Source organism: Bacillus sp. FJAT-26390 (genome assembly GCF_001682865.1).
Taxonomy (GTDB): Bacteria; Bacillota; Bacilli; order Paenibacillales; family Paenibacillaceae; genus Pristimantibacillus.
Genome location: NZ_MAQX01000035.1, coordinates 115,344 through 173,014 on the forward strand (window position 1 = coordinate 115,344; position 57,671 = coordinate 173,014).

General features: G+C 49.1%; 42 protein-coding genes and 1 riboswitch (2 of these 43 cut by a window edge). Of the genes, 9 read left to right on the forward strand and 33 right to left on the reverse strand.

Annotated features, from left to right (window positions below; translation table 11 throughout):
• The 3 genes from A7975_RS29705 to A7975_RS29715 all read right to left on the reverse strand — a co-directional run.
• Positions 1-416 carry the start of a phage tail sheath family protein gene (locus tag A7975_RS29705; protein ID WP_065387547.1) on the reverse strand. Its footprint begins 901 nt before the window's first position, so 416 of the gene's 1,317 nt are visible here — the first part of the coding sequence; the start codon lies at positions 414-416; its stop codon lies beyond the left edge, outside the window.
• 3 nt (positions 417-419) lie between these two features.
• A complete protein-coding gene (locus A7975_RS29710; protein WP_053374252.1) occupies positions 420-608 on the reverse strand; it encodes a hypothetical protein in 189 nt (62 codons plus the stop codon).
• 211 nt (positions 609-819) lie between these two features.
• Positions 820-1,440, reverse strand: a complete 621-nt coding sequence (locus tag A7975_RS29715) for an ECF-type sigma factor (RefSeq protein ID WP_053374251.1) — start codon at positions 1,438-1,440, stop codon at positions 820-822.
• A gap of 256 nt (positions 1,441-1,696) precedes the next feature.
• On the opposite strand from A7975_RS29715, the gene A7975_RS29720 reads away from it, so the two are divergent.
• Both A7975_RS29720 and A7975_RS29725 read left to right on the forward strand, forming a co-directional pair.
• The gene (locus A7975_RS29720) at positions 1,697-2,125 is read left to right on the forward strand and encodes a helix-turn-helix domain-containing protein (RefSeq protein ID WP_053374250.1); all 429 of its coding nucleotides are present in this window, start codon (positions 1,697-1,699) and stop codon (positions 2,123-2,125) included.
• Between the two features lie 8 nt (positions 2,126-2,133).
• Positions 2,134-2,544: an ImmA/IrrE family metallo-endopeptidase gene (locus A7975_RS29725; RefSeq protein WP_065387548.1), complete on the forward strand. Its 411-nt coding sequence runs from the start codon at positions 2,134-2,136 to the stop codon at positions 2,542-2,544.
• A 782-nt stretch (positions 2,545-3,326) separates the two neighbouring features.
• On the opposite strand, the gene A7975_RS29730 is transcribed toward A7975_RS29725, so the two are convergent.
• The 14 genes from A7975_RS29730 to A7975_RS29795 all read right to left on the reverse strand — a co-directional run bounded on the left by A7975_RS29730 (position 3,327) and on the right by A7975_RS29795 (position 26,478).
• Positions 3,327-7,322: a beta-xylosidase family glycoside hydrolase gene (locus A7975_RS29730; RefSeq protein WP_065387549.1), complete on the reverse strand. Its 3,996-nt coding sequence runs from the start codon at positions 7,320-7,322 to the stop codon at positions 3,327-3,329.
• A gap of 270 nt (positions 7,323-7,592) precedes the next feature.
• Positions 7,593-7,835 (reverse strand): YolD-like family protein, encoded by a 243-nt coding sequence (locus tag A7975_RS29735; protein WP_053374247.1) that lies wholly within the window; start codon positions 7,833-7,835, stop codon positions 7,593-7,595.
• A gap of 178 nt (positions 7,836-8,013) precedes the next feature.
• Entirely contained in the window at positions 8,014-9,132 is a 1,119-nt protein-coding gene (locus tag A7975_RS29740) for a GerAB/ArcD/ProY family transporter (RefSeq protein WP_065387550.1), read from the reverse strand.
• A 34-nt stretch (positions 9,133-9,166) separates the two neighbouring features.
• On the reverse strand, positions 9,167-9,376 hold the full coding sequence (locus A7975_RS29745; protein ID WP_065387551.1) for a hypothetical protein: 210 nt from the start codon (positions 9,374-9,376) through the stop codon (positions 9,167-9,169).
• Positions 9,377-9,400: 24 nt separating this feature from the next.
• Entirely contained in the window at positions 9,401-10,588 is a 1,188-nt protein-coding gene (locus A7975_RS29750; protein WP_255314609.1) for a Ger(x)C family spore germination protein, read from the reverse strand.
• Between the two features lie 27 nt (positions 10,589-10,615).
• On the reverse strand, positions 10,616-12,133 hold the full coding sequence (locus A7975_RS29755) for a spore germination protein (protein ID WP_065387552.1): 1,518 nt from the start codon (positions 12,131-12,133) through the stop codon (positions 10,616-10,618).
• 135 nt (positions 12,134-12,268) lie between these two features.
• On the reverse strand, positions 12,269-15,007 hold the full coding sequence (locus A7975_RS29760; protein ID WP_065387553.1) for an alpha-mannosidase: 2,739 nt from the start codon (positions 15,005-15,007) through the stop codon (positions 12,269-12,271).
• A gap of 26 nt (positions 15,008-15,033) precedes the next feature.
• Positions 15,034-18,147 (reverse strand): alpha-amylase family protein, encoded by a 3,114-nt coding sequence (locus tag A7975_RS29765; protein WP_065387554.1) that lies wholly within the window; start codon positions 18,145-18,147, stop codon positions 15,034-15,036.
• Positions 18,144-19,463 carry a glycoside hydrolase family 125 protein gene (locus tag A7975_RS29770; RefSeq protein ID WP_053374241.1) on the reverse strand — a complete coding sequence of 440 codons (1,320 nt, stop codon included), beginning with the start codon at positions 19,461-19,463 and terminating at the stop codon, positions 18,144-18,146. Before A7975_RS29770 ends, A7975_RS29765 begins: the two co-directional genes overlap by 4 nt.
• Before the next feature lie 32 nt (positions 19,464-19,495).
• On the reverse strand, positions 19,496-20,413 hold the full coding sequence (locus A7975_RS29775) for a carbohydrate ABC transporter permease (RefSeq protein WP_053374240.1): 918 nt from the start codon (positions 20,411-20,413) through the stop codon (positions 19,496-19,498).
• Between the two features lie 54 nt (positions 20,414-20,467).
• Positions 20,468-21,406, reverse strand: coding sequence for an ABC transporter permease (locus tag A7975_RS29780; RefSeq protein ID WP_176707838.1), 939 nt, complete (start codon positions 21,404-21,406; stop codon positions 20,468-20,470).
• An 80-nt stretch (positions 21,407-21,486) separates the two neighbouring features.
• A complete protein-coding gene (locus A7975_RS29785) occupies positions 21,487-22,953 on the reverse strand; it encodes an ABC transporter substrate-binding protein (protein WP_065387555.1) in 1,467 nt (488 codons plus the stop codon).
• Positions 22,954-23,147: 194 nt separating this feature from the next.
• On the reverse strand, positions 23,148-24,668 hold the full coding sequence (locus A7975_RS29790) for a response regulator transcription factor (protein WP_053374238.1): 1,521 nt from the start codon (positions 24,666-24,668) through the stop codon (positions 23,148-23,150).
• Positions 24,661-26,478 carry a sensor histidine kinase gene (locus tag A7975_RS29795; protein WP_141680454.1) on the reverse strand — a complete coding sequence of 606 codons (1,818 nt, stop codon included), beginning with the start codon at positions 26,476-26,478 and terminating at the stop codon, positions 24,661-24,663. Before A7975_RS29795 ends, A7975_RS29790 begins: the two co-directional genes overlap by 8 nt.
• A gap of 192 nt (positions 26,479-26,670) precedes the next feature.
• Between A7975_RS29795 and A7975_RS29800 the strand changes: the two genes are divergently transcribed.
• From A7975_RS29800 to A7975_RS29815, 4 genes are all read left to right on the forward strand, one after another.
• Complete coding sequence (locus A7975_RS29800; protein ID WP_065387557.1) at positions 26,671-26,940, forward strand: hypothetical protein; 270 nt, start codon at positions 26,671-26,673, stop codon at positions 26,938-26,940.
• 155 nt (positions 26,941-27,095) lie between these two features.
• Positions 27,096-27,398 (forward strand): hypothetical protein, encoded by a 303-nt coding sequence (locus tag A7975_RS29805; RefSeq protein ID WP_065387558.1) that lies wholly within the window; start codon positions 27,096-27,098, stop codon positions 27,396-27,398.
• A 160-nt stretch (positions 27,399-27,558) separates the two neighbouring features.
• Positions 27,559-28,398, forward strand: coding sequence for a non-homologous end joining protein Ku (ku, locus tag A7975_RS29810; RefSeq protein ID WP_053377620.1), 840 nt, complete (start codon positions 27,559-27,561; stop codon positions 28,396-28,398).
• Positions 28,395-29,297 carry an ATP-dependent DNA ligase gene (locus A7975_RS29815; RefSeq protein ID WP_065387559.1) on the forward strand — a complete coding sequence of 301 codons (903 nt, stop codon included), beginning with the start codon at positions 28,395-28,397 and terminating at the stop codon, positions 29,295-29,297. The genes ku and A7975_RS29815 overlap by 4 nt, the downstream gene beginning before the upstream one ends.
• Before the next feature lie 386 nt (positions 29,298-29,683).
• Here A7975_RS29815 and A7975_RS29820 read toward each other — a convergent pair whose 3' ends face one another.
• The 6 genes from A7975_RS29820 to A7975_RS29845 form a co-directional block, all read right to left on the reverse strand.
• Positions 29,684-30,664, reverse strand: coding sequence for a glycoside hydrolase family 18 protein (locus A7975_RS29820; RefSeq protein ID WP_065387654.1), 981 nt, complete (start codon positions 30,662-30,664; stop codon positions 29,684-29,686).
• A gap of 77 nt (positions 30,665-30,741) precedes the next feature.
• Positions 30,742-33,414 (reverse strand): transglutaminase domain-containing protein, encoded by a 2,673-nt coding sequence (locus A7975_RS29825; protein WP_141680455.1) that lies wholly within the window; start codon positions 33,412-33,414, stop codon positions 30,742-30,744.
• 6 nt (positions 33,415-33,420) lie between these two features.
• On the reverse strand, positions 33,421-34,446 hold the full coding sequence (locus A7975_RS29830; RefSeq protein ID WP_065387560.1) for a carbohydrate-binding family 9-like protein: 1,026 nt from the start codon (positions 34,444-34,446) through the stop codon (positions 33,421-33,423).
• Between the two features lie 49 nt (positions 34,447-34,495).
• Positions 34,496-35,368, reverse strand: a complete 873-nt coding sequence (locus A7975_RS29835; RefSeq protein WP_065387561.1) for a sugar phosphate isomerase/epimerase family protein — start codon at positions 35,366-35,368, stop codon at positions 34,496-34,498.
• A gap of 38 nt (positions 35,369-35,406) precedes the next feature.
• Positions 35,407-36,693, reverse strand: coding sequence for an alpha-L-fucosidase (locus tag A7975_RS29840; protein ID WP_065387562.1), 1,287 nt, complete (start codon positions 36,691-36,693; stop codon positions 35,407-35,409).
• Positions 36,694-36,712: 19 nt separating this feature from the next.
• Positions 36,713-38,092: an alpha-L-fucosidase gene (locus A7975_RS29845; RefSeq protein ID WP_065387563.1), complete on the reverse strand. Its 1,380-nt coding sequence runs from the start codon at positions 38,090-38,092 to the stop codon at positions 36,713-36,715.
• Between the two features lie 135 nt (positions 38,093-38,227).
• Between A7975_RS29845 and A7975_RS29850 the strand changes: the two genes are divergently transcribed.
• Positions 38,228-40,528, forward strand: coding sequence for a helix-turn-helix domain-containing protein (locus tag A7975_RS29850; RefSeq protein ID WP_065387564.1), 2,301 nt, complete (start codon positions 38,228-38,230; stop codon positions 40,526-40,528).
• An 85-nt stretch (positions 40,529-40,613) separates the two neighbouring features.
• Here the strand turns inward: A7975_RS29850 and A7975_RS29855 are convergent, their stop codons facing one another.
• The 5 genes from A7975_RS29855 to A7975_RS29875 all read right to left on the reverse strand — a co-directional run bounded on the left by A7975_RS29855 (position 40,614) and on the right by A7975_RS29875 (position 45,806).
• Complete coding sequence (locus A7975_RS29855; RefSeq protein WP_053374228.1) at positions 40,614-42,227, reverse strand: extracellular solute-binding protein; 1,614 nt, start codon at positions 42,225-42,227, stop codon at positions 40,614-40,616.
• 42 nt (positions 42,228-42,269) lie between these two features.
• On the reverse strand, positions 42,270-43,178 hold the full coding sequence (locus A7975_RS29860) for a carbohydrate ABC transporter permease (RefSeq protein WP_053374227.1): 909 nt from the start codon (positions 43,176-43,178) through the stop codon (positions 42,270-42,272).
• An 18-nt stretch (positions 43,179-43,196) separates the two neighbouring features.
• Positions 43,197-44,123 carry an ABC transporter permease gene (locus A7975_RS29865; RefSeq protein WP_231637605.1) on the reverse strand — a complete coding sequence of 309 codons (927 nt, stop codon included), beginning with the start codon at positions 44,121-44,123 and terminating at the stop codon, positions 43,197-43,199.
• Between the two features lie 511 nt (positions 44,124-44,634).
• On the reverse strand, positions 44,635-45,111 hold the full coding sequence (locus A7975_RS29870) for a C40 family peptidase (protein WP_065387565.1): 477 nt from the start codon (positions 45,109-45,111) through the stop codon (positions 44,635-44,637).
• 3 nt (positions 45,112-45,114) lie between these two features.
• Positions 45,115-45,253, reverse strand: a riboswitch (cyclic di-AMP (ydaO/yuaA leader).
• 187 nt (positions 45,254-45,440) lie between these two features.
• On the reverse strand, positions 45,441-45,806 hold the full coding sequence (locus A7975_RS29875) for an ArsR/SmtB family transcription factor (RefSeq protein WP_053374224.1): 366 nt from the start codon (positions 45,804-45,806) through the stop codon (positions 45,441-45,443).
• Between the two features lie 184 nt (positions 45,807-45,990).
• On the opposite strand from A7975_RS29875, the gene A7975_RS29880 reads away from it, so the two are divergent.
• Entirely contained in the window at positions 45,991-47,067 is a 1,077-nt protein-coding gene (locus A7975_RS29880; protein WP_065387566.1) for a copper resistance D family protein, read from the forward strand.
• A gap of 172 nt (positions 47,068-47,239) precedes the next feature.
• Entirely contained in the window at positions 47,240-49,402 is a 2,163-nt protein-coding gene (locus A7975_RS29885) for a heavy metal translocating P-type ATPase (RefSeq protein WP_065387567.1), read from the forward strand.
• 54 nt (positions 49,403-49,456) lie between these two features.
• Here A7975_RS29885 and A7975_RS29890 read toward each other — a convergent pair whose 3' ends face one another.
• The 5 genes from A7975_RS29890 to arfA all read right to left on the reverse strand — a co-directional run.
• Positions 49,457-49,645, reverse strand: a complete 189-nt coding sequence (locus A7975_RS29890; RefSeq protein ID WP_331459243.1) for a twin-arginine translocase TatA/TatE family subunit — start codon at positions 49,643-49,645, stop codon at positions 49,457-49,459.
• A gap of 33 nt (positions 49,646-49,678) precedes the next feature.
• Positions 49,679-50,878: a ZIP family metal transporter gene (locus A7975_RS29895; protein ID WP_255314610.1), complete on the reverse strand. Its 1,200-nt coding sequence runs from the start codon at positions 50,876-50,878 to the stop codon at positions 49,679-49,681.
• 18 nt (positions 50,879-50,896) lie between these two features.
• Positions 50,897-51,940, reverse strand: coding sequence for a multicopper oxidase domain-containing protein (locus A7975_RS29900; RefSeq protein WP_065387568.1), 1,044 nt, complete (start codon positions 51,938-51,940; stop codon positions 50,897-50,899).
• Between the two features lie 226 nt (positions 51,941-52,166).
• The gene (locus tag A7975_RS29905) at positions 52,167-56,504 is read right to left on the reverse strand and encodes an S-layer homology domain-containing protein (RefSeq protein WP_082198547.1); all 4,338 of its coding nucleotides are present in this window, start codon (positions 56,502-56,504) and stop codon (positions 52,167-52,169) included.
• A gap of 392 nt (positions 56,505-56,896) precedes the next feature.
• Positions 56,897-57,671: the 3' portion of an arabinosylfuranosidase ArfA gene (gene arfA, locus A7975_RS29910; protein ID WP_065387570.1), read on the reverse strand. It continues 743 nt past the right edge of the window; 775 of the gene's 1,518 nt are visible here — the last part of the coding sequence; its start codon lies beyond the right edge, outside the window; the stop codon is at positions 56,897-56,899.

Sequence of the window (57,671 nt, forward strand, 5' to 3'; positions counted from 1 at the left end):
TCAGCGACATAAGTGATAACATCAAACAACTCCTCGTCATCGACGTTTTGCTTTACAGCCACCGTGATGTCATTGCCGCGTACCCCGCCAAACTTAGCCGTAAGCGTTAAGCTGCCGATAGCAGCTGTTGCTTTGGTCCCTTCATTCAGGCGATATAGAAGCAATGTCTTTGCCTTCTTAAGCGCTTCTCGCACGAGCAGCAGCTCGGGTGCGCTTAGATCGTAACCGAGCAAGCTTCTTACGTCCTCGCCCGCATGAATCGTTAGGACCGATCTCGATTTCCCCCAATTCAATGCCAGCGCAGCAGCGACTGTGCCTCGTTCCCCCATGCTGCCCACCGATTGTTTTTCTCCTGCCAGATTAATATAAACGCCGGGGCGCACCTTATTTTGAGTTGTAAATGTTCCTCCTGCCATGTTCTACATGACCTCCTTTTTCAAATGGGCTGTTATCCGGGATAACGCTTGTTCATGGGTATAGCTTTCTTCCTCCTGCAATACGGCAGAGAGCACATCCTTCTGCGATGGCATGTACCTTCTTGCTGCCAGCAGCTCTTTTTTGCTGAAGCTTGCCTCAATTCCGGCAGCCTGTAGATCCGCTTTCTTCATTTGACATTCCTCCGGCTTCCTTCATTTGGAGCGGCTTGCCCACCATCCAGCAGCCTTGCCGCAAGCGACCTTACCGCTCTCCCGCTACATCTCACTCACCTCCTTTTCTGGAAAAAACAAAAGGGACGCTCGGTATCGTCCACCGCTCGTCCCCGCTTATGATCTATTGCACAATATCATAATATCACGGTTATTTGAGCAAAAACGGACATTAGCCGGACAGAAAGCGGACAACTTCAGCAAGCGCCTTTTGCTTCCATCTGCGGAACGTGCGGTCGACGATTCCAAGCTCTGAAGCAACGAATTCAGTAGGCTTCCCTTCAATAAAACGCAGCTTCAGCAGCCGTGCGTAATCAGGTTCATAGGCTTCGAGCGCCTCTAGCGCTTGGTCGATAGCTTGCAGCTGCTTCTCAATATCTTGAAGCTCGCTGATTTTATCGATAACGCCCATATATCCCTCAAACCCGCCAGAGCCGGCGCGTGCTTCAAGCACCTTCTCGATTTTTTTCTCCAGCTCCCTTAGCAGCTTCTCATCCTCTGGGTTTGCGGCTGTACGGCTTCGAATCACTTCGCTTAGCTGCGCCTTCGTTCCGATCGGATACTTGGATAGGTTGGCATGCGCCGCAGCCTCGATCCGCTGCTCCTGTTCATCCAAATACATATAGGAAGGAAGCTTGCGCAGCTGCCGGTGCAGCTCCTGCAAATGATCATCCTCAGAAACGGCGCTTAGCCGCATGCCTGGACCGACCGATGTCCCCTCCAGCTGTTTCTTTCTTGCCTTAAGCCGTTTATAAGCATTTAACTGGTCAATAACCTGCTTTTCCTCTTTCATTCACATAACCTCCTATAAGTTCTAATGGTTTAGTGGTATTTAAAATACCGTTAATGCCAAAAAAATATAATACAAGTCTTGGTATTGACAATACTCTTATTGGAAAATATACTAGCTTTGAAGTAGCTAAAATAGCCATCTGGCTTTTCTGATAAATTGCTGTATGTGTTCGTCTGATGAATCTCATTGTATTTGGTATTTTAATTACCGTCAAGTATTTAAAATACCAAATCTCGAAAAATGGAGGGTATTCATAATGTCGTTAGGTATGAGAATAAAGCAGCTTCGCGTTGAACGCGGATTAACACAGCAGGACGTTGCCTCAAAGCTGGAAATGGGCCGGTCTAATTTTGGGCATATCGAGAATGACCGGGTCACGCCAACGAGCGAGGACCTGCAAAAGATGGCCGATATTTTGAATACGACCACCGATTATTTGCTTGGCCGCGATGCAGCGTCGGCAACAATACCCGAGTGGGCGACGTATAAGGATAAGCGCGACTTTAAGAAGCTGCTCGAAGAAGACGGGGAAATTATGTTCGACGGCGTACCGATGAGCCCGACCGACCGCCAGCGCGTAATGGATGTATTGACGGGTCTGTTCTGGGAAGCTAAGCAAATGAATAAGCACAAAAAAAAGGCCGAGCCAACCGACGATGCTCCTGATGATGATGCCAAAGGGTAGGTGTTGCTATGGATAAAATGATTTTAAAGCTCATTCGAAAATTCAAAACCAATGATCCATTCACCATCGCCGAAGGTCTTGGCATCCATATCCGTTACGCTGACCTCGGTCAAGGCACGCGCGGCCTTTATTTCAAAAAGCTGCGCCGCCGATTTATAGTCATTCACGATGCGCTTCCAGATGATTGGCGCAGGTTCGTATGCGCGCATGAGCTTGGGCATGATCGGCTGCATCCTGGCTTCAACCGCTTTTGGCTGGATGAGCAGTCATTTTTCAATGTGGGGAAATACGAGCGGCAAGCGAGCAAATTTGCGGTCAGGCTGCTGACAGCCGGCGACTCTCCCGCTGCCAGCGAGACGCTGGAGGAGCTTTTGATGCGAAACGGGGTTCCTGCGGAAATGCAAAAGTTTTATTTTTGAAGCGAGGCTTTATGATTTAAGTGAATCGCTGTTGTTAAACAAAACAAGCTGCAGTCTAGGGCGTGAACTTCATGCTCTAGGCTGCAGCTTGCTGCTTTTAGATCAGATTATTTTCTTTGTAGGATTCAAAGCCGCGATCGGTGAGCTGCTTTAATTCGAGCAAAAGATCCTGCTCTGTTTTTTTGAAATTAAAGCAAGACTTTCCCTGCATGCGTTTCTTCAAACCGTCTGACATCTCGCTTAGCAATTCAGGAAATATATACGGGCATAAGGTGGTAGCTTATATCATTTTTTTTGCTTGAACCGCCCCAAAAAAATCGGTTTCTTAATTTTAGGATATTAGTTAAATATCACGTATGCTGGCAAAATGGATGTTCCTTGCAGGCTGCTTCACAGCTACTTTCGCTGAAAATGGATTTCCGGGCGGAGGAGCTCAAATGGCGGTTTGGCGGGGGCTCCCGCTGAAATAAGTCTAGTTTCTAGCCTTATTTCTGAAAATCCAGCTAGTTTGTTGAGAATAGAGCTAGCTTCTAGCTCTATTCCTGAGCGGAGGAGCTCAAATGGCCGTTTGGCGGAGAGGGGCCAGCGTCCATAGGGTTCACGAGGTTCACCTTATCTATTTCAAAACGGACATCATCTTCCCACATAAAAAATGGAATCATGCTGTAAAAGCCATGATTCCATCCCATCAATCCATCAATCCATCAATCCATCAATCCATCAATCCATCAATCCATCATTCCATCATTCCATCATCCCATCAATCCATCAATCCATCCGTTCTACGGATTAAAGATCTTCTGAGCCATCATCGCAAGGTCGAGAATATCGACCTTTTTGTCGCCATTCAAGTCGGCAAATCTTGCAACGTTCCAATCCGGACTGTTGCTATCCTTGCCGTAGTGGCTCGCTATGATCGCCAAATCGCCAACCGAGAACCTGCCGTCATGGTTCAAGTCGCCGTCGGAGCCGCTGCCGCTTTCCACAATCGTTACCGTAAGCTCAGCGGTTGCTGCTTCTGTCTCGTTGCCTTCGCCATCAGCCAGCACCGCTTTGATCACCGAAATTTTGCCGGAGGCCGCAGGGGCGCCTTTCGCTTTAAAGACAACGTTAAGAAGCAGAAGCTCCTGCTTGACTTGATGATCATCGCCTATGTTCACCAGCACGATGCGCGCATTGCCTTTTCCGTCATCCACAACCTTCACGACTTCAATGCCGTCCGCAGCGGAGTCTACCTGCTGCAGCTCGAACAAATTCGCATCATAGCTCAGCGTGATATCCGAAGCGTATACGGAATCCGTCACGTTCGCAGCGCCAAGCTTCACTTTGAACGTCGACCCTTCTTTCACGCTGCCAGCGCCATCCAATGTCATGCTCAGCGGCGCTTGCTCGTTCAACGATTGAACCGTGAAGTAGTCAATATCCGCATTCATCGATGTGCTGTCCAGCGCAGAAAAACCGTAGATGCCGATCTTGACTTGACCCAGCTCTGCCGTTAGCGGATCTGCGGCCTGCTGCCACTCGGTTCCATTCCAGAAATAAGTCGTATACGTATTGCCGACTTTTTTGATTTTCATAAATACGTCATCCGTGCCCGGATGCTTCGCCATATTCGTCGCCTTCGTATATTTCTTATTTACTTCCTTAGCCGTTTCCAAGCTGTATCCCGCAGCACCGAGCGTATCCCAGACATGGCCGTATCTCACGTAGTTATCGACATCCTGCCATACGATTAAGCCTGCTTGCTGGTGATTTTTACGGATAGGAGCGTTTAGCTTGATCGTTGCCTCAAAATCTTCGCTCGGAAGATCCCGCAGGAATACGTTTTTGATGTCATTCGACCCTTCAAACATTTCCCCTCTTTGCGTCACAATCCGCAAGGAGCCCGGGTTATCCGTAAGCGACCAGCCGCTTGCATCCGGATTATGAATGCTCCATTCATCCTTTAAGGCCGGCTTGTCGAATGAATCAAGCCATGCCTTCGGCGAAATCGGCGGCACTGCTTTTACCACGCTTTTGCCGAACTTCTCGATCGCAGCATTTAAAGCGTTAATCGCCTGCTCGATCACTTCGGCAGAAGCATCCGGCTTATCCGCTACAGCCTGCGCTGCCGCAATCGCAGCGACTAAGGCATCTTTCGCAGCCTGCGGATACTCGCCAGGGTTAGTGCCAACAACCGCCTTATCCAGCGCCGCCTGTGCCTTCGTAATAACGCTCGTTAAATCCGAGATATGGAAGCTTCCGATTAATTCCTTATGTGCTTGCGCGACGCGGATAAAATCCGCTTTTTCCACTTTGCGGTCATAGGAGAGCAGTCCGTTAATCTCCATTTCAACGTCTGTTATTTGAGTGTATACCGCAGCACTTAGTCCTGTTTTCTTCAATGCCTTCAATTGGTTAATGAAGGTCACATAACGATCCGTCAGCTTCGTTACGTTCTCTTGCTCCTCGTAGCTGAATACGTTCGAGTTCCACTCATGCCCAGGCACCTTCAGGCCAAGTCCGCCATATTCGCCGAGCACAGCGGCCCGGGTATCCGTCGCTTGCGGCGCATTAGGTGCAGGGTACGCGTGCATGTCGACCAAATGCCCGACATTTTTATCCGTCCAGCCGCTCGCATTGTTAATGAGGCGGGTTGGATCATAGCTCATCGCCCAATTCGTCAGCCGTTCGGTTTCGTATTGTCCCCAGCCTTCGTTAAACACGGTCCATACGACAATGGAAGGATGATTGCGGAACTGGTCGATCATTTCTTTGAATTCCTTCTCAAGATGTGCCCGGTTATCGGCAGAATCCCCGAATTTGCTCACTTGATCCTGCCATACCACGACGCCAAGCTTATCGGCCCAGTAGAACCACCGATCAGACTCCACCTTCATATGCTTGCGAATCATGTTCATGCCAAGCCGCTTCGCCGCCTCGATATCGAACTTCAAAGCTTCATCCGTTGGCGCTGTGTATAAGCCATCCGGCCAATACCCTTGATCGAGAGGTCCCATTTGGAAAATAAACTTACCGTTAATGAGCGGACGCGTAATGCCGTCTACTTTGCCGAGCTTAATATCCCGCATGCCGAAATAGCTGGCGACTTCATCCACCTTCGCGGAGCCTTTCACCAGATTAACCTTTAGATCGTACAAGAACGGATCATCAGGCCACCACAGACGCGGATTCGGAATTGGGATCGACAATTCCTCGCCTACCGCTCCGTTTATGCGTGCAACTTCCTGGCCTTCCTTCAACACAATCGCTTCAACTGTTTCATCCGTAACGCCAGCGCTTCCTGTAACCTTCAGCTTCAACGAATCATCAGCAAGATTCGGTGTCATGTCCAGCTTTTCGATCGAGGCAGCAGCTACCGGCTCCAGCCATACCGTCTGCCAAATGCCCGATACCGATGTATACCAGATCCCTTCCGGCACATTCCGCTGCTTGCCGATCGTGTACCCGCCATCGTCTGTCGGATCTGTTACATAAACGATCAACTCATTTTGCCCCGCAGCCAATTGGTCGGTAATATCAAAGCTAAAGCCCGTATAACCGCCGCGATGCTTGCCGACTTCATGCCCGTTGACATAGACCGTCGCTTCAAAATCAACAGCTCCAAAATGAAGCTGCACGCGGCTACCATCCCAATCCACAGGAAGCGTAAATTGCCTTTTGTACCACATTTTATCTTCCTGACGCTCAAGTCCGGACAGCTGTGACTCGACCGCAAACGGAACAAGAATCGTTTCGCTTAATTTTTTGCCAGTAGGAAGGACCGTTTGCTTCGTGCCGCTCTCAAACTCCCACTCGCCGTTAAGATTTAGCCACTTGTCACGGACAAGCTGCGGACGCGGATATTCCGGAAGGACTTGGTCTTTATCCACATCCTCCGCCCATGGCGTCTTAATCATAAATTCGGAGCCGTTAGTCACTTTGGTAGCTACAAACGTGGATAATGGCTGTCCGTCCTTCCTGACAATGCCGCCTTGCCCGTCATACGTGAGCATGATCGCATTATCCGGCTTGTAGACAGGAATATCCCATTTCAGCTGAATGACCGACGAATCATTTGGACTCAGCGCTGCGCTTGTCGGAATATGATTGCGCAGCCCTGCCGCAACGGTAAAATGTTTTGCTGCATCCGCTGGAACCGTTTGGAGTTCACTGCCAAAATGCAGCTCAGCCTGCATCCCGTCCTGAAGAATGACGCTTTCCTTAGGGCTGTGATTCACAAACCCAGCAGGCAGCAGGAAAGCACTTTCCGGTACAGCTTGCTTCTGCAGGTTTGCTCCCGACCATTTTAGATTAATGTATGCTCCGCCAAAGTCCTGAAAGTATTCTAATTTAAAGCTAACCTTCTTGCCGGCTTCCAAATGGATGGCTGCACTAGTCTGCTCCTTATCCCAATCATTCACCCAGTGATCAATGGCAAGCTTGCCGTCGATCCATAGGCGGAATCCGTTATCAGCCTTAATGTAAAACTTGTAATCATCCGTAGCCGGCGCTTCCAGCTCGCCAGTCCACCTGACCGCATTAAACTCATCCTGACCGGTAAACGCTTTCAGAATCGGTTTAATGTTAGCAAAATCAATTTTTGCATCTACCGTCGTAATCTTTAAGGTTTTAAAATCAAATTGCCCTCTTCCCGATGTAGTGTAATATTCTGCCTTTAATCCACGGTTCTCCGAGCTGGCGCCCGGCGTCTCCTCTGCCGCCATGGCAGTAGACATGCCGAACACCTGCAGGATCATCATCACAGTCATGATAAGCGAAACAGTACGTTTTTTCATTCGTTACAGCTTCCTTCCCTGATTCCTGTTTTTGACGTGCAATTAAAGCAATGTTTTCATTCATCCGTTTTTTACATCGTTTCCCCCCTTCCCGACAAGAGTATTGTACAAATAATCCCATGGGAAGTATTTGTAATATTTGGCGAAAAGTTGTGAATTCCCGCCGTACTTTTACATACACAAAGAAGCCTCCCATTCGCTCAACATGTGAACGAGGGAGGCTTCCAGGCAGCCTGCTGCTGTATCATTTTCGTACAAAAGCATATCTTATCAATAAGGGCTTTCTATCTTCATAATATCGAGGAAAGGCACCTTCGTTACGCTTCCCATATGCTCGACATGAACCTTCTTCGTTCTTGAATCGAGCGTTGTAATGACGCCTCTCACTTTCTCTTCCGCCGCCCAAATCGTGAGCAGCAGCTCCGTGCCTTCCTGCTTGGCCTCTACTAATCTCTCGCCCAGCTCCTCAAGCTCAAATTCATCCCTTGTTGGCCGCTTCGGTCCTTTTGCCACCTAATTCCCCTCCCGCTATGTATGGCAACCCGTATTTTCAATAAAAAAGGATCTCCTCCGCTCCGAGGAGACCCTAATCCTATCCAGTTAAGTTACGCGAATAGTTCTATTATAGCATGTTGGCGATTGACTCTGTTAAAAGAAAAAACTAGAAATCCATGCAGCAGCTTCTATCCGGCTATTTGACCTTATGATCGTGGTTTCTCCTTAAATAGAACCAGCCTAGCATTAAGGCAGGAAGCAGCACACAGATCGTCAGATCGAACAAAGGCCAATAGTCTTTATTGATTTCATTGTAAATGACGATATTAGGGGCGCTGATTACAGAGCCTACCAATAAAATCATAGCCAGCGGAATCGTCAGCATATTGCTCTCTTTTAACCGAAGCAGTTGGGTTATTCCTTGCGTGATCGCATAGAAGATAACTAGTGTTTTAAAGAACACCGTTACGATCCAGATAAATGCCAGAATAGCCTCTATCCGCTCCAAAAAATTGCCGATCCTTATTTTCTGAGCGAGCACGAACATCGGGTAATACTTCGTTTCCATTAAGCTTGCTCCGAGTACGAACACGCACAGAATGACAGTGATGAATAAAATCGTACCGCTTATGAGAATGCCGAGCAGCAGCGGCTTCATCGTCGCATTATTGCCCGCTACATGAGGCACAAGCATTAAGATAACGAACAGCTCCGAGAACGGTACCGTAAAGGAAATGAATACCCCATTCATAACAGGTGCCAGACCATCTGCTAGTACCGGCTCCAGCTTGGAGAGATGAATCTGCGGCAGCAGGAATACGGTCATGAGCAGAAACAGCAGCAGAAATAGGGGAAATAGCAGCTCTCCCATCCGGGCGAACGCTTCTACACCAAGGCGGTAAGCAATGATAATAACCGCCATAAATAACATAACAATCGCATTGATCGGTGTTTCCGGCATCAATTGCGTCGTCATGAATTGGCTCATTTCACTGGTTAGCGTCATATGGATATAAAAGAAATAAATGATCAGCAAGATGCCAACCAAGCTCCCCGCCACATTTCCCATGGACCGCTGGATGAACGTGATCAAACCGACTCCCTTCATCATTTTCGCAACCGATCCAAACAATACGCCTACTGCAAGTCCCAGGACAAGGCTAACGAGCATCGTTATCCATGCGTCCTGCTTAGAGGCCGAAGCAAGCAGCGTTGGAATAACCAGCATGGAATCGCCTATCGTATACATAATAACCAATATCATAAATTGTCTAGGCGATATTTTGCCATTGCCGTTTACCACGTCGTTGCTCATCCGTCTCACCTCCCCCTCATAAGGCGTTCCTTGTTCAGTACAGCCCTCCGTAGACAAGCTTGATGAGCAAAAACGGATTAGGCAGCTTCACATTCATACCCAGCGCACCATACAAACCCGTACCAAGGAGAAGAAGCGTAATAAACACTGCCATCTCCTTCGTACGCTTCTTTTCTTTCAGCTTCGGCAGCTCCCACCAAGCAACGAGTATAGCAAAAACAACTACTCCAATTAATGACGGCATCGTTATCCTCCCGCGCTAAATAGGCTACGATCTCATTTTTGTATTGCCGGTCGTTCCGGTTTTGCGGATAAATACCTCGACATGAAAATGCGTTTCCATGGCAGGGAACATCTTTGTATTCCATTCCTTCTTAGCCTGCTTCCATAAAGCGGGGTGCTGCTGTCCTAACGTAACGCCAAACCCGAATACATCGGTTTGCAGTTTTTTCGCGTGCCTGATCGAGGCATCTGCATTGCTTTTCATCACTTTCTCTACCTGCCGCTGCAGCTTTTCAATCGTCGCAGGATCCGTTAAATCTACAGACTTGCAAGCTCTATCCACGATGTTAGCCTCTGTTCGAAAATAAATATCCGCTACAGGCTTGCCATCCTTCATTCCCATCTTAATGCGTGATTGCGAAGATTCAATCTCTACGCCCATATACTTATTGCCTTCACATCGCACCTCAACGGAAGTGCTGTCCAAATGATTGGTAATGTCCGTGTAACCCTTGCTCTCTTTTTCATTTAACCAGCCTATAAGCTTATCCTTTTTAAAAACCGCGAGCCCCGTATAGCGAAAGTGTCCCGCCGGCTTAAAGATTTCCACATTTTGCTTCGTCTCCGCTTTTTTTTGGTTTCCTATCACTTCGATGCCTGTTAACGCCAGCTCCTTGCCTTCACCGGACAGCGTGCTTAAAATATCGTCCAGCGTAGTGGAGACGGTAGGCGCCCATGATTTGGCTGAGGTCTCGAGCGACCTAAGCATATTTTGGGTAGGCAGTTTCTCAAGCGGCGTATAGATTTTCAATAACTCCTCCGCTTTCATCCCTTTTGCGATCACGACGTTAAAATCCATTCGCGATTCGTTATCCCGAAGCGTGCTGTCCAGAAACTGGCTTATCCCTCTTCTTGCCATCTTCTCGCCGATGACATAGATTTGCAAATGGCCTAAATATACTTTACGCGGCGCTTCTGCCGTTAACGTGCGCGCAGCCTCAAACATCGTTTTCCCTCTGCCTTGATACAACGTGCCCGGAGGACGATCGCCGCCTCGCCTCTGTGCGGATATTTCGCTTGGATTAACAACCTGAAAGGACACGACAAACTGCCCATCCTCCCAATCCACGGCTATGCCAAGCACGATTAACAGCTCATTAAGCTCGCGTCTGCTCCAGCAGCCTGTCAGAAGCGCCATGCACAAAATGACCATCACCGTTTTACGCAGCATCATGGCAAAGCTCCTTCCTGCATCCCCCTGCTATTTCTTGCGCTGCCTGATCCGATTGCTTTTCTGCGCTGTGCTTGGCCTTATAAAATGGATCCAACGCGGCATGCGGATAAGCGTATCCTGTTGATTCGATGCTATAAATGGACTAAGCGGCGACATATACGGCTCTCCGAAGGAACGCAGCGAGCATAAATGCAGCAGCAGAACAAACAATCCCATAATAATGCCGAACAAGCCGAAGCTTGCCGCGAGCCCCATTAACACGAATCGCAGCATACGTATAGGGATCGATATACTGTAAGCGGGAAACGTAAAGGTTGAAATCGCCGTTACCGATACGACGATAACCATCGCGGCGGAGACGATACCAGCCTCGACGGCCGCTTGGCCGATAACCAGCGTACCCACGACGGATACGGCTTGACCGATCGCCCGAGGCATTCGAAGTCCGGCTTCCCGCAAAATCTCAAACGTAACCTCCATCGCTACCGCTTCAATAAAAGCAGGGAAAGGCACGCCTTCCCTCTGAGCGGCGAGACTGATTAACAAGGAGGTAGGAAGCATATCCCTGTGAAAAGTCGTAATGGCAATATACAAGGATGGAAGCAGCAGCGAGATAAATCCGCTTATATAACGCAATAATCTTAGAAGACTCGCGTAGAGAGCCCTTTGGTAATAATCCTCGGCAGATTGAATAAAGCTGACAAATTGCGTAGGGACGATCAGCACGTTCGGCGATCCATCCACTAAAATCGCTACTCTGCCCTCAAGCAGCTGCGCGGCTACGCTATCTGGCAGCTCGGTATTGTAAACGGTTGGGAAGATGGACAATTTCGCATCCTCGATATATTCCTCGATATAACCGCCTTCCAGCACGCCATCGATATCAATCGCTTGCAGCCTCGAGCGTACCTCCGAGATAACGGAAGGTTTGGCAATGCCATTCAAGTACATGATCGTAACGTCGGTTTTCGTAATTCGGCCGATCGCAATCGTCTCAATCCATAACCTCGGATCTTTGATTTTCCGGCGCACGAGCGAAGTATTAACACGCAGCGTCTCGGTAAAGCTCTCCCTTGGTCCCCGAACGGATGTCTGGTTGGTCGATTCCGTAACATCGCGGCCTTTCCACTGGCGAATATCCGCCCGGTAAGCATGGTCGCTGCCGATCAGGAAAATAATCGCTTCGCCAGAGAGCAGCGACTGATACAGCTCGCCTGTCTTCGCGACGGGGTGAAGCGAGCCTATGCCCGATAACAGCTGCTGTGCAAGATCTTTATGATCCATCTCAAGCTGAAGCGAGCGGTTCAGATAGTCAAAAATATAAGTATTAATGATGGTGGCATCGGACATGCCATCGATATATACAATGGCAGCGGTTGACGCATCACTGCCGGCAGAGCGAATTTCACGGATGACAACATCATCGCTGCCGCCCATATCCTTTAAAATCATCTTTAAATTTTGCTCGATATTTGCTGCTAAGGGTTCTCCCTCATGCTCAAGCCGTGATTTATCGTCGATAAATTCCTTCGTTGGCTTTGTCATTGTCAGTAGTCTCCGGTTCCGTTGTCTCTTTCCATTATGACCACGTTGGAAACTCGTTAAACTAAACACCGGCATTCGCCATATACAACAAGAAGCCCTTTGCAGGGTTCCCCATGCAAAGGGCTTCTTTATTATTTATGAACGCTTAACGCCGACAGTCAAAATCTCGCATGGTCCAACCGTCAATTGCAACGACGATTGTCCATTAAGGGCAAGTCCTTCGACTTCGTGCTCAAGCACATTGCTTTTGTATGCTTGTCCGAGTGATCCAGCAGCTGCCTCTGACAGGTTCAGCTCCGTCTCAGCAGGCTTCATGTTAAACCATCTTAGCATGAAATCACCGGACTTCTCGTTCACCTTCAAGGAGGAGAATGCCAGTCCGCTGCCATCCCAGTTGAACAAGGACAATGCTGGAGCAAGCTTGCCAGAGTGGACACCAGTCTGGCTGACTGTCCACGGCACTTGGAATTGATAGCTTCTCGCGTAAGCGCCAGATTCAGCGCCGTCTCCATTATGCGGGAGGATGGTCAAGCTGAAGCTCTGCTCGCCCAGACATTGTGCTTCCGGAGTAGGGAACACGCCCCAGTCGCCAAGCTCTGCTACCGAACGAAGCAAGGTAATTGCAATGGAATTGCGTCCATCGCGCAGTACTTCGTATTCGTTTAAGCCGAGGTTCGAAACCGTCAGACCCGCATGCTCGCCGCTCACGTCAACGAATGCTTGCTGATGCTGCGCATTGCTTGGATTGATCCACTCCGCTGCCGGCTCGATATCGCGCGTTGCAATCTCGAAGATTGAATCCGCTTGATGGACAGCTGTCTCAAGATCAGTAGGGAACAATACGCGAACCCGGTGATCCATCGCTTGGTTGTTGAAGGAAGATTTCCATTCCACACCTTGCCCAGAGCGGCTTATTGCGATTTCCGTACGAATCGTAAGCGGGACGGTCGCTTCTGTACGCTGCGACTTCCGGTTAGGGAAATAAACAGCCTCTTGCTTCTCGACTTCAAAATATGGCTCTGCCGAAGCAGGTACCGCCCATTCATGCACGATTTCGATTGCTGCGCGGTAAGGCGTATTCTCGACAAGGCGAATGCTGGCTGGCAGACCCTTCGTCGTTAATGTTTGCTCGCCTGTTGGCTGCTTGTACATGTATTCATTGCCGATATCGCCTGTGTTCTCATATACGCCAAGATCGCGGTAAATTTGACCGCTGCGTTTATCGGTTAGACTAAACGAGCCGTCGGCTTCCACATCGATCCGAACAAATTCGTTCTCCAGCGCTTGCTCTCCTGCGACTAGCGATACTAGCGGCAGCTCAGCTGCTTTCGCGTTGCGAACGTAAGCAAATGCTGCCAAACCAAGCGCAGCGACCTGCACCGCTTCAAGCGTTAGACGCACTCTGCGGCTCATATATGGCTGGCGGAATTTGTCATCCGGCAGATCATAGCCAAACTGAAGTCCCAAATCAACTGCCGAATGAGCGATTGCTGTACCAAGGTGATCAACAACTGTTCTTCCTGTTACATCAACGCCGTACATTTTTTGATTCATTTCATCAAGCGACAAGCCGTCACGGAAATAGATGCGTTCGATATCAAGCTCGACTTCAACCACTCCGCTGCGCTCCCAGCCGGTCGTATTATAGACGACAAACGGTAGGGCGTCCTCGCCGTATTGCTCGAATACGGTCGTGTCGACCGCATCTGCAATGACCGCTTTGCTGTCGTCAATAATCGCTTCCGCCACATGGCGGCTCTTATCGAAGCGGGTCACCATCTCGCGGTGAACCTCGTCCACGCTGCAGCCGCAAATGCTGTCATGCGGATGGTTCTGCATGAGCGTTTTCCACGCATACGTAAACAAATGATGCGGATACTCATGCCCAAGCGAATACGCAAGCGTAGCAAGCGGCTCCGCTACCTTCTCCAGCATAGCTTGGCCGAGCTGATTCATTTGCTTCAAATAGACGCGTGCGGATGCTGTATTCACAAGCGTTGACCAGCCGTCCGTCCGCTGGCTGCGAAGCTCGCCCTTCACGACAGACAGCTCGCGCGTCAAGGACTCGTTCACAGAAGCTAGGTAATCTTCGAAATTGGAATGAATAAATTCCGTGTCAGGGAAGAGCTGCCTTGCTGTGTCCAGCGCAGCAGACAAATCCTGCTGGATCGGCTGATGGTCGCAGCCGTTCATGAACAGCAGCTGGCCGGTAGCGGCATATTTCTCCGCTTCCACAAGCTTCCGCTCCCAATATTCTTTGGCAGCCGCTTCATCCGTTGGCACTTCCATGCCGTTGCAGTACCAGTTCGCGAATAGAACGCCCAGTACGCGGGAGCCGTCCGGCCCCTCCCAAATGAGCTCGGAGAAGGACGATTCATAATCCGAATCCGCTACCGTGTTATTAAAGCCGGTTGGCTTAACGCCTCTTCCGAACACGGCATTATCAATGCCGGCTTGCTGCAGAATCTGCGGAGCTTGGCCGATATTGCCGAACGTATCCGGGAAATAGCCGACTTTCGCTATCGTGCCGTAACGGCTCGCATCCTGATGGCCGATTTGCAAATTGCGAAGATTCGCTTCGCTGCTCGTCAGGAAGGCATCCTGCAAAATATACCAAGGTCCGATTGGAATACGGCCTTCTTTAATATAACGCTCAAGGCGCTCCCGGTTCTCCGGACGAACCTGTAAGTAATCTTCTAGGATGATCGTTTGCCCGTCCAAATAGAAGCTTTTGAAATCAGGATCGGTATCCAGCGTATGAAGCAGCGTATCCATTAGTTTCACAAGCAAGACATGATGCTTCTCATAGGGCAAATACCATTCCCGATCCCAATGCGTATGCGAGATAATATGGGCTGTGCGTTTGTAGGTCATCGTTCAACACCTCTTCTTGTTCGTCATTATGATACGGCTATACCCACTTGATCCGGCCGATAGACAGCTAACAGCTGACCCTCTTTATCCACTGCGAATAGTACAGACCTTTCCTTCTCCAGTGCAAAGGAATATCGGATGCCAGTCACAGGGTCCTTCACTTCAATATCAGCATTATGGCTGTACTCCGACACGAATACGTACAGCGCTACCTCTTGGAAAGTCAGCTTGCGGCCGTAGACGCCCGGCAATTGTCCGCCTGCTATCCATTCCAGCTCCTCGGAACAACCCGCGGAAGCCAGCGCGTATTGGTACAAGGCCGAGATCGGCTCGATACGGTCGTTCAGCTCAACCGGCAGCGGACTCCAAATGATGCGTCCTTTGCCGTGCGCCAGCTCGATGAGCTGATCGCTGCCAAGCGCAGCATCGCTTACCTGTGCTTCCTTCCAAACCTGCGCAATGCGGCGGCTGCCATAAGAGACAGGCAGCACGCGATCTCCGATACGAATTTGTTCCTCGCGGAGCACGTTCACAAGCTCCCTTGCGCCAAACAGCTCCGTGTGGCGATCAACTGGACGCCAATAAGCGTCAAGGCTTGTTGGCCCCGTCAGCAGAAGCGTCGCACCCGTTCGTTCAACATAACCAAGCAGCCGCTCAAGTGCAGTATCGTCTATATTGTGGGCGCTTGGAACGATGACGAGCTTGACAGGATTTGCTTCAAGCTCCTCCAAATGATATTCCGAAGCGCCGCGGAAAGGCTTGTTCAGCTCGTAGGCAAGCACTCGCGTTGCTTTCGTAGTTGCATCAAACGCCAGCTTGCGGTTAGAGAAATCGTTCGAATAAGGGAAAACGACAGCGGTGTCCTCAAGCTCCCGCCCTTTGAACAAATCTCTGATCTCTTCCATAAACCGTCCGAAATCGTAGGACACGTTAGCTTCCGGCTTCTCTGTGCCATCTGCACGAAGCGCGCCGATATGCGATTCATTGGCATTATCCATATAGAAGTTTGTATTCCAAATCCACTGAACCGCACCTGCTCCGCCAGTTGCAAAGGCATAAGCATATTTGCGCTCAAGAATGTTTCGAAGCTCAGCTTCCGAACGTTTCGCTCGGCCTTCCGGCGTCTCTACATACATAATGCCGGTTTCCTGCACAAGATTAGGCTTGCCAGCTGTCTTCGCAAAGAGGCTGTCCCATACGAGCTGATCATTCAGCCACCACGAATGGACGGTTGTATAGTCTACAGCCTCGCCGTAGAAGAATGGGGAAGGCCTTTGCGCGCCAAGCGCTTCATCCTGTCCGACCGTAACCATATGGTCAGGGCATTCTTCCTTGATCGCAGCGTACAGCTCCTGCGCCCAGCGATTATGCATATCCATGGAGAACAGCACGTAATCAAGCCAGCGGGTACCCTTCTTGCCTTGATGCATGTCCTGCACGTCGAAGTTGATTTCCTCCGGCTCCGGCGGCACAGCCGATTCAAAGCTTGGCAGCTGCTCCGGAGTCATGTTCCACAATTTTTGCAGCTTCGTAATCGATCCGTGACGCTCTTTCAGCCAAGCTGCATAAGCAGCCTTCTCGAATGGATCACGCGTTGATCTTGGGCCATCGGAGAAAATACGCGGCGGATCGAACATCGACGGCTCATTAATTAAATCCCAGTCCACATGCTTGGACTGGCTATGTCTAGAGACGATCGCCCGAATAAACCGTTTCTGAGCCTCGACGCTTCTTGGGTCGAGGTATGGATTTTGCCCTTCCCACGTTTCCGGGGTAAAGGAGAAGAACGTAAAGGTTACCTGCAAATCATTCCGCTTCGCCGTGAGCAGAAATGCGTCAATGGCGCGAAGCGCCTCTTCGGACGCATGGCCGTCCACCTGCATCACATTGCGGTAAGCGGTCCATATGCCGGTTCTGATCCAATTGATGCCCGCTTTGCGCATTTGCGCCATATCCCGCTCCCATACGGAAGCGTTCGGCAGGAACAAAAACTTGCGCGCCACATCCGAGGTCATGTATGTCATGCCCACAACCGGCATCGGCCGGCCGTCCTTCATGAAATAATCGCGCTCAGCGGTAATAGGGCTGCCTTCGGCAAGCAGCTCGCGGTCAAAGCCCCAAAACCCTTGACGAAGAAAACGAACTTCTCCTTCAGAGGATTCCGCTTTGCATTCCACGCTGTAATAGCCGCTCACAAGCTCAAGCGGAACCGGAATACGAACGATAAGCTGCTTGCTTGCAACATCCTCTTGCAGGCTGGTTGTAAAGCGCTGCTCCGGCTTGCTGTCATGCTGAACCACAATGGAGAAGCTCCAGCTTACAGGAGATGCGCTTGAAGAACGACTAAGCTTCTGTGCTTGCAGCGTCAGCATAGCCCGCTCACCCGGCTCGAAGGAAGCGTAGTTTGGCTTAAGCCAAAGCTCCGTTACCCCTTCTCCGCAAAACGCCGTCCAGCGGCGAAGCTCCTCAGCTCCCCCGCCTTGCCAGAACTGTTCCGTAAGCGGCTGATTAACGAACAGCCAGCGCCCTCCCGCGAACATCCCCTTCGTATTTTCCCAAAGCACGATCGGAGCGGCTACCTCTCTATCTTCAGCGGAAACGCCTTTTAGAAGCGGGAACAAATGGGCGTCCATTGGACCTGCCGAGCCCATCTGATGAGGCAAATCGCTTGTTTTTGTCACATGCGGCACTAGATTCCAAGTGTTCGATACTTCAAACAACGATTCCTTGCCTTGCAGCAGCGGAATGTCAGCATGCGCAGACATTGCCTTAATCGGAGCTGCGTCAACAGGCAGCGCTTCGTGAATATGAAGCTCGCGGTGATAAGCCGTTTGCTCGGATTCGGTTTCCCATGCGCCATCCTCATTCTTGGTAACGGGATATTTAAACGGAGCTCCGCCAATATTGATCAAGCTGCCGCCGCGTTTCAAATAAGCTAGGATGTCTACCCAAGCTTCCTTAGGGAAATAAGGCGCGTGCATGTTTACGAAGCAGCCGCCGTCCGCATCGCGTAGCGCCTTGCCTAGCGCATTCGCGCGAACAACGTTGCCAATTTGAACAAGCTGCCCCTCGGAATCAGAGCTTAGCCGTGAACGCAGCGGAAACGACGGATCATAAAAAATAATGGTGCTCATGCTCATAGAATGTCATCCTTCATCGCCTGATAGACAAGCTGTGAGAATAGGCTGTTCGACCAAGCGAACCATTTGCGCGTGAACAAAGCAGGATCATCCGAATGGAAGCCCTCATGCATGTAGCCTGTATCCGCGTCGGTTGCTTCCAGCATCGCAATCAAAGCCAGCTTCTCTTCGCTGCTTGTTGCCGTAATCCCTTGCATCGACAACGCCATATGCCAAATGTAGCCAGGAGGCGTATGCGGGCTGCCGATTCCTTTCGCTGCCGTGCCTTCATAGTAGAACGGGTTATGCTTGCTAAGCGCAAATTTTCTCGTATTTTGATAGATCGGATCATCTGCATTCGTATAGCCAAGATAAGGAATCGACATCAAGCCCGGCGTGCCTGCATCGTCCATTAGGCAATAGTTGCCGAAGCCATCTGTTTCATAAGCATAGATAGGGCCAAATTCCGGATGCTGATAGATACCGTACAGTTGAATGCCATGATCGACATCATCCTCGAGCTTTTTCAGCTCCTTAACGAAATCCATGTCACGGAATACCCATTCCGCTATTTCTCTCATTTGGCGCAGCGCGACCACAGCGAACATATTATCAGGTACGTTATAGTGGAAATCACACGCATCATCGCTCGAGCGGAAGCCCGACCAGATCATGCCGGTATAGTTGATTGGCATGCCTAGGCCGTCATTGCGAAGCGAGTCTGTCGGAATGCCGTTATCACGGATAAAACGGTACGGGGAGCGCTCAAAGTGGCGCTGCTCCGTTTTCCAAAGCTCAACGATGCTGCGCATCGCTGCCTTGAAGCCCGAATCAAAAATATCCGTCAGCTCCGTTTCCTTCCAGTAAGCATGCGCAAGGCGCATCGAGAAGCAGATGGAATCCAGCTCGAACTTGCGCTCCCACACCCACGGAGACATTTCCGTCTCATCCGTAGTATTCCAGTGCCAATCATTGTCCGTTTCGTTAAAAGCATTCGCGTAAGGATCGATCTGGATATAATCGATATGGCGTTTGATCAAACCGCCAATGATGCGCTGCAAGTCCTTATCGTTCTTCGCAAGCGGAACGTAGTGAATGACTTGCTCGACGGAATCGCGCAGCCACATTGCAGGAATATCGCCTGTGATGACAAAAGTAGTGCCATCGTCCATCAGCTTCGTCGTCGTTTCCAGCGTATTGGGGAAGCAGTTTTTGAACAATTGCAGCAGCTTCGGACGGTGCGCGAGCTTCTGCTCCGCTTCCTTGAGTACGTCTTGGACAGCCTGCGGCAGCGTCAGCTCCGGCATTGGAATTTTCGGTAATCTAAATTGCTCCATGATAGTTGCTCCTTTAGGAAACAGATTCGTTATTATTCTTTAACGGCACCAACCGTCAAACCTTGAATGAAATATCTTTGGAAGAACGGATAAGCGAATACGATTGGGCCGGTTGCAAGCACCACCATCGCCATACGCGACGTATCCTGCGGCATCGACTGCAGCACGCCTACGCTGAGCGAAGCATTTTGCGAGTTCTGCATAATGAATTGCATACTATTTTCAATCCGCATCAGCATCGATTGAAGCGGCACTAAATTCGGCGTGTTAATATACAGCAGCGCATTAAACCAATCGTTCCAATAGCCGAGCGTGCTGAACAAACCAATGGTAGCAAGACCTGGAAGAGACAAAGGCAGCACCAGCTTAAAGAAGATGCCGAACTCTCCAGCGCCGTCTATTTTACCTGATTCGATAATAGCATCCGGTACCATCGTTGAGAAGAACGTGCGCAGAATCATAATATAAAAGGCGTTGACCGCTAGCGGCAATATGAGTGCCCAAATCGAATCTTTAAGTCCAAGAAGCTGCGTGACAATAATATAAGTCGGCACAAGGCCGCCGTTAAACAGCATCGTAAAGAAGGCAAAGAAAGCGAAAAAGTTGCGGTATTTAAAGCTGTGGCGCGAGATGGCATAAGCGAACAGCGCCGTGAACACAACGCCGATAGCCGTACCAATAACCGTAACGGCAATCGTTACCCCATAAGAGCGGAGCAATTGATCACCTGCTTTAAACAAATAGCTGTAAGCCTCTACGCTCCATTTTTCCGGAAACAGCTGATAGCCGTTCTTGGCAAGAGTGGACTCATCCGTAAAGGAGATAACTGTAACGAATAAAAAAGGAAATACGCATAGTAAAGCAAAAATACCGGCTACAGAATGAAAAATGATATTCCAAGCGGGCGTCAGCCTATGAAAATCGCGGCCTTTCGTCGTTTGAGCGGACACAGCGGTTTTCCTCCCTTCGCAATGCTTGTCTATTGGGCCGTTAAGCCGCTATGACTAGAACAAAGCATTGTCTTTGTTGAATTTGCGAACGATCCCGTTCGAAGTAATGACAAGAACGAAGCCGATAAGCGATTGATACAGGCCTGCCGCCGTACTCATACCGATTTCACCTGTCGATTTAAGACCACGATATACATAAGTGTCGATAACGTTCGTTACGCTGTACAGCGTTCCGGAATCGCGCGGCACCTGATAGAAAAGTCCAAAATCCGCATAAAAGATTTTCCCGATTGCAAGCAGTGTCAAAATCGTAATAAGCGGCGTTAGCATTGGAATGGTAATGTTGCGAATTTGCTGCCATTTGTTCGCGCCATCGATCATCGCTGCTTCGTAAAGCGATTTGTCGATACCCATAATAGCCGCCAAGTAGATGACGCTGTTATAGCCGACCGATTTCCACAGGAACACAACTACGATAATGATTGGCCAGTAGGTTGGATCTGAATACCAGTTCACCGGGTCGATACCGAACCAGCCGGCAACTTGGTTAACGACGCCTCTATCCAAGCTAAGGAAGCTGAATACGAAGTAACCTACGATTACCCATGATAGGAAGTACGGAAGGAACATACCCGTTTGGTAAACTTTCGCTAATCTTTTGTTCGTAATTTCCGCCAGCATAATCGCCATCGCAACGGCAATAACCAGCCCAAGCACGATAAAGAATATGTTATATAACACCGTATTGCGCGTTATGATATAAGCATCGTTCGTACTGAATAGAAATTTAAAGTTTTGCAAGCCAACCCATTTGCTTTCAATAATGCTTGCCAAGAACCCATCCCGGCTGTACCGGTATTCCTTAAACGCGATAACCATACCCGCCATTGGCAAGTAGGAGAAAAAAATAAACCAAAGTGTAGCTGGCAATACCATGATCAACATTGCAGTATTTTTATTAATATCTTTGAGAAAACGCCCTATGGCTCCCACGTGATCACCTCTCTGCTGTCAGATTAATGAGAGAAGGTATGAATCGAATGCCGAGCATTCGCCTCATACCTCCCGCTTGTTTACTTGTTAGCGGCTCTCCACTCGTCAAGCTGACGCTGAGCCTCAGCCATGATTTTATCAAGTCCAGCTGCCTTAAACTTCTCATTTGCACGCGCCAAGTATGTTTCAGGATCAACTGTTCCTGTCATAAGTGCCGCCCAATATTCTTCCTTCACGTTGTTTACGGACGCGATTTCCGTTGTTACCTTCGACGTATCGAAGTTGAAGCCTAGAAGCGGAGCTTCCGTACCTGCATCGTTAAACTTCTTGAACTCTTCCCACTTGTTCGTTGGGTCGGTTGTGTTCAAATACGTAAGCATAACATTGCCGAGCGAGAACGTTGGCATATCATAGTTTTTCGATTCATCAAGGTTTTCCATTACATTGTCGCTTGCTTTTTTGTAGTGAACGCCTTCGATACCTGAATCAACCATGTTGCGAAGTACAGGATCGGTGTTAAGCAGGTTCAAGAACTCCATTGCTTTCTCTGGGTATTTCGAGTTAGCCGAAATCGCTTGCATCGAGCCCATTACAGACCAGTTATAGATAAGAGCATCGCTTGCTGGCGTCGATACGACTGGGTAGCCGTAGCTTGCCGACCAAAGGTTATCAGCGAAAGGCTGCGATGTCGCACGGTCAGCGAACCATTTGCCTGTCGTTTGAACATCTGTCATTGAATCCATAGTAGCGGCTTCAGTTGGGATGTAACCTGCTTTGTAGTACTTGTGCATCGTGTTCAAAATTTGTTTCATTTCCGGTGTTTCTAGTACGTTAACGATTTTGAAATCCTTCGTATCGAGCTTAACAGCCATTGGCAGCTTCTCGATTACATAGTCGTAAGGCACGTAAGGCATTTGGTTTTTATCAACGGCGAACGGATATACGCCCGGCTCGTTTTCTTTGATTGTTTTGAGCATTGGCTCTAGGCTTTCAAGCGTGTACACTTTCGAAATGTCCAGCTTGTATTTGTCTACATACTGCTTGTTGAAGCGCCATACTTCTTGGGCAGGCAGCTCTTTGTTAGCTGGGATGCCGTAGTTGTGGCCATCGATTTTGGAACCTTCAAGGAATGCTGGGTCAAGCGTCTCAACGATGCCTTTGCCTTGCTCTTTAAGAAGGTCATCGATTTGCATGAACGCGCCTTTTCTAGCATTTTGAACGTAGTCGAATGCCCATGAAGCTGTAAACATAATATCTACTGCTTCGCCGGAAGCTGTCATTACTTGCAGCTTCTGTGCGTAGTCGCCCCAATCGATCATGTTCATTTTAACGGTAACGCCAATTTTTTCAGCTGTATATTTACTAACTTCAGCCATAACCTTGTCCACATCTTTTTGAGGCGTTCCGATCGTGTACCAGATCAGCTCTACCGGTTTTTCGGCAGTGCCTTCCGAGCTCTCGTTTTTGCTGCCCCCACATGCGCTAAGCACAATGGACATGACCAGCATCAACGTAAGCGCTGGTATAAATCTTTTTTTCTTACTCATTGTAAATCCTCCCCGTATCGTGTTGCGAAGCACAAACCGATTGCGTAAGCATACGCTTACTTTATTGTCTTGTCCCATATTCGCGATGCGTCTTAAGGACTAATATAAAAATAACGGATGTAACGGTTTTCAAATAGAGAACAAAGTAAAGGTATGGTGTACAAATTAAAGAAAAAAGACTGCCCAATCTTGCTTTAGAGCAGTCCTTTATAATCAGTGGGTGAAATGCCAACATATTTTTTGAATTGCTTGTAGAAATAACCAGTTTCCCAGTAGCCTACCTGCATGGCGATCTCCTGCACCTTTAATTGCGTTTCCTTCAGCATTTCCTTTGCCTTGTTGATTCGATATTTGTTGATATATTCGGTGAACGTCTCACTCGTCTCCTTCTGGAATAAGTGACCCAGATAGACCGGATGAATGTTGTATTGCTGGCTGAGCGATTTTAGCGACAGCGCCTGCGCGTAATTTTCATGCACATAATTGAGCAGCTGCTGAATAATCGGGCTTTTCACGTCGCGCATAAGCGAATCCACCGTTAACGTTGCTGCTTCCTTGACGACCGAGACCAAACCTTCAATCGTCTCCGCGTGCATGATCTGCACGAAACCCGCTTTGTACAGCTCCGGCTGATCAGCCTGCTTGATTTCTTTGAGCTCCATTTTGAAGCGGATCATCAGCTCGATAGCCATGCTCTGGATATAGGCTGGTGTAACTCCCTCAAGCGCTTGATACAGCTCAAAATCAGCATCAATCGCCGCGTGCAGGCTCTCCAAATCCTTGGCCTTAATAAGCTTCGAGTAGGAAGACCAATCCAGCGGCTGTGCCGCTATATTGACGATGCCATTCTTCTCCGTCAGCGATCCGTAATCCAAGATAGCCGGTTCGTCCATCAGCAGAAAATATTCCTGCGCCTTCTTCGCATGGGCATAGCTTCTTGGCGCTCCCTCGCCCATTTCCTCCACGCTGCCAAGCGAAATTCGCATCTTGCTTGGCGCGAGCCGCTTTTGCATATTGTCAAGAATGCTAATCGCCTTTTCCTTGCCGGCAGCAGGATCATCGAGCATAAACACGATAACCAGGTCGCCATCAATATCGACAAAAGGCAGCATCGACGGGTCTTGAACGGCAAGCCGCTGAGCCGCCTCATAGGATGGCTCAAATTGATTTTCCGTCCGGAGAACGGCCGTGACGAGATACGGCGCATCGAGACGAATGTCCAGCATATCGGTCCGCTCGCTCAGCTCATTTGGCGCTATGCGCCCGGTTAACCAGCGATACAATATATTATCCCTAAGAATGCGGATATCATAATCGCTAAATAACCGGTCTGGCCTCGTCGTATTCAGCTTGTCGATCGTACCGACGAGCGTCTCCTGCAGCTCGTCGATATTAATCGGCTTGAGCAAATAATTTTCGACGCCAAGCTTAAGCCCCGACTTAATATAATCAAATTCATTGTAGCCGCTCAAAATAATAACCTTCAAATCCGGCCGAAATTGTCGTGCTTCCCGAATTAAGGTTAGGCCATCCATGATCGGCATCGAAATGTCCGTTAGCAAAATGTCCGCCGCTGATTCCTTAAGCGCCTCCAGCGCATCTTGGCCATTCTCCGCGGAGCCGACGATCTCTAGGCCGTATGCCGACCAATCGATAATATCGTAAAGACCCTCGATGATGAACGGCTCGTCATCTACTACGAAAACCCTATACATGCTGTGCTTCCTCCTCGCTTGGAAACTCAATCGTTACGATCGTTCCAACGCCTAGCGTGCTTGTGATTTCAAGGCCATAGTCCGTTCCATAAAGCAGCTTCAATCGCTCATGCACGCTGCGCAGGCCAAAGGAATCGCCAACCTCCTCCACCAAATCAAGCGACTGGCGGATCGCCTCGAGCCGCGTAGGATCAATCCCGATGCCATTATCCTCCGCTTGAATGCGCACTCGCCCTTCTGCCTCATAAACGCTTATGCGGATATGATTATCCGATCTGCGGGGCTGGAGACCGTGCACCACGTAATTTTCTATAATCGGCTGGAGCGCCATCCGCATAATATTTTTGCCTGCCAAGCTCTCGTCGCACACAATCTCGTAGGATAACTTGTCCTTGTATCGAATGCGGAACAGCTCCAAATAAAGACGGGAGGTCTCAAGCTCATCCTTAAGCGTGTTTTCGCCTTTGGGCTGCACGAAGCTTTTGAACAGGACGGACAAGCTATAAATCATCTCGCCTACATCCTTCGCCCCTTGCGACACGGCGCGCATGCGAATGACTTCGAGCGTATTGTACAAAAAGTGAGGGTTCACCCTTGCCTGCAGCGCAGCAAGCTCCGTGTGCTTCTGCTTGATTTCCGCTTTATATACGCGGTCGATATGGCGGGTCAGCTCGCCCAGCATATCATTAAAGCTGCGGGATATTTGTCCGAGCTCGTCTTCCTTATCGTCTTGAATGCGTGCCGACAGGTCGCCGCTTTCCACCTTGCGCATGAAGCGGATAATTTTATTCGTTCGTTTCGCAAAATTAGTGACGACCAGAACCGGCACGAGCAGCACCACGATAATGCAAATCGCGCTTATGAGCGCAATGGTATGCTTCAGCCTCTGGTACGCGGCGGCAACCTCTGCTTTTGGCGCTACGCCTACGACCATATAACCCGCTTGATTCTGGGTAAGCGTCGTCACATACGATTCCTGTTCAAGCATCGCTGTATCGAACAGCGATTCGATTTTATCCGCATAGGGATAACGGATGCCATAATAGCGGTCAGAGGAGTCGAATAACACCTCGCCCGTTGGCCCAAGCACAATAATATAGCCCTTTAATTGCTCCTTATAGCTCTCTAGCGCTTGATTTATTCGATCGGAATCAAAATAAACGAGCAGCTGCCCTAAATTTTTTAATGAATTTTTGTCCGTGATCGGTACTCGCATCGCATAGAGCTTCGGATCTTGCTGATCGATCGCTTGGCGAACCCAAGCATTCGGTACGGACATCATGCTATTCTCCAGCGCCATTGCATCCGGTATATAAGAGCGCGAGGCGTTAGTTGAAATCAACTTGCTCACATGCCCCTGCTTATAAGCGAATAAAAACTGCTTCTCCGAGCTGTACAGCAGCAAATTTTCAATATCCGCATCGCTATCCAGCTTATTTTCAAAAAAATCGAGTCCCTTTGGCATATCCACATCCGCTTCATTGGTATAATGGTCCAATTGATATTTCATGTAATCCTCGAACGGATGCTGCAAGAAATAAGTAAGATGAAGCGCTAGCGACTCATTCCTGTAAACATCCAGTACCATCGATTGCACGGATTCATATTTGCGGGTCATGTAGCTATTAACGCTATCCATCGCCTTTTTCTGATTTTCCAGCTCGTTACGGATGATCGATTGCGACATGACATTGAACATGAAATAAGAAAAAGTCACGATCGTTACGGTCGTAATGAGCGCGAACAGCAAAATCATTTTCATAAACAGATTATTTTTGACATAGTTGTCGTACAAGCTTCTAGCCTTCAAAATAAGCTCCTTCCTCGTGCTGCCCGGAACCATTGGTGAGAGGAGAACACGATAAACGCTACAACGCTTAATAATACTTCACGATGATTTGTAGACACAAGTAGGCTTCCTATCCCTAGTTCCAATGTTCTCTCATGAGGCAATGGTTAAAGGTAAGGGTTGAATGGCGCCGCGGGAGGAGCGTATAATGAAATGGTGAGGAAATCCGCAGGGATTGGAGATGAGCGCATGACGATTGCCAAAATGCTTCGCAATGTTTCCTTCGGCCTTATATTCGGCGTGCTTGCTATTGGATTATTGCCGTTTCTGGTCATTTTCAACTGGGCGGAGATGCTCAATCTGGTCGAACTGGAAACCTCGCCATTATTTATTCTACTCGGACGTTTTATTGGACCTGTGGCCCGCAAGGGCAGCACTAGCAGCACTAGCCGGCCGGAGCAAAAGAAGAACCTCGATCAATAAAACAAACAACAGCTTGAATGATTGGAATGAATCATGGCCCGAAGGAAGACACTTGGTTGAAGGTGTCCTGCTTTCGGGCCTTTCTTTTCTCGCTTAAACCCGTTATCTATAGTAAAATGGGGCGATGCAACACTATACGATTATGAGGTGCCTCCATGTCCATTAGCTTTACATCGTCCATTATAAGCCGTTTAAAAAGAGAAATCGCCGACATTCAAAAGCAAAGCGCAAGCGATAAGATAAAAAGAGAGAAAGCTCTCGCCAAAATAAAACAGCTGCAAAAGAACATTAAAATGAGCTCGTCCCCAACCGATCTCAGCAGCAAAATGACGCAAATTACGAAGCTAACCGAGGAAGCTGCCCGTATCGAGGCTTCTCAGGCTGCTATAGCCAAGCAGCTCACCGCTAAAAATGCGGAGCTTAGGCAGCAGCTCGCTAAAAACGCCCCGCAGGATTAGAACAGCACAGGACTAGAATAGCAGAGACCTTTCACCAGCTCCATTGAGCGGTGGAGGGTCTTTTTGCTATTTGGTGACCAGAGCCGCCTGCCTATCCGCTTTTTCGTATACTTTGACCAAACGCGCGCATCCTATTGAAAAAAAGCAGGGCGGGGATTGGATGCATACAGTTTGGAAAGGCGCGATTAGCTTCGGATTGGTTCATGTGCCGGTGAAGATGTTTACGGCAACGGAAGACAAGGACGTCCATTTTCGCCAAATACACAAAGTTTGCGGCATGCCTATTTCTTATGTGAAGACGTGCCCGCATTGCGAAGAAGAAGTTAAGCCGGAAGATATCGCCAAAGGCTTTGAATATGAGAAAGACAAGTTTGTTCTGTTTAATGAAGAAGAACTGGAAGCGATGAAGCCGGAATCGGCGCGGGTCATCCAAATTCTCGACTTTGTTGATCTCACCGATATCGACCCTTTGTATTATCAAAAGGCTTATTACCTCTCTCCTGACATGGCGGGAGCCGGTGCCTATAGTCTGCTCCTTGAGGCGATCAAGCAAACGGGAAAAATCGGCATCGCCAAAATTTCGATTCGGAGCAAAAGCAGCTTGGCGGCGATTCGAGCCGTCGGAAATTGCCTTTGCATGGAGACGATGCATTACCCGGATGAAATCCGGCCTCTGGCAGAGGTGCCTAACCTTCCCGAGCAAACGGTTATTAACGAAAAGGAGCTGCAAATGGCAAAGCAGCTCATCGAGCAGCTGTCGGAGCCGTTTAACGCTGACAAATATACGGATGATTACCGCGCTGCGATGCTGGAGGCGATATCGCATAAAATTGCCGGCGAAAGCGTCGACAAGGTATCCGCGCCTGCCGCTGGCCGATCCAATATCATTGATCTTATGAGCGCGCTTCAAGCCTCCCTCGAGGCAGCTAAAATACCGCCCGCCGCTGAACCAAAAAAACGGAAAAGCAGCCCAAGGAAAGCGAAGGATGTTGTGTCATGAGCAAGGCGTCCCTCCCGCTTCCGAAGGTCCCGATGGCGCCAGTCACCTCACCCGATATTCCAACCGGCCCGGAGTGGGCTTATCAAATCAAATGGGACGGCGTCCGTACGCTTGCACGGCTGGATGGGAGCGGCGGCGTTGAACTATTTTCCAAACGGGTCGAGCCCCGCAATGCCACATTCCCAGAAATCGTTGAGCTTTTGTCGCCGCTGCGCGTGGGATCTTGCATCCTTGATGGTGAAATTGTTTATTTTGACGGCACGCGGCCAAATTTTCAGCGCAGCAAGCTAGGCGTCCAGAAGCGGCCAAAGGGCAATGACCTGTTGTTTGTCATGTTCGATATGCTCAACGACAACGGCGAAGATTTGCGAAGCTTTACCTTCCGCGATCGGTACGAGAGGCTTGCCGCCAAATTTCCGAACAAGTCGCCGCAGCTATTCGTTACCGACCTATTCGACGACGGGCAGTCCCTTTGGGAATGGCTCATCGAGCGGGAATGGGAAGGGCTCATCTCGAAACGTCTGGACAGTCCATATACAGAGGGCAAAGGCCATACGGATTGGTTTAAAAAGCGCAAGGAAGTGCGAATCGTCGCGGACGTAGTCGGCATCAAATTAAAGGATGGCCGCGTCTCAAGCCTCGTGCTGCAATATGAAAACCGATACATCGGACATGTGTCGGGACTCGACAACGCCTCCAAAAAAATGCTGCTGCAGTTCATGCAGGAGCATCCTGGCGATTGCCCCTTCCCTTCGCTCTCGGCAGGCATGAAAAAATCGGACGTAGCTTGGCTCGCCGTACATTTCCCATGCAGAGTGACCGCATTAGAGTTTACCGACTCCGGCCTGCTTCGCCAACCAAAGCTGCTTGGCTTTGGTGCAGGAGATGGAGATGGTTGAAAAAGGTTGGTGCGGCTGGTTAGGCTGGTGCAGCTAGTACTACAGGAGCACACGCTATATGATTAAAAGGAATTTCTCCCGCTAATTCAAGAAATTTCAGCTGCATTTAAGAGTTTACGGGAATTTCTCCTGTTAATTTCGCGTATTTTAGCCAAGTCGTGCGATCCTGCTTCATTTAGCGAGAGTTTTTCCCGTTAAATGGTTTTTCCGGCTCTACAGCGGACAATTAGATGGATATTTTCCCGTTAATTCCTTACTGCAGCGGTTTAGGGTGCGAGTCACAAGTCAAAATGCGCACACGTACACGCCGCCTTCTCCCATCATGCAAAAACGAGCCTTAGAAGCGATTCTTCGGCTCGTTTTCGTTTCATATTTTTCTATCCCCGCTAAGCTTTAAGGCCTGTATAAATCGCGTCAAGCAGACGGTGCGTCTCGTCGCAGCCATATTCCCAGAACATGACGCCGCCGAGCTCGTTCAGCTTCACATATTCGCATTTGTGCTGCAGCGATTGTTCGTCCTCGTAGGAGATGAAGCTGCTTCCGTTAAAGAGGTACGGCGCTTTGGCTTCATTGTCCCAGTATCGAACATAGCCATTTTTATCGATGTACTCTGCTGCAAGCGTGGTGAAATTCGGCCCATAACCGCCGGTGGTTCCAGCCATTTGGTGCAGCCCATGATTACGATCAGGGACCTGATTCCACATTCGGGAGTAAAATGCCGCGCCAATGACAATCTTCTCCTTCGGCACGCCTGCACGTACGAACAGGTTAACGGATGCCTCCGTACTGATGCGGAATAGATCACCAGTCGGTGTGTACAAATTCGTATGGTGACCCGTCAACACTTGAAAGCCTCCGCGCATGTCATAAGTCATCAACTGAACAAAATCCAAGTACTGCTGGACTTGATCCATCTCCGTGCCATCCACGTAATATTGATCCGCTCCTGCGGCAATCGTAAGCAGGTAATGCCGGTCATCGCTCGCACCTTGACGATCGAGCGCCTCGCGCATCGTCTTAAGCAGCAGCGTAAAGTTTGTCTTATCTGCCGGGCTCGACGCTATTTCGGCTTCGCCGTAGCAAGGATATTCCCAATCGAGATCCACTCCGTCAAACGGAAGGTCGGTCACTGCGCGAACCGCCGAATTCGCCATGCGGCTTCTTCCCTCTTCGGTAGACGCTGCTTCGGAGAAGCCGCCAGCGCTCCAGCCTCCGACGGACAATATAATAGTAAGCTCCGGGAAATCGCGCTTGATTTTCCATACGGCATCCATATTTTTCAAATGTTCTGTCGTAATCTCATCATTGCGCACATGTCCAAACGCCACATTCAAATGCGTTAATTTCATCAAATCTTCCTGCGTCATATCCGGCAGTACGGAATCAACGGCGTAGCCCGCCACGATATATTTCTGCTTTGTCACCAAGTCTCACTCCTTTAGGTTTATTGCTGCCATACACCGCTTAGAAGCTGCAATGCTTCCTTCCCGGTTCCGATCTTATATCCGGATGCGGTATAACGAATTTGGTCCTCGCCATCAAGCACGAAGAGATGCGGGAAACCCGCCTCGCTTGCTGGCGGTCCTGCAATAAAAGCAGGCAGCGAAGCATAGCTGGAATCTCGAACAAATATCGTGTTAGGCGGGAGCTTCGGATAGCTTGAAGGATCAAAGGAAGCGGTCCACTCCAGATCGCCGACAATGAGTACGATTGGGGCACCCAGCTCTGCGAACGGCTCAACCAACTCGCTCATTTCGCGAATCAAATGCTTGGTCGGCTCCCGTTCCGGCTCCATCCATGCGACAATTGCGCCATTGCTTCCGATCAGCTCACCCAGCTTCTTGCTCGTTCCGTCAAGAAGGCTGACGGTACTGCTCCGATCCATCGTTCCAAGCACCGGAATATCGAGCATAGCCTCGCGGAACGTGAGCGGAATTTCCGTTTGTTCTCCTGCCCTAACTGTAAAATAAGTAAAGCGTACGCGTACCGTTCCATCCTTGAGGCGTATGCCTGACGTTAATCGATAAGAGCCTTGTTCGACCTCGAGCGGTTCATCGAGCAAATCTGATTTGCCGTGCGGGTAAACCAGCGTTTTATAAATTCCGTTCTCCAGCCGCGCAAACGTAAAATTGTCGGAGTACGCAGCTGCGGGTGCATCTGCCGCCGCCTCGTTATCCCGAAGCAGCCGCAGCATGCCGTTGTCATTCTTCTCTAACTGCACCGCACCCTGCGCAATCAACTGATCCTGCCGCCTGTCGTTCTGCTCTGATTGTTCAGCCGCTCCTTGCGTAAACCACGCATCCTGCCAGCTGCCGCTCGCCATGAATTGCGGCTTTTGCTCGCTCGGATGCAGCCTTGCCGGAATGCCTAAGCTGCGGCAGATCGCCACGAACAAAATATCGACGGAAGCCCGGTCTCCCTTCTTGAGGCCAAAGGTACCTACCGGATTCCCCTTCCCTTTCAAGTTCGGAAGGTCCTCCCATAGCGCCCACTCCCTGTCCAATATACGGACAAGACCTCTTGGATCTTCGCGGAACGAACCTGCTTCCTCTCCGGTAAACGTATCCTGAAAGAAACGTTTATAAGGAACGATCATCTCGTGCTGCACACGCGGGCAAAGGACATAGGGGACAAATACATCTTCCGAAAGCTCTCCGCGCTGCGACAGCGAGCCGATCAAATGATCTTCAAGCGCAGGTCGGAACGTATCGATAAGATCCTTCTCTCTCATGCTCTCGAGCAATAGCAGCGGCCACTCCCCATGCACGGTGGAATTCTCCTGCAAAAAAGCTGCAATCTCGCGGCTATTTCCGCGCGCCTTGCGCAGCACTTCCCACACCCGCTCCGGCGGAAGTCCAGCGACGAGCGCAAGCTCCGTCGCTTCTGCTTCGGTAAGAAACGTATCTTCATAGCTTGTACGCAGCTTTGTTCCTTCTTCAATCCGATGATTATGCTTTAACAGCTTCTCCTCGGACAGCGGATCAGAAGACTCTCCGCTCCGCTCCGGCGGAGGAACCATGTCAAAGTCCAAGATACCTTCCGGCTGCTGCGACTGATTCAAAATAACCTCGAAACAATCAGCTTCGGCGACGGTAACCTTCACTTCTCCCCATATGCCAACCTTTACAGCACGGATCAACAGATCGCCGAAGCCCGTCTTGAACGTTGCCTCGCCCTGCTCATTAGAAGGCAGAATTGCAATCGGATAAAATTCAGCCATATTGTACAGCTCGAAATAAACATCGGCTCCGCTAACAGGCTCTCCTTGCTCATCCTTCACATGGACAGTAATGCTGCGCGTTGGCGCGTAACCCTCTAACAAATTAATTTCGGTGAACCATTCATCGGCTAGCGTAATATCCTCAGGTCCCGGATAATTCGCAAAAATCCGCGTATTAATCAGCATCGCCCGCCGGGCAGGCGGACTGAACCAGCCTTGGTTCAACCGCGCTTCCGGTTCGCAAGCGCCGATGTAGTGCCACTTGCCGTCCGCCCATGCTTCCACCCATGCATGGTTATCGTCACAATGAGCCCAGCGCGGCGTGTATACTTGGCGGGCAGGAATGCCAATGCTGCGAAGCGCAGCAACGGCAAGCGTTGACTCCTCGCCGCAGCGGCCCCGCGCATTTCGAATCATCGTCAGCGGCGATATCGTCCGCAAATCGCTTCCGATATAGTTCGCCTTCTCATGGCACCAATAGTTCGTCTCGAGAATCGCATCTTCCATCGACAAATGCGCGGTCCGTTCCGCCAGCTCACGATACAGAATGCCGCGTGAATCCTCGATATTTTCCGTGTTTACGCGGTATGGCAGCACAAAATGCAGAAACAGGTGATCAGGCACTCGCTCGCCCCATGGCGCTTGCCTTCGAATATCCAACGTCTGGCGCACATGGCTCAAAAATAACGTCCCGTCATAATCCGCCAAATCGTTCACCGGCATATAGGCGAATAAATATTTGAGCGCCCATGTCTCTTCCTCGGTCAGCTCTTGCTGAAACACGTCAAACAGCTCAGCCGCTCTTGCCCGGGCGATCAGCTGCTTCTCACGGAATTTACGCTCGATTTGCTCCATCGCATTATGATCCAATGAGAACACAGAGGTTTGTATCGCCACTCGCCTTCACTCCCTCCATAGCTTTCCGTCTTCTCTAATGCAATAGATAGACTTTCCGTCCGTTGACGGTGCTGAAATTTGAAATAAGGAGCGGGTCGTTTCAATTTCCGGTAAAATGCTCCAATGCTCATCGTCCTTCTTGAGCAGGTTCGCTTCCTTCGCAAATTCCCCATGGCTGGCAAAGTAATTGCGCTCACGGTAATAAAGCTTGCGCAGCTCCCACTTGATGCGCTCATCCTGCGGCAGCTCGAACGATTCCAGAGCATCCACATCCTCAAACACGACATAACCCCATAGCTCAGGATAATGCATATTAATAAGTCCCATCGGCGACCACACCCAGTTATCCTCTGGATAGGACTTCCCCGTATCCGGGTTCACAACCTTGCGGTACTCGCCATCCTGCACCTCTGCCTGCCATTCGACGCGGGAGAAGTTGACGCGCCAGAACTCACCCGCAGCCGGCGGCCGGCTTTCGGCTGCGCATTCGCGCAAGCTTTGCCAAGGCATCGCCACCTCGATGCTCCACTTCCGGTTCTCCGCTCCCGGCTTGTTCAGCTCGCCGTCAATGTGTACCGCCGTCCGAAGGCCGCTAATATCCCAGCCATTTACCGGAGGGCCTCCGTCTCGGTAGGGCTTAACGAGCATTAAATCCCAAACCGTGTTCAGCGCGTTAATTTCGAACTCGTAATAGTTATGGGTGTCGCCGTCGGGATCAATGAAAATTTCAAAATCATTATCATAAAAAATAACCGATTCCCGCTCCGTCAGCGTCGCCCAAATTTGATCCTCAATCAATTCCGCCGCGAAATAAAAATACTCGTCGTCCCAAAGCATTTTGACCCGTGTCTGCTTCGCTGGCTTCGGCTTAAGATCGCCCTCGATATCGACAAAGTCATCCGTCCAGTCCGCCGCTGCCCAAAACGGCTTATCGACACGCCCATCAAGAATGAGCTCCCCTGTCGCACGCTTGCAAATATAATGCTTGGGAGCGTATTCAATCCTAGGTTCCGGCACTTCGTTTAATTTCATCTGATTCCCTCCGATTGTATGTGCTTTAGTCTACGAAGCTAAGCAATCGTTAACACTCATCCCAGAAGCGGCGCAAGTTGTCCATTGCGATGCGGGATGCCGATTGGCATTCCTCCATGCCTTCGAACTCGATGGTGATATCTCCGTCATATCCCGAGTCCTTGATAAGCTTGACGATCTTGCGGATCTCAATATCCCCATGCCCTACAATTGCCCCGCGCAAATAGTTGCCGTTTGACGTCAAGAACCAATCCCCGCCCCCAGGCTGCTGGTCATACGGACGGAAGTAAAAGTCCTTGAAATGAATGAGCGATGCGTAAGGCAGATTCTTTTTGACGCCGATGATCGGATTCTCATCCACGCACATGAAGTTCCCGACATCAAGCGTCGTCTTAAAATTCGGCCGGTCAACCGCATGCAGCACACGCTGCACGCGGTCGCTGGACTGCACGCTAAAGCCATGATTTTCTATCGTCGTTGTAATGCCAAACTGCGCGGCGTAGTCAGCGATAAGCTGGCTGCCCTTCACCATAAGATGCAGATGGTCCTCGAACCATTTGATCGTCGTCTTCTCCTCTGGGAGGGTAAAGGCGGTCACGTCATGGCGCATATGGTTCATGCCAAGCCGGTGCACAAGATCAACATGCTGCTTGACCCGGGCAATCTCCTCGTCGAACAATTCATCCGTATCCTGCACAAAATTAGCCGGCATCGAATAGTTCGACAGCGCAATGCCCGCTTCCTTCGCGGTCTCCCGCACGGCATCTGCGAGCTCTGGGTTGTCCACCAGCGTATAGCCATAGGGAACGATCTCCATATGCTCCCCTCCGTTATCCGCAATCCAGCGGATCGCATCAAGAACGGTCATTTCTCCAGCTTTAATCGCGTTCAACAAGCTATAAGAGCTTAATCCCAGCTTCATCGTTTCTTCCTCCTTGGAGAGCATGCAAGATTACTAGATTAGTTATGGGTGACAACAGCGCCGGAACCGCCGTACATATCCAGCTCTTCATCGAATTCCAGCTTAAGGACCGTAACTTGATTATGAGTGTCTTCCGAAGTCATATGAATCCATGTCGTTCCTGGTATGTTGAACCACGGCACGCCGCCGTGAATTTCATGCGTAAGCTCCTTGCCGGAGTGAAGCACCGTAATTTTTTTGATCGGATTCGATAATCCCTTCAGGCACACATTTTCTTTCGGATCATCGTAAACGAACAGGTACAACGTCTTTTTATCCTTCGAAACCGTACTCCCGCCTAGATAATAACGTGGCATAATGCCTTCTTCCGTTCCGAACACCGCTTCCTCGTGCGTGCGAATCCATTCTCCCAATCCTAGTAAAATGTCCTCCTGCCTCTTATCGATCGTCCCGTCTTCCATAGGACCGATATCCAGCAGCATATTGCCGCCCAAGGTAATGCAATCACAGAACATCCGAATGATCTGGTTCAAGGATTTGTACTTGTCATCCGTTGGAACGTATCCCCATGAGCTATTGATCGTCGTGCAGAACTCCCACGGACCCTCCGGGCGCGTAATCGGAATGCCTTGCTCGGGTGTCTTGTAATCGCCATAGCCTTGCAGGCGCGAATTGATAATAATATCTGGGTTAAACGATTGAAGGTACTGCTTGAACGCTGGCAGATTCCACTGCTCCGCGCTTCGTTCCCAGTCACCGTCGAACCAGAGCAAATCAACCTTTCCGAAGTTCGTCAGAACTTCCCGCAGCTGGTCATTGTTGAACTGTAGAAATTTTCTCCACTTTTCTTCATCCTGAATGCCATCGGCAGGGCTTGAAAAACGATTCACCGTACTCAAATCATCAGGCACCCTGCCGCCTTCAAAAACGGACGGGTAATCGGGATGCGACCAGTCGATGAGCGAATAATACATTCCAAGGCGAATGCCTCTGCTCGTAACGGCTTCCGCATACTCTTTAATAAGATCGCGTTTGGCCGGCGTTTTTTTCACAACGTTCAAATCGCTGTACTGCGTGTCCCACAAAGCTACCCCGTCATGATGCTTCGTCGTTAGCACCGCATATTTAGCGCCGGATTGCTCGATCAAATCCGCCCATTTGTCCGCGTCAAATTGGGATGCCGTAAAGCTGTCCAGCTGTTTCATATAATCCTCATAGGACATTCTCCCGTTATAAAAGGACCATGACTCCGCAACGCCGTCTACCGCATAAATCCCATAATGTATAAAAATACCGAGCTTCGCTTCCTTGAACCACTCTTGCATCTCTTCTTGCCCCTCTCCGCTACTTGATTCGGAATACATGCGCAATTGGCGCTTGCACTAACCGTTCATTTTCCGGCAAAAGCACGATAATCCCGTTGTCCGTTCTACGATATTGCAGATTTTCCTGACCGCCTACGAGATCGATCTGGCTGAAGGCTTGCCGGTAAGGAATATGCAGCTCCTCCATCACAGCCTCTTGCTCGTCCTTGTACAAGTAGAAGGCATAAACCGTATCGCCTTTTCTCGTAAACTGGCAATTATCTACCGAATACGGCTCGCAAATACGCGTCCCATAAATCGCCTCGCCATAGACCTTGAGCCATGCGCCCATCCCTTTGATTCTGCTAATTGCGGTTTCAGGAAGCCTTCCGTCTGGCTGCGGGCCTACATTCAAAGCCAAATTGCCCCCTTTTGCAACAATTTCGACAAGCAAATGAATCAGTTGCCGAACGGTCTTATATTTATCTTCATAACGGAAGGAGAATGAAGTCCCCATCGTGATGCAGCTCTCCCACGGCACATGAAGCGGACGCTCCGGCAAGGTCTGCTCTGGCGTAATCAAATTCTCATAAAGTCCGCCGACGGTACGGTCAGCCGACAGAAGCCAAGGCTGCGTCTCGCGCGCCTTCTCCACCACTTCGCCTAACCGGATGTTTTGGTCGCGATAGTCATTGACCCAGCCTGCATCGAGCCACAGCACATCGATTCGTCCGTAACGCGTCATCAGCTCCATAATTTGCTCATGGGTGAATTGCACGAACTTCTCCCACAAGTGGGGATATTGCTTCGGATCATACGAAGGTCCGCGCGCCGTAAACGATCCGCGCTCCATCCCCGGCGTCCAGTAGTAAGGAGTATGCCAATCCGCTTTTGAAAAATAGGCGGAAATGGCAAGGCCCTTGGCGCGAAATGCATCAAACAGCTGCTTGCAAATATCGGCGTTTTTGTTCATATGGAAAGGGCAATCCGGGCCTGTAATCCGGTAATCGGTCGTATGGGTATCCCACATGCAGAAGCCGTCATGGTGCTTAGTCGTGAAATTCAAATACTTAAACCCGTTCTCCGCCGCTAGGTCCGCCCATAGCTCGGGCTGCAATCGAAGCGGATTAAACGTCTTATTCAGCCCAAAATACTGCCGCTTCAGCTCCTCCGCATCAACATCCCAGTCGATGCCGTCGCGCGACCATTCTTCGTCCTTATCGCTAAGCGCCCATGATTCTACGACGCCAAGCTGAGAATACGGCCCCCAGTGCATCATCAGTCCCAGCTTCTGGTCCTTGAACCATTCGAGCCGCTCCAGCAGAAGCGGATTCTCTGGTTTTACCCACTGCTCTTCGCTGCTATAGTTGTGCACTCCCTGCTCGACCGCTTGCTCCTCTGCTACCTTCATCTCGCTCATCGTATACCTCCAGCGCCATAGGCTTATTGTTATTTGATCGTTTCTAGTATTCTTTCGCTCTATGTCCAAATTGTAAATTTGTTGATATGATAGGAATCAATTAAACGGCTTGGTCAATAACAGGGGGCAGAATACATGAAACGGAACTACTTTAAATCGAAACTGTTTTTAAAATATATCTGGTCCTACTTGTTTATTTTACTTATCCCTTTAATCCTGATGACACTATTTATCTACCAGAACGCCGTTACCAATCTGAGATCCGAAATCGAACATTCCAGCTTGAGCCAATTAACGCAAACGAAAGTCATCATTGACGGCAGGATGAAGGAATTAAGCGAAATCGCATCCCGCATCTCCTATGACAAGAGGCTGACGCCATTCCGGGTCCATGATTCTTACTACAGCGGCGAAGCTATTCAAGCGCTTGACCAATACAAAGCAACAAGCTCGATCATCGGGGAATTGTTCTTATATTTTCATAACGACAAGAACATTTATTCGGCAAAAGGTCTGTCCAGCCTTGACGTATTCTCAAGCACCTTCAGCTTCAACAACTGGAGCAAAGATACGGTTCTGCAAGACTTGAACCGCGTTAAATTCCCAACGATGCGGCCAGCCGATACCGTTATCCGCAACTCTACCCTGCAGGATACGATGCTCGCTTATTTGGTTCCCATCACGCCATACAGCCCTAATCCGCACGGAACGATTATGTATCTCATCAAGGAATCCGAGCTGACCAGCTTAATTGATTCGATTCTAGGCAACTATCAAGGCTTAACTTATATATTGGACAACAATGGCCAAATTTTAGTAGACAATCGGCAGGGTGAAGCCTTAACGAATGCGGAAGCGCAGTCCTTGTTCGGCCTATCGCCCGGCATTCATGACAAAATTTTAGACGGCAAGCCGCACTCGATCGTATCGGTAAAATCAGAGAACAACGGCTGGACGTATGTGACCGTTATGCCTAGCGCGCAATTTTTCAGCAGCGTCGTGCATGTCCGGAGCTTTATCGTCATGTTGTTCATCATCGTCGTTATCGTTGGCGCTGCGATTGCTCTCTTGCTAGCCAGAATGCAATACCAACCGATCTCTACGCTGCTTGAGTTTGCCAATTCCAAATCCAAACCGAAGCATCAGGCCAATGAAGCTGCCGGAGCCGGCAACGAGCTTGACCGGATCCGAACAGCGCTGCAGGAGTACAGCTCGCGCGTAGATCTGCAAGAGCCGTACGCCCGCAATCATTTTCTGTCCATGCTGCTCAAATACGGAAATGCGCAAAGCCTTACGCCTGAGCTACAAGAAGCGTTCGATGTCCATTTCGACCGTACCCATCACTTTGTCATGGTGATCGGCTGGGGAGAAACGGGCGATACGCACGAAGATAAGCAGGATCGGCAGGAAATTATCGAGCTTCTTGCCCAAATCGAGTTCCCGGAATTGGAAGCGCATGCCTACGGCGTGGAGCTCCCTCAGCTCGAGCAGCTCGCGCTTATTATCAGCTTCAATATGGATGCCGAGCAGCAGCCATTCACGCCAGCTCGCCTCATCGTCGAAGCGGTTCTAAGCAACATGCTGGAAACGTTTGATGCTGCTCCTTCGATAGGCGTTGGAACCTGCTACTCCAGCCCGGACCAGCTGAACCAATCCTTTATCGAAGCTTGCTCCGCCTTCGAGATGAGAGGCTCGAGCGGCCACGGCACCGTCACATATTTCGAGAAGCTGCTGGACACGACCGACCATACCTTCTGGATTCCGGCTAACTCGCTGATGAAGCTCTCCCAAAGCTTGAAACAGGGAAGCTATGATGTCGCTGAACAAACGATCAGCCCATTCATCCGAAGCCTGCAATCACCTGAGATGTCCGCTTTGCAAAAACGTTGCATCAGCTTCGATATTTTAAATACGATGCTCAAAACCGCATCCGAGCTTGGCATTCATAATTTAATCCAGGATATGGCGCCGAATATGATTTACAGCCATTCGCTGGATGAGCTGGAGGCCGGCTTTCTAAGTCTCGCCTCCCGAATCTGCACGCAAGTGGAGCGGGATAATCAGAAGGAAGAACAATCGCAGATCGACCGGATTGTATCCTATATTGACGAGCATTATAGGGATCATGCGCTCAGTCTGGAGACGATCGCCTTTGAATTCGCGATATCGCCTTCTCATGTCAGCCGATCCTTCAAGGAAAAGATGGGTCTTAACTTTATTCAATACATTTGGCAAAAAAGACTGGAGGAGGTTATGCACCAGTTAAAAACAACAAGCGCTCCTCTTAAAGACATCATCATTCAAGTCGGCTATTTGGATACGCCCAACTTTATCCGAAAGTTCAAGAAGGAAACCGGCTATACGCCCGGCCAATTCCGCAAGCTGTTCTGGGAGAACGGGCAGGCTCCAGCCGTATCCGAGCTGGATGACGAATAATAAAACAACACCCGGTCATGATTTCGCATGACCGGGTTATTTGTGTTTCTTGCTTCATGCCTTATTCGTTTATTTCCTGCGGTCCTTATCTGTCGTAAGCGCTTTGGTAAAGCTCAGCGATACGGTCCCCGCCCATTTTTTTAATTTGCTCTAAATACTTGTCCCAATTGGAGAGAGACTCTTGCCCTGTCACGAACTTCGCTTCCATTTGTTGAACATACGTGTTCAGATCAGATAGCAGAGTAGAAGCTTCCGTTTGCTCTTCATTCGTCAAGTAAACGTTAGGGAATGGCGCTTTGGCGATTGGCACAAGCTTTTCTTCATTTTGCTTATCGATCCATAAGTCAAAGTCGCTCCGCAAACCGATGGAAAGCTCGCTCGAATTCACGCCCGGCGTAAGGATACCGTAGTTTGGCGTGATCGTACCGCGGTATTCGTCACGGTCGCCGCCGCCTGGAACCGGAAGCCATTCTTTCTCATGTTTTTCTTTGTCCTTATATTTCCAAAGCAGATTCTCTGGCCCTTGGCCAAACAATGTAGCGCCTTCATAGCTGTACAGATAATCTACCCAGCGCATCGTTGCTTCCGGAGCTGGGTTGCTGCTCGTAATCGCAAACGTACCGTTTGCCGAAATACCAGGGTGTTTGCCGTAAACAGGAGAATCGGCTATTTCGCTTTTCACAGGCGTCATAAGCGGGTTATCCTCGCTTGGCTCGCCGCCTAGCGTAAAGTAAGGGAAATAGTCGTTGAACACGGCAACTTGATTGTTTTTCCCTTTCGCTTTCTTCTGCTCATCCGTCTGCGAGAATGTCTCATGGTCAAGCAAATCTTCTTTCCATAGGCGGTTCAGGAATGTCAAATATCCTTTGTATCCTTCTTCTTGCGGCGTGTAGTGTACTTTTCCGGCCTTATCCGCATATACGACCTCGTCATAAATGCCCCAGAAGCCGAGGAAGTACATGCGCAAATCATTCAGTTTCACAGAAGTGAGCGGAATTTCATCCTTTTTCCCGTTACCGTTTGCATCTTCATCCTTAACGCGCTTCAGATAAGCATATAGCTCTTCTGTTGTTTTAGGCTCTGATGCCCCAAGGGATTTCAGGAATTTACCGTTGTACCACATCGGGCCGCGGTACCACACGGCAGCCAAATCGACTGTAGGCAGCGCATAAATATGGCCGTCTGGCGTTGTGAATGACTTGCGGATATCGGGATGGTCGTCAAAAATCTTTTTGATATTAGGCGCATATCCCTCATCAATATATTTTTCTAAAGGGATAAGAACGCCTTGTGTACCGTAAGTCACTTGTTCTGCTGGCTTAAGGTCTGCCGCATAGAACATATCCGGCAAATCGCCGCTCGCAAATACGAGGTTCTTCTTGGTAGCAAAGCTATCAAGCGGGGCGTTTTGGAATTCAAGCTTAATGCCTGTCAGCTTCTCCATCTCTTGCAGAACAGGCATCTTGTTCCAATCGGCAACGCCAACATCCTGAGACATCATCTTGAGCGTGATGGGCTCGGTTACGACAGGAAATCCTTCTTTGTTCACCCCTTTGGCCTCATTGGAGGTTGACGCCTCTTTGCCAGCATTGTTGCCGCTTGTTTTCCCCTCGTCATTCGCGGAACCACAAGCTGTTAATACGGAGACAAGCAGCGTGAGGCTAAGCAAAACCGATGATGCTTTCTGTAGCTTTTTCATCCAAAAACCCTCTCCCTTTTTTCATATCATTTATGAGCAAAATCAGCCCTTAACGGAGCCAATCATGACACCTTGCACAAAGTAACGCTGAAGAAACGGATAAATGGCGATAATCGGCGCAGTCGCCACGATAATAACGGCGTATTTGACCAGCGAAGCAATCTCTGCCTTGTTGTTGAGAGCAGATGCGCTCGCCGCATCGAGTGCGCCCCCGCCTTGAGCCGACATCTCCTGCAGAACAAGAATCTGGCGCAGGACAAGCTGCAGCGGGTATTTAGCGGCATCGTTCAAATAAATAAGTGCCGAGAAGTAACTGTTCCAGTTGCCTACGCCGTAGAACAAAGCCATTACGGCAATGATCGGCATCGACAGCGGCAAAATAATTTTCATGAACAGCCGCAGGTTGGTACAGCCGTCAATCTGTGCGGCCTCCTGCAGCTCTTTTGGAATGGAGGATTGAAAAAACGTGCGGGCTACGATAATGTTCCAAATCGATGCGGCTGACGGTATGACAATCGCCCACATCGTATTGACCATTCCGAGTTCCTTGACGAGCAAATAACTTGGCACCAGGCCGCCGCCAAAAAACATCGTAACCATAAACATGCCCATAAAAAAGTTGCGTCCCATAAAATCCTTGCGGCTTAGCGCATATGCCGCTGGCAGCGTCACCAATAAATTGATCGTCGTTCCAACCACCGTATAAAGGATGGTGTTGCCGTATCCGGTCCAAATGCTCGTGTTCTGGAATACACGCTGGTAGCCTTCAAACGTAATGCCTTTGGGCCATAGCCACATCTCGCCGGAACCGACTAGCTTAGGATCGCTTATAGATGCGCTGATCATATAAATAACCGGATAAGCTACGACAATAAAAGCCAAGAACACATAGATATAGTTGCAAATGAGAAATACTTTGTCCCGTCCGCTCTCTTTAACGGCGCTCGTCATCGGTCGCACCCCCTTCTTTTACCACAAGCTGTTTTCATTGGTACGTCTTACAATCTGATTCACAACAACTAACACAAACGCATTAATAACGGAATTGAACAAACCGATCGCGGTCGAGAAGCTGTACTGGGCATCGACAAGGCCTGAACGATACACGAATGTCGAAATGACATCGGATGCTCCCATATTCAGCGAGTTTTGCAGCAATAAAATTTTCTCAAACCCTACTCCTAGAAGACTTCCCATATTTAAAATTAATAATATGGTCATCGTCGGGACAATCGTCGGAATGTTAATGTGACGCACCCGTTGGAACCGTGAAGCTCCGTCAATAATCGCTGCTTCATGCAGGCCTGGATCTACGCCTGATAGCGCTGCCAAGTATATGATCGTACCCCAGCCTGCGCTTTGCCATACACCTGAGAGCACATACATCGTCTTAAACCATCTCGGATCAGTCAGAAAATCAGGTGCGTCAAACCCTAGCCATTGAAGCAGGTGCGTGACAATCCCTGACGAAGGCGACAGGAACGTAATGATCATACCCGCCATAACGACGACTGAAATGAAATGCGGCGCATAAGTGACGGTCTGAGCCATCTTCTTAAAGAAGCCGCCCTTAATCTCATTGAAGGCAAGCGCCAGAATAATCGGAATCGGAAACCCGATAGCCAGTTCATACAGGCTAATGCTCAAAGTGTTCCATATCAAGTCCCAGAAGTAATAAGAATCAAAAAATCGGACAAAATGATCAAAACCTACCCAAGGGCTTCCTAAAATCCCTTTTGTCGGTATAAAGTTTTTGAACGCAATTTGTATGCCATACATCGGAAGATAAGAGAAAATAAGAAAGTAGAAAAAGGCGGGGGCGATGAATAGATACAGCTCCCAATTTTGAAACAATCTTTTCCCCACTCTGCTCTTCATCTTGCCCGGCTTCAGCATGCTGCCCGTTGCAATACGTTTAACCTCCTGCATAGAATCACTCCTTCCCGTTTCGTAATTATTGTTCTTGTTTGTGTTTGGCGATTAGGATTTCACAAATGCTATCGCTTACAATTACAACGATAGCCGACAAACGGAAAACCCGTAAATATGTCGTTTTCCATCTTCATGAAAGCGCATAACTCTTATGAAGATATATAAGGAAAATAACTAGTCCGACTATTCCGACAACAACGATTATGTGTCATTTTTGTCCGAAAACGCCCGGTTTTACTGCATCCGCAAAATATACCAATCGCATTTAAAGCGGCTGACACCCCTTCGGGACAGTCAAAAATGGTGAAATCAAGAATGACATGTATGCGTTTTCATAAAAAGCTTCAAAAAGCGCCTCCAAATTAGCAAGCCGCTTGCGCTACTTTGAAAAGGCATAAAAAAGAGGCCCCGCAAAAGTTCGATGAACTTCTGCACAGCCTCTTATTCAACCTCTGCGGTTATAACCTGCGGCACCTTACTTCGACTCCATCATTGCCGCAAAAGCATCCTCTGTTATTACTCGGCGTGCCGTTACGTAACGCTTCTCATAATAGCTATCGCTCAGCTTCGTAATCGTAACCCCTTTGCTTGTAGAAGAATGAGCGAACTTTCCTTCTCCTATGTAAATGCCTGCATGGGAGACTCCTTTTCCGCTTGTATTAAAAAATACAAGATCTCCCTCACGCAGCTCATCTTTATTGACCTCAGTGCCCGTCTCGGATTGAGACTGGGATGTTCTTGGCAGCTTCACATCAAACTGGTTAAAAACATGTAAAATAAAGCCCGAGCAATCAAATCCTTTATTCGTTGTGCCGCCCCATTTATACGGAGTTCCGATAACATCGGCTACTGAAGCGTCAAGCACCGAGCGCTCTGACTTCTCAGCGAGCACGCTCCCTCCGCCAAGCAATAACATGATGCAGGATAAAAATACGACTAAACTTCTTTTCAAAACTGCTTCTCCCTTCGCTGCCTACGAGGTTAGCTTATGGGTTCGGTTGAAGATCCCTATGCTGTAGGATAATCCTTGAGCAATTCACCCTAGGTGGTTCCCCCGTTTCTTACAAAAACAAAGAATTAGGCACGTAAATAGACTACATAGTATAGTTTAATTCGATTGTTTCAGCCATAATCCTCCAAAATCTATATTAGAATCCTTTCATTTTTCATTATCTTTCCTTTTGGTTTGTCAAATAGTTGATTTATTCATGCCAAAACTGTGCTCGAGCTAGCCGATAAAAAAAAAGAGTATCCGTATTTACATACAGTTACTCTTTGCTTTTAAGCGTGCTCCAAATGCTTCAAGGTTTGAACAAAAATCTCTTTGACATGGTCATCATCAATGGAGTAATAAACCGTCTTGCCTTCCTTGCGGCGCTTAACGATTCTCACGTTGCGCAAATAGCGAAGCTGGTGGGAAACGGCGGACTGCGCCATGCTGAGTACGAGGCATAAATCATGCACGCATAACTCATGGTTCAGCAAAGCATGTATCATTTTAACCCTTGTAGGATCACCTAGCGCTTTAAAAAGCTCAGCCAAATCAACCGCAGTCTGCTCCTGCAGCTTCGCTTGATTTAACACATTCAGATTCATATCGGTGCCTAAACAAGTATCGTCGCATTGTTCTTCCACTACTCGATCCATCTCTCATTGCCACCGCCTTTATATTCGTACTTTTCATTATATCAGAAAGATTACGTTTAAGGCAGTCTACCCTTGTATATCAAATTTTCGGTCATTTGTCATATGAGCATACATTCATTTATTGCCAATTATGATATGATGCTTTAGAAACTAACCATCGAAACGGAATTTGGAGCTGGTAGCCTTGTATATTTACTTTTTCGAAACACTGCTTTATTTGTCCTTTGCCTTTACTGGCGGTTACATATGTCTTTTATTCGTTCCTGACCGCTCAAAGCCAGCCATTAAATATCCAGTGGACTTATTCCAATACGCGATTCTCGGCATTCCATTATTCTCGTTTATGTCAATCATACGAACAACGATTGTCCTCAGCGATTTTGCCGAAAATATGTCCTTTGTGCAAATTTTGCTCATCGTATTAAAGGATTACAACTACGGGAACGCATGGATCTGGAACCTTATCATCTGTACGGTCATGTACATGATCACGGTATTAAGCGGCTTTCAGCATAAGTGGACCAAGTGGCTGCTTGCCATCATCTGGATATGCAGCATACTTGCTCACGGATGGGCAAGTCACCCGACCGGTTTCTCCGCCACATGGGGATTTCTCTCCCAATCCATCCATGTCGCTGCCGTATCGATTTGGCTTGGAACGCTTCTCTTGGCAGCATGGTTCACAAGGGGCGAACTGAGATGGAACGCTTTTATCCGCTGGTTTACGCCGCTATCGATTGTAAGCATGGCGCTTATCATAGCCGCAGGGCTAGTGATGATGTCGCTTATCGTTGACGGATATATCAATTCATGGGGCATCAATTACGGCGAAGCCCTTCTGCTCAAGCATCTTGTCTTTCTGCCGCTTCTCCTTCTTGGCTTTATGAACGGTTTTCTGGCGAAGCTAACGAATAATGGCAAAGATGAACGCAAGCTGCTATGGTGGCTTCGCCTTGAAACGTTTGTAGCCCTTGCGGTTCTTATCATTACAGCCTTTATGGGCGTACAGGAGCCCCCGCATGAAGACGAGTTTGAGCTGCCGACGCCTTCTCCGTTATTTAAGTGGCTGCATGGCCAAGTGCAAACCTTAGACCTGCAATGGAGCTGGGGTTTTGCGCCGCTTGCGATGATCGCACTCGGGCTCGTTGCTCTGGCTATGCTGATTCCTCTATATAAAAGAGAAAAACGCGGCCTATTTATCACAAGTATGTTAATGGGTATATTGCTTCCGTTCCTCGGTATACTCTTATCTGTGAAGTAAAGGCACGAGATCATTTCCTGCGAATATGATACCATCGGACTGCTTAGAAACAGCTCGATGGTTTTTTTATGTTTTTATGTCACATTTGGGGAGAATAAGTTTGACATAAATGTTGGATTCGCATATTATATGAGCAAGTATTCATATATTGATTTTGAAAGAAGGCTAACGTATGAATGAATATCGCATAAAGGGGCTGTCCTGCGGCGGATGCGCCCTCCGTATGGAGGAAGAGATCAAGCAATTGGAGCATGGCGATGATGCAAAGCTTAGCTATAACTCAGGAAAATTAACGGTTAATCCGCAAATTTCCATGGTCGAAGTCAGAAAAATTTTAAAATCGGACAATGCCTACATCGAATCGAGCGCGGAATCAAATACCGAGCACAATCATAGTCACCATGATCATGATGGTCATACGCATGATGGTCATACGCATGATGGACATGATCATGGTCATGACCACAGCCATGAAGACGGCAATGGGAAAATGCTGAAATTGCTCATTACATCCGGCGTTGTTTATGTCGCGGCATTGCTGCTTGACGGCGTACTCGACAAACAAGCGGTCATTATTTTGTATGTGCTTGCGACGATTATTAGCGGCTACACCACCTTTTTCCGCGGACTCAAAAATCTATTCAAACTAAAATTTAATATCGATACGTTAATGACGATTGCATTAATTGGCGCGGTTGCCATTGGCGAATGGAAGGAAGCTACGCTCGTTGCCATTTTATTTGGGCTTAATGAGCTGCTCGAAGGGTATGGAATGGAGAAGGCGCGGCGTTCCATGGAGGCTTTACTCCAAGTTGCCCCTAAGGAAGCCTTAAAGCTGGACAACGGCCAAGAGGTGATCGTTCCGATCTCCTCCCTGCAAGTCGGCGACTTCGTGAAAATAAAGCCCGGCGAGAAAATCCCTTCGGACGGTACGGTCACAGACGGGAAAAGCTCGGTGAATGAGGCTGCGATTACGGGAGAATCGCTTCCGATTGAGAAGGAATCCGGCGAGCCTGTTTTTGGCGGCAGCATTAACAATGAGGGACTGCTGGTCGTTCGAATCGATAAAGCTTACAAAGATTCTTCCTTGGCTAAAATACTCCATCTCGTGCAAGAAGCACAGGAAACCAAAACGCCAACTGAACTCTTTATTAATAAATTCGCCAAATATTATACGCCGCTTATTATGCTTGTTGCAGCGCTTGTTATGCTTGTGCCTCCGCTCCTCTTTCAAGGAGATTGGATGACATGGCTTTATCAAGGCTTATCGGTACTCATCGTTGGCTGCCCATGCGCACTGATTCTTTCCTCCCCCATTGCGATTGTTTCGGGAATTACGAGAAATGCACGCAACGGCGTACTGGTCAAAGGCGGCGTGTTCCTAGAGCAGCTTGGCAAGATCGATACGCTCGCTTTTGATAAAACAGGCACTTTAACGAAGGGCGAACCGCATGTCGCTCAATTGGAAGCTTATGAAGAGGAACTGTTTTTCCAAGTGGCTGGAGCGATCGAGAAGTCCTCTTCCCACCCGCTGGCAAAAGCGATTATGAAGGAAATAGACAGCAGAAGCATCATCGTGCCTGAACCGGATGAGATTCAAACGCTGACTGGCCGAGGGATTAAAGCGCAGGTTAACGGTCAGACGTACTGGCTTGGCAATGAAAAGAGCATCGCGCATATTGCGGTTCCAAGTCCTATCCAAAGCCGCATCGAACAATTAAAAGACGAAGGCCTCACCCTTGTACTCGTTGCAGACGAGCAGCAGATTCTAGGCATGTTCGGCATCGCGGACGAAATTCGTGAGGAAAGCCGCTCTGTCATTGCAGCTTTGCACAAGCTGGGAATTACAAGCACCGTCATGCTGACAGGCGATCATCAGAAGACCGCTGCCAAAGTGGCTTCGGCTGTCGGCGTCTCCGAATTTTACGGAAGCCTGCTTCCGGAAGACAAAGTGAAGCGGATTAAAGAGCTTTCTGCCAACCATAAAGTAGCGATGATCGGTGACGGCATTAATGACGCTCCTGCTCTCGCGTCCGCGCAGCTCGGCATTGCGATGGGCAAAGGAACGGACAGCGCGATCGAGACGGCGGATATCGTGCTTATGCAGGATCATTTGGGCAAGCTTCCGGAAGCCGTTTCGATTGCCAAGAAGGTCAATCGCGTCATTCGTTTCAACATCGTTGTCTCGCTGGGGCTGAAAGTAATCGCGCTCTTGCTTACGATTCCCGGCTGGCTCACCTTATGGATCGCCATTCTCTCCGATATGGGAGCTACCGTATTCGTTACGCTGGTCAGCTTGACCCTATTAATCGAAGGCAAGAAACGTCTCGGTTAAGCACATCATATAAAGAGCCGCTAGAAACATTCTAGCGGCTCTTTGCTTGCACGTTTATTTAAGCTCCTTCGGCTTCGATTGATCGTCTGCCTTCTCATCCGGGTCTATTATACCTTTTGCGCCTCTTCTGAACTCGGACAACGTCGTGCCAATCGCTCGGCCAAGCTGAGGCAGCTTGGATGGTCCAAAGAGCAGCAGCCCTAAAATAACAAGCAATATAATGCCCGCGACACCAATATTCATCGGCATTTCAATCTCCCCATTTCCTGCTTGGTCCTAGAAGTTAACCAAAAGAGCCGTTACATACATCATCAAAATGCCAAGCGTCAGACTGGAGAAGTTAAGCCATGAGACGGAAGGTGCCCCTGCAGCCCTAGCGTCTCTTAAAATCATTTTGAAAATCACATAAATGACTTGAACGATGGCACCTGCGCCAATCCCGAAGAACAACGCTGCCAACGTCTGATTAAAGACGAATCCGCCGACCCAAGTTCCGATAATTGCCGGTCCTCCGCCCAAGACGGCTAAGGCGAGGAAGGTTTTGAGTGTCGGCTTCGCTTTCAGGAGCGGCGCTGCGATTCCAATTCCTTCGGTGATATTGTGCAGCGTAAAACCAATAATAAGGAATGATCCGAGCGCAGCCTCTCCCGCTGCAAAGGCAGCGCCAATTGCGAGACCTTCTCCGAGATTATGAAGACCGATGCCGCCGGCTATTTTGAAGGATACCTGCTTGCCCGCGTCAATTTGGCTTAGAGCCTTCTTCGATTTCGTCTGATCTATGGCAATCAGGAACAAGAAGCTGAGCGCCGCCCCGAACCAGACCAAGCCTGTTCCTTGGAATACGCCAGGCGCTTCCGTGCCAAGCTCCATCCCTTCTTGAATGGTGTCTATGGCAAGGAAAAATAGTAAACCAACCGTAAATGCCATAACCGCCTGGATACCTTTAGTTGAGAAGCGGCGCATAAAAGGATACCATAATAGCCCGAGCCCCACCGGTACAACGCCAACATAAAAGCCAATAAGCGAATATTGCAGGAACCGGTTCGTATCCGCAGCCGGCGTTTTTATCGCAGCCGCAACCTCCCCTACAAAGATTAAGCCGTTAGAGGTGATGAGCTTAATTTCATGAGGATCACCCTCTACCCATGGATAAGGGATCATAATCGTCGCGCTGCCGAACCTCTCAAGCGTCGGGCTTGGTGAATAAGCCGCATTCCAAAAGGAGCCATCCACCACCACTTGAGCAACGGTCAGCTCCTTAGGTCCGGAATTGAGAACACGAACCTCGAAGCCATCGTCTGTCAAAACAATACGTTCCATATTCAGCACTTCTATCGGTGCTGCTTGCTGTTCCTTCACGCCTGTACCCCATGTCGCGATGATTGAAATCATGCCTGCCAGCAGCAGCAAAGGCAGTACGCCAAGCAGCCAGACGACTGCTCGATTAGGCTTCTTCATTACCTTTTCGGTCTGCACACCATACACCCCCTCGTGTTATCCGACTTCAAAAAATCCCATCCAGCCGAGCTCCGTGAACTCACTCTGGTGCGCATGGAACATATATTTTCCTGGAGCGGGGAACGTGACTTCAATAATGCCTCTCTCCCCTTGGCATAACATAATCGTATCCGTATAATAAGGCCTCGCGTCCGGATCAGCTCCAGTCGCATAATAATGAAAGAAATTAGCATGCAAATGGAAAGAGTTAATCGGATCAAATTCTGTTAAATTGCTTATATAAATGCGCACCAGCTCTCCTGTTTTCACCTTAATCGGCCGCGATTGATAAGCAAAAGCGTAGCCATTTACGGTATATACCTCGTTTTCGCCATCCAAATCCAAGTCGAACCCATTCATCACCATGCTCAGCTCCTTTGCCGGCTTCCTTGGTTTCTTCGGATCGATAATGAACTGCCCATAAAGCCCTTTGTGGATATGTCTGGCGAGCGGCGGAACATGACAGTGATAAGGCTGAAGCCCTGCTGGCCTCGCTTCAAACTCATACACAAATTCACCGCCGGTCGGCACTGGCTCCAAGCCGTCCATATTCGTTGGATGAATGCCATGCAAATGAATAGAGTGCGGATGCGCCGAGCCGTTCCCGAACTTGATTCTGACGATGTCTCCCTCCGTGCAGCGCAAGGTTGGTCCCGGAATTGTACCGTTGAAGGTCCACCCTGGAAACTTGAGGCCTTTCGCTATTTCCACTTCAGCATCCCATGCTTGAATATCGTATTCCCTTATCGTTCTTCCATCCGGCGAGGTGCTAACGACCCCGTAATCGAAAGCGGTTAACGCTTTAACCGCTGCTTCCAATCCCGGCGTTGAATCCGTTCCCGGATCATAGCCATGCGCCATCCCTTGCTTCATTTGATCTTTGAGCGTATGGTGCATTTCCTCCTTGCCCATCGCACTGGCAGACTTGCCGAATAGAGCAGTAGTGTTTAAAAAGCTGCTCCCAAGCACACCGAGCAGGCCCGCTGCTCCGACTTTAAGAATGCTTCTCCTTGAAAATGACCGATTTGGATCAAGCGGCATGACATCCACCTCCATGTTTATATAAGGAAATTATTTTGCCCGGACGCAAAATAATTAATAAAAAAATTTTATTTTACTTAGGGACAAAAAGTTTACTCAAGGAAACTTTTTTGAATATGTAAAATATATGCTAACCTAGGCGCTTTGTAAAGTGTTTTTTTCATTGCTTGTTCCCTCTTTATTGAGAGAGTAAAAGACCGCCAAGCTGCTTGGCGGTCTAGTCGATTTAGTTTATAAATTGCAAAGCTTGCAGCATACGTTTCAGCGTTACCGCAGCTTGCGCGCGTGTTGCTTGTTCATTCGGAGCAAACGTTTTTTCCGAGACGCCTCGTATAAGTCCTGCTTTCAAAGCCTGCGATACCGCTTCTCTTGACCATTCGCCAATATCGGGGGAATCGGCGAAACGGTCCAGCAAAGCGATGTCGCCTTGGATTTCCTTTCCTCCCGCTTTCATCGCGCGAATCATCATCGTCACCATTTGTTCGCGAGTGATGTTGGCGTTTGGTTTAAAAGTACCGTCCTCGTAACCCGTGATCAATCCGGATTTAAGTGCCGTGCCTACGGCTCCGGCGAACCAGTCGCTTGGCTGTACGTCACTGAATCCGCCCGCCTTGGTTTCAACTAACCCAAGCGAACGAACCAGCATGGCTGCAAATTCCGCGCGTGTAATGGAGGAATCCGGCGCAAAGTACAGACCGGTTTTTCCTTTTAAAATCCATTTATTCGCGAGCAGCTCTACATCCGCCTTTGCCCAGTGTCCTTGCAAATCGCTAAACGATTTGTCGGATTGGATGACAGTGTAAACACTATTGTGCGGAGAACGAATCGTTATCTCGGAAGAGCCGTTTTTCGTTGTAATTAAAGCTGGCACAAAAAATAGGTTGTTGTTCGAATCGACCCATACCGCCGTTACCTTACTCGGGTCAACCGGCAATGTCCCCAAGCTAATCGTACGATTGACGTAAACACCGCCGAAGTCGGCTATTTCTTTGCCGCTAACCGTGACCGTAAATTCGATTGGGTTCTCAATGGATTGCTCTGCATCCAAGCTTTTTACAGCTGCCTTTATCTCTTCGCCAACCGTGCCGGTTACTTTAGAGATCATGACGTTTACGGTTGATCCTTGAGCAATGTCTTTTAGCAAACGTATCGGCAGCTCATAGCTTGCGCCATTTGCTTTAATTTGAATAACCGCGCTGCCTTGCTTACTGAGCGCATGCAAGATCGCATTGCCCGGCAGCTCAACATTTACGATAGAATCACTGCCTTTTACAGCAATGACAACTACCGGAACCGCCAACGCTTTTTCAAGCTTATCTGCGTCTATAGCAACCTTCGTTACGGATGTCCCGTCAGCCGCCATTTCTTTCGTTACTTTCGCATCCTTTTCAACATCGATGATGCCCGTATTTGGCCCGGATGGCGATGTTGTTGTGCTGCCAGGATTTGTCCCCGGACCGGTTGGACCACTAGCCTCAGTAACGGTTATTGCTGCTTCTGCCTTTATGGACGTACCGGCTATCGTCGCTACAATCGTTGCAGTTCCTGCTTTTATACCAGTAACGAGACCGTTTGCATCTACTGCTGCAACGCTAGCGTCGCTGGACAGCCAATTTACCGTTTTATTCGCGGCATTACTAGGTAATACCGAGGCTTCAAGCTGCTCGGCAGCGCCTTTATTGATCGTCAGGCTGCTCTTGTTCAGCGATAATGATTCCGCAAACACAGCCTCCAGCAGGGTTGGCGCCGAGATCATAAATTTGCGCGAATACGGGTCTGTTCCCTTAGACCTTACCGTTATTTTAGATAAATCAGTCACATCACTTGGCAAAATAAAGCTTGTTTCGCCTGCCGCTAAGTTAGCCAGCACCGCTTCGCCGTTGTAAACCGCGTAGCCTTCGCTGGATGAATTGGAATCCCATTTCACGGTTTTAGCGGTACCGCTATCTTCAAGCAAAAGATTCTGCGGAGGCGTTGGCGCATTAAATACTTGCACTTGCGTAAGCCGTGGCGGCCCCGTAAGATCCGTATCCGTATTGCCGCCTGACGCGTTCTCAATCGTTACTTTGATGTACCGTGAATGATAGGTTTTGCCAAGGTTTATCGGGTATGAGCTGTCTTCGGAATCAACGCCGCCGTTAAGGTTGCCGGTAGCAAACGTATATCCTTCGGCTGTCTTTATATCCACTTGCTTAAACGCCACAGCTTCAAAATCAGCAGCCGATGTATGGTTTCCGTTATCATCCGATACATAAACAGTTGCGCCTTTTAATCTCGTTGATTTGGCAAGCAGCCTGATTTGGCTAAAATCCATCGCTTGCCCTAGGTCGATGACGAAGCTTCCTTTACGCTCACCGTCGGCGCCGAGCCATGAGTAATCTCCGATTTGATCGAGACTGGTCACATTCGTAACCGGCCAAAGCTTCGGATCCTGCAGCACCCCGCTCGTCAGCTTGTTGGCATTTCCGTATACATTGCTAGTAACGGACTGCAACTGGACCGCATTGGCTCCTACCGTAGGGCCTACGTTATACGCTTTTTTATTAAGGGCAAGGTTCACCGAGGATATGCCTGATGCTGCCTTGCTTATCGTGATGTCCGAGAGCTGAAGCTCCGCATCATAGGCAGAGTTTGTGCCGTTAGCGGAGCTGCGGTAAATGCCCCATTTTGGACGCAAATATTGGTCAAAGGCAGCGGGATATTCGGTTTCAAAACCGCCGCTTCTCTCCGGTCTTCTCCATAAGTCTTTGCCGCCGTCGGTTGCGCCTTTGTCTGCGAACGGTTGAAAAACATCCGGGTTGTCAAACGTATATATTTTGCCGGTAACCATATCGGTAATCTTAACGGTGAACCAGCCCGAGTCCGAAATAAGCGCGTCAAGCTCCACCTTAATCCAGTGGCCGTCGATTTCCTTTAACGGAATTCTCAGCATCGTCTTGTCGCCGTCGTACCGGTTATGGTTCACAACAAGCGTCCTCGTCGTCGTCCCCGAAATTGACATTGCGAGAATGTATGCGCCGTTCTCACCGCCAGAGTTGCCGCCGGGCAGCGTATTGGCCTCTTGTGCATTCACTGCCTTGAGCTGGAAGAGATGCCTGAAGTTCGGCTGGTTCCACTGGTTGCCGTCAGGAATATTCCAGAGCCATTCATAGGAAACTAAGTCACCCTCATAAGCAGTAAAATCGTTGGTCGAATCCTCGCTTGGGCGAATTTCAACTCTTTGCCTGTCCGTAATGGAAGCTCCGCCTACGACATAACCCTTTTCCGGGTCAAAAACGCCTTTATGGGCGTATTCGCCGTCGCGAACCTTTTCTTCGAATTCATTGTTCAGGCCTCTGCCGTGCGCCATGACTTTAAATACGTTTTTGTTAAGCGTGCTGTCCCAAACGGTCCTAATATGATCGTCCGCCGCAGTCGCCAAAGGCTGATTGCCATAATAATCGTGGTAGGCGTCCCTTATGCGCTTGGTCACGCCTTCCACCGGCTCATCCGTTTCCATTGCGCCGCCCAAAATGTTATATGGAGACACGCCTTCAATGGCGTTCATCTTAATCGTCTTATGATTCGCGCCATAGCCGCGGGCGGTTACGTCCAGTGCAAATCGGGATGGATCACCCTTGTTGAAATGGAACGCAAACTCATTAGTGCCAAGCGGAAGTTTAGCAAGATAGGAATGAGCAAATGTAACCGTATTGCCCGATGACGAATAATCCGTATCCGCAATAAGCGTATGGCCTCCATTCGTTATGCTCGCCAGGGTCTGCCCGTCAGCAAGGCTAATCGTTGTCGTTATGGGTGCCGCCTGATCCCATGTGCTGTAGGTCGCTTTAGCCGGTTCGAGTACGGTTGCGTTAGCTGCCCAGTCTTTCCCGTAAATGGCGAGTCCAGACAGACCCATCATCGCGGCGCTATCATCTGTACGCGAATCACGGGGACCAACCAGTACCGTGTTGATCATCACATAACGTGCTGTAAACGGATACAAAAACGTCTTCGTATCAAAGCCCCACTGTTGCCCGTTGTATGTAACATAAGACCATAAGCCTTCCGTTTCCGTACCGCCTGCGAGCGTCCAGCCGTTTCCTTTCCAGTCGTAATTGTACGCCGAATCCGAAACCGTGGGCGCGCTTTCCCATGAATCGATATTATTAGAGTAGTAGACTTCAAATCTAGTCGCGTTGCTTTGGATGTTCGGGATCGAGTTGGGTATTTCAAGATACAGCTTATCAATCGTTTTGGGAGCGCCAAAGTCGAAGGTTAAAGCCAGCGTGGATGGCGAGTAGTCATTCATATATACGTTTGAGCTTGAATTACGCCAATAACCGCTTCCCCCCGTTCGCAAAGCGTCTGCCCCCGGATGACCAGCATCCTCCGAGCTTGCCTTGAGATTCACATCTGCCACAGGCGTAAAAAGCGATGGGTCCAACAGGTTGACAGAACCTGCTGCCGAGGAGCTTCCCGCTGCATCCGTTGATACCGGAAAGACGCTAATAAGCGATAGAACAAGCGCAAACGATAGAACAGAGCTGAAAACCTTTTTTAAACCTTTTTGCTTAAACATCATAAAGCCTCCTTAGAGTCCATTAATGATTCATTAAACGCGGGCGAAAAAGATTAGCTGCATGTCGAGATCCTACTTGCGTTGCAGAATTGATAGATAGAATAGCGGGTAGCCTACACACTCATTTTAAGGAAACGGTCGTGTTGAAATCGCTTACAATCTTTCCTTTTACGCTCCTCCTCCTTCCTAGCAATTGTTATCTTAAAATACGAGCCCCCTTCCGAATATGGAAAAATTTACGATTAGGGTGGCATTATTTATTATTTAGCGGGAAATACGCGGAGCTTCCATTCGCTTTTTACGACAAAAGAAGAGACCTTCTACAAGTTACATGAACTTGTGAAAGGCCTCTTCTATTCCATAAACGGCTGTTTTCTCAAACCTATCTCTGCTTCTTATTGCATGCTTTTGCTCTTGCCTAATCGAATCACATGCCAGGAATGTTTAGCCAGGCGAGCCTCCAGCAAGCCATCCTGCACAGACGAATGCCCATCGCTATGCGGCTTTACGTTTTGCCCCGCAATCGAATTTACAGCTTTTAAATTCTCGTTCTCCAATACGATATGCTCTATTATGGCGTAGTTAGTGAAGCTTCTCATATCGCATGCTAGACTTAGCGTCTCCTCCAGACTGCGATTGAGCGCAAACACCGTTAATTCCTCCCTCTCAGGATTATGGACGGCTACACTATCCAAATACGGCACGTCCGTAAACTCTTTCGAATCGTATTTATCAGAGGAAATGACCGGCTGAAGCGCAATTCCTCTGCCATAGACAGATGCATGCATATACGGATAATAGATCGTTTGCTTCCATGATCCGCCTCCGTTTACCGTCATAATCGGCGCTATTACGTTAACAAGCTGTGCGAGGCAAGCGATCTTGACCCGATCAGCATGCTTCAAAAGCGTAATCAGCATACTGCCTACAAGCAGCGCATCCTCAAACGTATAAATATCCTCAAGCTGAGGCGGCGCAATGGACCAAGGCTCAATTTGTTTATCTGCCTCATTCGAATGGAACCATACATTCCATTCATCAAAGCTCAAATTAATCGTCTTCTTGCTGCGCTTCTTAGCTTTAATGTAGTCGCAGGTCGATTTAATCGTTTTGATAAAATGGTCCAGATCCATGGAATAGGCGAGGAAGCTGGCGGTATCGCCGCTTCGG

Coding starts and splice junctions, on each gene's coding strand:
- A7975_RS29710 (WP_053374252.1), bottom strand. CDS start 608: ATGAAGAAAGCGGATCTACAGGCTGCCGGAATTGAGGCAAGCTTCAGC.
- A7975_RS29715 (WP_053374251.1), bottom strand. CDS start 1,440: ATGAAAGAGGAAAAGCAGGTTATTGACCAGTTAAATGCTTATAAACGG.
- A7975_RS29720 (WP_053374250.1), top strand. CDS start 1,697: ATGTCGTTAGGTATGAGAATAAAGCAGCTTCGCGTTGAACGCGGATTA.
- A7975_RS29725 (WP_065387548.1), top strand. CDS start 2,134: ATGGATAAAATGATTTTAAAGCTCATTCGAAAATTCAAAACCAATGAT.
- A7975_RS29730 (WP_065387549.1), bottom strand. CDS start 7,322: ATGAAAAAACGTACTGTTTCGCTTATCATGACTGTGATGATGATCCTG.
- A7975_RS29740 (WP_065387550.1), bottom strand. CDS start 9,132: ATGAGCAACGACGTGGTAAACGGCAATGGCAAAATATCGCCTAGACAA.
- A7975_RS29745 (WP_065387551.1), bottom strand. CDS start 9,376: ATGCCGTCATTAATTGGAGTAGTTGTTTTTGCTATACTCGTTGCTTGG.
- A7975_RS29750 (WP_255314609.1), bottom strand. CDS start 10,588: ATGATGCTGCGTAAAACGGTGATGGTCATTTTGTGCATGGCGCTTCTG.
- A7975_RS29755 (WP_065387552.1), bottom strand. CDS start 12,133: ATGACAAAGCCAACGAAGGAATTTATCGACGATAAATCACGGCTTGAG.
- A7975_RS29760 (WP_065387553.1), bottom strand. CDS start 15,007: ATGACCTACAAACGCACAGCCCATATTATCTCGCATACGCATTGGGAT.
- A7975_RS29765 (WP_065387554.1), bottom strand. CDS start 18,147: ATGAGCATGAGCACCATTATTTTTTATGATCCGTCGTTTCCGCTGCGT.
- A7975_RS29770 (WP_053374241.1), bottom strand. CDS start 19,463: ATGGAGCAATTTAGATTACCGAAAATTCCAATGCCGGAGCTGACGCTG.
- A7975_RS29785 (WP_065387555.1), bottom strand. CDS start 22,953: ATGAGTAAGAAAAAAAGATTTATACCAGCGCTTACGTTGATGCTGGTC.
- A7975_RS29790 (WP_053374238.1), bottom strand. CDS start 24,668: ATGTATAGGGTTTTCGTAGTAGATGACGAGCCGTTCATCATCGAGGGT.
- A7975_RS29800 (WP_065387557.1), top strand. CDS start 26,671: ATGGTGAGGAAATCCGCAGGGATTGGAGATGAGCGCATGACGATTGCC.
- A7975_RS29805 (WP_065387558.1), top strand. CDS start 27,096: ATGTCCATTAGCTTTACATCGTCCATTATAAGCCGTTTAAAAAGAGAA.
- ku (WP_053377620.1), top strand. CDS start 27,559: ATGCATACAGTTTGGAAAGGCGCGATTAGCTTCGGATTGGTTCATGTG.
- A7975_RS29815 (WP_065387559.1), top strand. CDS start 28,395: ATGAGCAAGGCGTCCCTCCCGCTTCCGAAGGTCCCGATGGCGCCAGTC.
- A7975_RS29820 (WP_065387654.1), bottom strand. CDS start 30,664: ATGACGCAGGAAGATTTGATGAAATTAACGCATTTGAATGTGGCGTTT.
- A7975_RS29830 (WP_065387560.1), bottom strand. CDS start 34,446: ATGAAATTAAACGAAGTGCCGGAACCTAGGATTGAATACGCTCCCAAG.
- A7975_RS29835 (WP_065387561.1), bottom strand. CDS start 35,368: ATGAAGCTGGGATTAAGCTCTTATAGCTTGTTGAACGCGATTAAAGCT.
- A7975_RS29840 (WP_065387562.1), bottom strand. CDS start 36,693: ATGCAAGAGTGGTTCAAGGAAGCGAAGCTCGGTATTTTTATACATTAT.
- A7975_RS29845 (WP_065387563.1), bottom strand. CDS start 38,092: ATGAGCGAGATGAAGGTAGCAGAGGAGCAAGCGGTCGAGCAGGGAGTG.
- A7975_RS29850 (WP_065387564.1), top strand. CDS start 38,228: ATGAAACGGAACTACTTTAAATCGAAACTGTTTTTAAAATATATCTGG.
- A7975_RS29855 (WP_053374228.1), bottom strand. CDS start 42,227: ATGAAAAAGCTACAGAAAGCATCATCGGTTTTGCTTAGCCTCACGCTG.
- A7975_RS29860 (WP_053374227.1), bottom strand. CDS start 43,178: ATGACGAGCGCCGTTAAAGAGAGCGGACGGGACAAAGTATTTCTCATT.
- A7975_RS29865 (WP_231637605.1), bottom strand. CDS start 44,123: ATGCTGAAGCCGGGCAAGATGAAGAGCAGAGTGGGGAAAAGATTGTTT.
- A7975_RS29875 (WP_053374224.1), bottom strand. CDS start 45,806: ATGGATCGAGTAGTGGAAGAACAATGCGACGATACTTGTTTAGGCACC.
- A7975_RS29885 (WP_065387567.1), top strand. CDS start 47,240: ATGAATGAATATCGCATAAAGGGGCTGTCCTGCGGCGGATGCGCCCTC.
- A7975_RS29890 (WP_331459243.1), bottom strand. CDS start 49,645: ATGAATATTGGTGTCGCGGGCATTATATTGCTTGTTATTTTAGGGCTG.
- A7975_RS29900 (WP_065387568.1), bottom strand. CDS start 51,940: ATGCCGCTTGATCCAAATCGGTCATTTTCAAGGAGAAGCATTCTTAAA.
- A7975_RS29905 (WP_082198547.1), bottom strand. CDS start 56,504: ATGATGTTTAAGCAAAAAGGTTTAAAAAAGGTTTTCAGCTCTGTTCTA.